The sequence below is a fragment of the Pseudomonas sp. DW-iso3 genome (assembly GCF_058725305.1).
Map to the genome: position 1 here is coordinate 197,714 of NZ_JBZXDZ010000010.1, position 56,245 is coordinate 253,958.

Here is a 56,245-nt window from a genome sequence, read left to right on the forward strand (position 1 = left end):
GTGGGAGCGGTGTTGAGGGTTAGATATCCGCCAGCGCCGACACCAGAATCGCCTTGATGGTATGCATGCGGTTCTCCGCCTGCTCAAACGCGATGTTGGCCGGCGATTCGAACACGTCCTCGGTCACTTCCACGCCATTGGCCAGGTTCGGATAACGCGCAGCGATGTCCTTGCCCACCTTGGTTTCGCTGTTGTGGAACGCGGGCAGGCAGTGCATGAATTTCACGCGCGGGTTGCCCGAAGCTTTCATCATCTTGGCGTTGACCTGGTACGGCAGCAGTTGCTCGATGCGCTCGTCCCACGCTTCCACCGGCTCGCCCATGGACACCCAGATATCGGTGTGGATGAAGTCCACGCCTTTCACCGCTTCCTTAGGGTCTTCGGTGATGGTGATGCGTGCGCCGCTTTCTTCGGCAAACGCCTGGCACTGCTTGATGAAATCTTCGTGCGGCCACAGCGCTTTCGGCGCGCCGATGCGCACGTCCATGCCCAGCTTGGCGCCAATCATCAGCAGCGAGTTACCCATGTTGTAGCGGGCGTCGCCGAGGTAGGCGTAGCTGATGTCATGCAGCGGTTTGTCGCTGTGTTCGCGCATGGTCAGGGTGTCGGCGATCATTTGCGTCGGGTGGAATTCGGCGGTAAGGCCGTTGAACACTGGCACGCCGGCGAACTTGGCCAGTTCTTCGACGATTTCCTGTTCGAAGCCACGGTATTCGATGGCGTCGAACATCCGGCCCAGTACGCGGGCGGTGTCTTTCATGCTTTCTTTATGGCCGATCTGTGACGACACCGGATCGATGTAGGTGACGTGCGCGCCCTGGTCATGGGCCGCGACTTCGAAGGCGCAACGGGTGCGGGTCGAGGTTTTTTCGAAGATCAGCGCGATGTTCTTGCCCTTCAGGTGCGGACGCTCGGTGCCAGTGTATTTGGCGCGCTTGAGGTCGCGGGACAGGTCCAGCAGGTAGTTCAGTTCGCGGGTGGTGTGGTGCATCAGCGACAGCAGGCTGCGGTTGCGCATGTTGAAAGCCATGATGGATCTCCTTCTGTTTAGGTTATCCCCTTGGCCGGCGCCTTATGGGCGACGGCCAAGGCCTGGAAATTAATAGTCGATAGGGTCGCGGATGATCGGGCAGGTCATGCAGTGGCCACCGCCACGGCCGCGGCCGAGTTCGCCGGCACTGATGGTGATGACTTCCACGCCGGCCTTGCGCAGCAAGGTGTTGGTGTAGGTGTTGCGGTCGTAACCGATCACTACGCCAGGCTCCACCGCGACCACGTTGTTGCCGTCGTCCCACTGCTCGCGTTCGGCGGCGAAGCTGTTGCCGCCGGTCTCGACCACACGCAGCGCCTTGAGGTTGAGGGCCGCGGCGACGGTTTCGAGGAAGTTGGTTTTTTCCCGCTGGATGTCGATGCCGTGCGGCTTGCTTTCATCCGGACGCAGGGTGAACGGCACGATCTGGTTGACCACTTCGGGGAAGACGGTGACCAGGTCGCGGTCGCAGAAGCTGAACACGGTATCCAGGTGCATCGCCGCGCGGGATTTTGGCAGGCCGGCAACGATCACTTTTTCCACTGCCTTGTTCTTGAACAGGTTGCGCGCCAATTGGCCGATCGCCTGGTGGGACGAACGCTCGCCCATGCCGATCAGTACCACGCCGTTGCCGATCGGCATCACGTCACCGCCTTCCAGGGTGGAGGCGCCGTGTTCCTGATCCGGGTCGCCGTACCAGATCTGGAAGTCCGCGTTGGTGAACTCGGGATGGAATTTGTAGATGGCCGAGGCCAGCAGGGTTTCCTGGCGTCGCGCCGGCCAGTACATCGGGTTCAGTGTCACACCGCCGTAGATCCAGCAAGTGGTGTCACGGGTGAACTGAGTGTTGGGCAGCGGCGGCAGGATGAAGCTGGAATGCCCGAGGAAATCGCGGAACATTTCGATGGTCTTGCCCCCGAAGCTGCTCGGCAGGTCATCGGCCGACACACCACCGATCAGGAACTCACTGATTTTGCGCGGCTCCAGGCTGCGCAGCCAGGAGCTGACCTCATCGACCAGGCCCAGGCCGACTGTGTTGGCGGTGATCTTGCGCTCCAGGATCCAGTCCAGCGCTTCGGGGATGGCGACGATGTCGGTCAGCAGGTTGTGCATTTCCAGCACATCAATATCCCGCTCGCGCATCTTGGTGACGAAGTCGAAATGGTCGCGCTTGGCCTGGGCGACCCACAACACGTCATCGAACAGCAGTTCATCGCAGTTGTTGGGGGTCAGCCGCTGATGGGCCAAACCTGGGGAGCACACCATGACTTTGCGCAGTTTGCCGGCTTCGGAATGTACGCCGTACTTCACTTTTTCCGTGGTCATTTCAGATCCTCCAGTGAACACACAATTAAAGCGTCAGGAAGCCGTCGTAGAGGCCATAGGCAGCCACCAGGGCGCCAATGATCACTGCGGCGAAAATCAACTTCTCGACGTTGGTGAATATCGGTTTGCCCAGTTCACGCTTGGCCTTGGCGAACAGGATCGCGCCGGGGGCGTAGAGCAGGGCAGAGAGCAGCAGGTATTTGGTGCCGCCGGCGTAGAGCAACCAGACCGCGTAGATCAGGGCGATGGCGCCGATGAACAGGTCTTTCTGGCGCTCTTTGAGGGCGTTTTCGTAAGTCTCCCCGCGCACCGCCAGCAACAGCGCATACGCCGCCGACCACAGGTAGGGCACCAGGATCATTGAGGTGGCGAGGTAGATCAGCGACAGGTAGGTGCTGGCGGAAAACAGCGTGATTACCAGGAATATCTGCACCATCGCGTTGGTCAGCCACAGGGCGTTGGCCGGCACGTGGTTGGCGTTCTCCTTGCGCAGGAATTCCGGCATGGTGTGGTCCTTGGCAGCGGCGAACATGATCTCCGCGCACAGCAACACCCATGACAGCAGCGCCCCGAGCAACGAAATGACCAAGCCGACGCTGATCAGCACCGCGCCCCAGTGGCCCACCACATGCTCCAGCACGGCGGCCATCGATGGATTTTGCAGTTTGGCCAGCTCCGGTTGGGTCATGATCCCCAGGGACAGCACGTTCACCAGCATCAGGAACAACAGCACGGTGATAAAGCCGATCACGGTGGCCTTGCCCACATCGGAGCGTTTCTCGGCACGGGCCGAGAAGATGCTCGCGCCTTCGATACCGATAAACACCCACACGGTGACCAGCATCATGTTGCGCACCTGGTTCATCACGCTGCCCAGGTCCGGGTTTTTCAGGCCCCAGATGTCAGCGGTGAAGATGTCCAGCTTGAACGCGAACAGCGCGATCAAAACGAACAGCACCAATGGCACCACTTTGGCGACGGTGGTTACCAGGTTGATGAACGCCGCTTCCTTGATGCCGCGCAGTACCAGGAAATGCACAGCCCACAGCAGCACTGAAGCGCCTATCACAGCGGCCGGCGTGTTGCCTTCGCCAAAGATCGGGAAGAAGTAACCGAGGGTGCTGAACAGCAACACGAAGTAACCCACGTTGCCCAGCCAGGCACTGATCCAGTAACCCCAGGCGGACGAGAAACCCATGTAGTCGCCGAAACCGGCCTTGGCGTAGGCGTACACCCCACCGTCGAGGTCGGGCTTGCGGTTGGCGAGGGTCTGGAACACGAACGCGAGGGTCAACATGCCCACGGCCGTAATGACCCAACCGATCAATACGGCGCCGACGTCAGCGCTGGCGGCCATATTTTGCGGCAGAGAGAAAATCCCGCCGCCAATCATTGAGCCGACGACCAGTGCAACCAGTGCGCCTAATCGAAGTTTTCCGGGAGATTCAGACATCGCATAACTCCAATGCAGGAGAAGAGAGACCACAGAATAAATCCGTGCGCTAATCAAACAGCTGACTCAGATCACTTCATTGGCACATTCCATTGTGAATTAATGACTTAGGGTGCAAAGCCGTGGGCAATAGTTTTCCGCGCAAAGGTGCTTTCCAGAGCGATCTCTGCGGTATTGGTTAATCATTTAGTGCTACGTGTGGACGTTTTAAACTAGCCCGTTTTCCCGAATGTGCAAACTTTTCATAAAGGCGACGATAAGGAACTAAGAAGCGACAGAGTAGTCGTCGTATTTAAATTCTAAATAAGCCTAAACCCGATAAACTGTCATGCCCTTGGGGTATTAGCGCAGTGTTTTTATCGCGGTCTCTAATAAACGCTACACTCGCTGGGTTAATTAGTTGAGTGCACAGTTGTCGGCTAAAACTTTTTATTCATTCAGGAGTGTTCATGTCCCAACCCGCCCAGAAACTTCGGCTCAGTGCCCTGATCGCCCTGGTAGTGGGGTCGATGATCGGTGGGGGGATTTTCTCGTTGCCGCAGAATATGGCCGCGCGAGCCGAGGTAGGCGCGGTGCTGATCGGTTGGGCGATCACCGCCGTGGGCATGTTGACCCTGGCCTTTGTGTTCCAGACCCTGGCCAACCGCAAGCCCGAATTGGACTCGGGCGTGTATGCCTATGCCAAGGCGGGCTTCGGCGATTACATGGGTTTCTCCTCGGCCTGGGGTTACTGGATCAGCGCCTGGATGGGCAACGTGGGTTACTTCGTGTTGCTGTTCAGCACCCTCGGTTATTTTTTTCCGATATTCGGTCAAGGCAACACGCCGGTGGCCATCGGCTGCGCGTCCTTGCTGCTGTGGGCCGTGCATTTCCTGGTGCTGCGTGGGATCAAGGAGGCCGCGTTTATCAATCAGATCACCACCGTGGCCAAGATCGTGCCGCTGCTGATGTTTATCGTGATTGCCGGCGTGGCCTTCAAGGCCGAGATCTTCACCCGTGATATCTGGGGCGTGGGCAACCCGAATATGGGCAATGTGGTGGACCAGGTGCGCAACATGATGCTGGTCACCGTGTTTGTGTTTATCGGTATCGAGGGCGCCAGTGTCTATTCGGCGCGGGCCGAGAAGCGCTCGGACGTGGGTCGCGCCACGGTGATCGGCTTTCTGGGCGTGCTGGCGTTGCTGGTGCTGGTGAATGTGCTGTCGCTGGGCATCATGAGCCAGCCGCAGCTCGCACAACTGCAGAACCCGTCGCTGGCAGGTGTGCTGGAACACATCGTCGGCCCCTGGGGCGCGATGGCGATCAGCATCGGCCTGGCGGTATCGCTGCTCGGCGCCTTGCTGTCCTGGGCATTGCTGTGCGCGGAAATCCTCTACGCCACGGCCCATGACAAGACCATGCCGGCCTTTTTGAAAAAGGAAAACGCCAACCAGGTGCCGGTCAACGCGTTATGGCTGACCAATGTCATGATCCAGGTCTTCCTGGTGATCACCCTGTTTTCCCACAGCACCTACACCACCCTGATTTACCTCGCCTCATCGATGATCCTGGTCCCGTACCTGTGGTCGGCGGCCTATGCGGTGCTGTTGAGCGGGCGCGGCGAAACCTACCAGGGTGCCCATGGCCAGCGCATCAAGGACTTGCTGGTGGGCCTGATTGCCCTCGGCTACGCGGTGTGGCTGCTCTACGCCGGTGGCTTGAAGTACCTGCTGCTGTCTGCGCTGTTGTATGCACCTGGCGTGATCCTGTTTGCCCTGGCCAAGCGTGAGCAGGACCAGCCCCTGTTTACCCACGTGGAAAAAGGCATTTTCAGCTGCGTGATCGCCGGCGCTGGGCTGGCGGCGTATGGGTTGTATAGCGGAGTGTTGTCGTTGTGAGACTGGCGTATCAGCCGCCGTATGACTGGGCAGCGATGTTGGGTTTTTTGTCGGCGCGGGCGATCACTGGGATGGAGACCGTGGAGGCTGGCGTGTATCGGCGCAGCATCAGCGTCGGCGGGCAGCATGGCTGGATCAGCGTTGCGCCGGGGGCGGGTGATTGGCTGGACGTTGCGGTGGGCTTTGCGGACAAGGCGGCCTTGCCCGAGATCCAACGGCGCTTGCGCAAGATGTTTGACCTGGACGCCCAGCCGCAACGGATCAACCCGCAACTGGCGACTGACCCGTTGATGGCGCAACTGGTTGCGGCGCGGCCGGGCTTGCGCGTACCAGGCACCTGGGATGGCTTGGAGCTGGCGATCCGAGCAGTGCTGGGCCAGCAAATCACCGTGGTGGCCGCGATTCGTCTGGCAGGCAAACTAGTTGCGCAATACGGTCAGCCGCTGGCAACGCCGTATGCCGGTATCACCCACGTGTTCCCCACGCCGGACGTCTTGGCGGCGGCCGACCTCGCCACCCTGGGGATGCCCAAGGCGCGCGGGCGCACGTTGTCGGGCGTGGCCCAGGCGTTGCTGGATGATCCTGAGGTGTTCGAACCCAAGGCCAGTCTCAAGGAGGGCGTCGCAAGGCTGGTGGCGTTGGCGGGGATTGGCGACTGGACCGCGCAGTACATCGCCATGCGCCAGATGCGCGAGGCGGATGCGTTCGCGTCGGGGGATATCGGGTTGATCAATGCGCTGGCGGCGCTGGAGGGCGGGCCGGTGTCGGCGCGGCAGTTGCTGATGCGGGCCGAGGCGTGGCGACCGTTGAGGGCGTATGCGGCGCAGCATTTGTGGACGTCGTTGCAACGGTCAGATTGATAGTGTCTGTACTGGCCTCTTCGCGAGCAAGCCGCTCCCACATTTTGACCGAGTGCATCCTTTGGAATGCGGTCGAATGTGGGAGCTGGCTTGCCGGCGATAGCGGATTTCAGCTCACCACTGTGCCCGGTGCGACCCCAATTCCCCAGCCGGTAAATCCCACTGCAACGGTGTGCCGCTGATGGTTACTGGCGCAAGCAATCGGTGCGCCTGGCCCCAGGCTGTTTGCTCCACCACCAAACCCTGATCGCTCAGTTCCTCGGCACGCAACGCCGGCTGCTCCGGCACCTGTCCCGCCTCCACCAACAACTTCGCCGTGCGCGCCAGCGACAACCGTGCCGAACCGCCGCGCCCCGACTTCAAGCGTTCGCTCAAGGCTTGAACCGCACTGGCCGCCATCAAGTAACCGGTGGCGTGATCCAGGGCCTGCAACGGCAACGGCACCGGTTTGTCCGCCTGTTTCCAGGCCATGCCTGCGTCGGCAATGCCGCTGCTCATCTGCACCAAACTGTCGAAACCCCGGCGATTACGCCATGGGCCGCTCCAGCCGTAGGCGTTGAGGCTCACGTCGATCAGGCCGGGGGCGAGGGTCTGCAGGGCGCTGGCGGTGTAGCCCAATTGCTCCAGGGCGTCGGCGCGGTAGCCGTGGAACAGGATGTCGGCGTCCTTGAGCAGGTTTTCGAACACCTGCCGGTCTTCGGGGCTCTTCAAGTCCAGGCGGGCGCAGCGTTTGCCCAGGGTCATTTCCGGCACTACGCCGGGTTCGTTCCAAGTGGGCGAGTCGATGCGCAGCACGTCCGCGCCCAGGCCCGCAAGAAAGCGACTGGCCACGGGGCCGGCCAGCACGCGGGTCAGGTCCAGTACCTTGATGCCCGCCAGCGGCCGCGCCACTGAGCCGAGCCAGGGTTTAACGCAGGTGGTTTCATCGGTCTGGCGCTGCACCAGCGCCTCGGCATTCACTGCCAGCCCTTGGGGATGCGACTGCCAGGCCTGCCACGAACGCATCTGCGCTGCGCAACCACCCTCGTCGACAATCGCCTGCTCCAGCTCAGCTGCTTTCCATTTGGCCACATAGGCGGCCATCTCGATGCGGTCGGCGGCTTTGCCCAGTACCCGCTCGGCGGCCGCGCGGTGATGGGGGGCGTTGGTGTGCAGGCGAATCCAGCCATCGGCGCTGGCGTAGTCGCCGGCCACCGGGTCCCACAGCGGTGGGACCTCCCAACCTGTCGGGCGAATCGAGGAGGAGAACCAGAAAGACGCGAGGCGCCGGTCCACACTGACGCTGGGCAGGCGCCCGGTCTGTTGCTGGATCAACTGGGCCACGGCTTGGCCGGCGGCGCCGATGCTGGCGCTGGCCAGGTCGGTCACGGCGAAGATCGAGGGCAGGGCGCCAGCTTCGGTAAAGGTCAGCGGCGTTTGTGGCAGATCAAGTGCGGCTTGGATGGGAGTCAGCAGGTCAGTCATCAAAGGCCCTCCTCAAGAGAAGGGTCACTATAGAAGATCAGGCCGGTGTGACAACCCCGGGTTCCAGTGGCAGGTCGATGCTGGCGACAAAGCCGCCGCCTGGGTGGTTGGCCAGAATCAGGCTGCCGCCATGACGTTCGGCGGCGCGACGTGCAATCGCCAGGCCCAGGCCGTGGCCTTGTGCGGTCTGGCCGGGGGCGCGATAGAAGGGCTCGCCCAGCTGGCTCAAGTGTTCGGCCTCAACGCCGGGGCCGTGGTCGCGTACGCTGATCAGGATCCGATCACCCTGACGCTGCGCCTGCAGTTCAATCGGCTGGCCCTGGGGATTGAAGCGCTGGGCATTGCGCAGCAGGTTATCCACCGCGCGTTCGATCATGGTCGGCCAGCCCTTCAGGTGCAGGTCGGTTTCGGCGTTCAGTTGCACTACCTGGTCCGGTGCGCCGAGTTGGGCGTCCTTTTGCAAGGTTTTGAGCAAGGCAGTGAGGTCGACCTCTTCGGCGCTGGCGTTATCGGCATCAACACGGGCCAGTACCAGAATTTCACTGATCAAGGCTTCCAGCCGGTCGCACTCGCGGGTCAGGCGCGGCCAGAGTCTTTCCCGCTCTTCGGGGCTGGCGCGTTCGGCCAGCGCCAGGGCAATACGCAGGCGCGCGAGGGGCGAGCGCAATTCGTGGGAGACATCACGCAGCAATTGGCGCTGGCTGCCAATCAGGCTTTGCAGGCGGGCGCCCATGCGGTTGAAGTCGGTGGCCAGCACGCCGAATTCATCGCGGCGATTGGCCAGGCGCGCCAGGCTGTTCTGCTGGTAGGTGGCCTGGCCGAGGTCATGCACCGCGCCGCGCAAACGGCTGAGGGGGCGAGTGATGGACAGTGTCACCAGCAGGCTGAACAGGGTCAGCACCACCAAGGCAATCGCCAGCGCGCTCAACGGCCACAAAAGGCTGCTGCGGTGCCAGGCGTCGAGTTCCGGGTGGGGGATGCGATAGATCAGCAAGTAAGTGTCGCCGGTCTTTTCGCTGGTGTACTCGGCGGTCAGGCGACGCCAGGGCAGGTGGCCGTCCTGGCTGTCATTCTGGCGCGCTTCGAAGGCAGCGGCGCGGCGCGGGAAGGTGCCGCGTACCACCGGCTCGCCGCTTTCATTCAGCACTTGCACGTCAATGTGATACTGGCGTTTGCGCTGTTGCAGCAGGTCCTGGGCCGCGTCCTCGCCCTGGGCTTCGTAGAGCTGGGTCCACTCTTCGGCCAGGTTATTGAGGCCGGGGTGACGGCTGAGAATCCAGGCATCTTGATTGAGCATATGCCCAAGCAGGATCGACAACCCGGCAACCAAGGCGATGGCCAGCCAGAAACTGGCCAGGATGCGCCAGAACAATGAACGCACAGGAAACCCTCAAACAGGAAAAGCCCAGCGGCGGGGGCCACTGGGCTGGGAGCGTTAACGCGGGAGCATTATTGCGCTTTTTGCGGCTGTTGCGCTTTCCAGGCCTGGAATTCCTTCCATTCGGCGCGACGCTGTTCCTGCTGCTTGACGATTTCGTCGAACTTCTTCTGCTGGTCAGGCTTGAGGACCGCACGGATGTCCGCCTGGGTTTTCTGCTTGCCGGCGGCGATCTCGTCCTGCATGGCTTTCTGGTCAGCGGCTGGCAGTTTGTCCAGGTACTTCTTGGTCAGGTCTTTGCGGGCGTGCCATTGGTCACCCATCAACTTGCCGATCTGCTGGCGCTGTTCCTTGCTCAGGTCCAGTTGGCTGAACGGGCCGCCTTTGCCACGCGGACCGTGTTCACCGCCGTGGCCCGGGCCACCCATCATGTGGCCGGAAGGTTCGCCCATCGGGCCTGGGCCTTCAGGCATTGCCGCCATGGCAGCGGTGGGCAGGGCAGCGGCGAACATCAAAGCGATAAGGGTCTTGCGCATGGTGATTCTCCTGTCTCTATTCCGGTGAGTCCGGATGTGAGTAGATTACGGAGATCAAGGTCAGCGGCGGTCAGGTGTGGGTAAAGCTTCGGTAAAGAGGGATTTGTCGGTAACTGACAAAACTATCAGCGCCGAGCGTATCCCCTGTGGGAGCTGGGTTGCCTGCGATGCAGACGACTCGGTACCACAGGCACACCGAGTCGATCCTGTCGCTGCCTCGCTAAAGCTCGGCAGCTCCCACAGGGTTCGGATCGGTGTCGCGATTAGAGGCTGTAGTAGTAGCCGCGGCTGCGCAACGCCACGATCCGTGGCCGGCCATCCGGGTGCGGGCCGATCTTTTTGCGCAGGTTGCTGACGTGCATGTCCAGGCTGCGATCGTACAGGGTCAGCTTGCGGCCCAGGGCGATCTGCGCCAGTTCCTGCTTGTCCAGCGGTTCGCCGGGCTGGCGCAGCAAGGCTTCCAGCAGGCGGCTTTCGGAGACGGTGAGGGCGAATTCCTGCTCGTCGATGCTGACCACGCCGCGCACCGGGCTGAAGCACAGGTCGCCCAATTCGAGCTGGGTCGACACGGCGGCCGGATGGCTGCGGCGCAATACGGCACGCAGGCGGGCGGTCAGCTCGCGCGGGTCGCAGGGCTTGGCCAGGTAATCATCCGCGCCCAGTTCCAGGCCGAGGATGCGGTCCAGCGGTTCGCCTCGGGCCGAGAGCATCAGCACCGGCAGCTCCGGGTGGTCGTTGCGCAATTGCTTGAGCAGCTCAAGCCCGCTGCCGTCAGGCAGCATCACGTCGAGCACCACCGCTGCCGGAGCGCTGTCGGCCAAGGCTTTGCGGGCGCTCAAGCCATCATGGCAGGCGCGCACCTGGAAGCCTTCCTGGCTCAACCAACTGGTCAGCAGCTCACAGAGCTCCTGGTCATCATCTATCAGTAACAGCTCGCTCATGACTCACTCAATTTAGCCATTGTCGACGGCGACGGTGCCCACCGCTGGCGAAGATCCCGCACAGCAGGGCGATCAGTGCGACGGCCCCGCCGGTGACGAACCACTGTTGCTGCTCAGTCAGCCAGCGGGTCAAGGCGCCGCCCTGTGTCTCTTTGAGTTGCTGGGCCAGGCGTTGGTTCTCTTGGCGAAGGCGACTCAATTGAGTGCTTTCACGGCTAGCGTCGGCACTTTGCAACTGCTTGCTCAGTTCTTCGCGTTGGCGTTCGCTTTCTTTCAAACGTTGCTGCAACTCGGTGATCTGGGCGCCGGCGCTCAAGGACAGGGGCGTGGAGCTGCCGGTGTTCGAGGTTTCTTCAGCGTGGGCCGTAGCCCCGATCATTACCACTGCCAACAGACACAACTGACGTAAGCGCATCGGAACTCCTGATTCCACACGAATATTCAGAATGTTGTCGGCAGGTTACCGAGAATAATGAGCAATTAGGAGTACGCCGAACCGATTAGGCTCGGCGCGGCCGTTATCAAGGCAGGACTTGCTTGAATGGCTTGATCACAACGTCAGCGTAAACCCCGGCTGCCACATAAGGATCAGCCTTGGCCCAGGCCTGGGCATCGGCCAGGGAGGCGAACTCGGCGACGATCAGGCTTCCGGTGAAACCGGCCTCGCCTGGGTCGTTGCTGTCTACCGCAGGGTGCGGGCCGGCCAGCACGATTCGGCCTTCGGCCTGCAGCTGCTTGAGGCGCTCGACATGGGCCGGGCGTACGCTCAGGCGTTTTTCCAGCGAGTTGGCCACGTCGGTGGCAATGATGGCGTAGAGCATGTCAGTCCTCGGTTTTAGGCGTGGTAGGGGCGACGTCATGCAAGTGGCGCGACAGGTAGATGCCCTGGCCCACCAGGAACAACACGGTCATGGCCAGGCTGCCGAACACTTTGAAATCGACCCAGTAGTCCTGGAAGGTAAAGGCCACGAACAGGTTGGCGGCGCCACAGAACAGGAAGAACACGATCCAGGCTACGTTCAAGCGTGTCCACACCGGGTCCGGCAGGGTCAGCGCATGGCCCATGATCCGTTTGATCAGCAGGCGATCACCGATAAAGTGGCTGCCGATAAACACCAGCGCGAACAGCCAGTTCACCACCGGCGCTTTCCATTTGAGGAAGGTTTCGCTGTGAAACGCCAGGGTCAGGCCGCCGAAGACCAGGCACGCGACCAGGGTGAGCCATTGGCTTTTTTCCAGCTTGCGCTGGGAGATGAAGATGGCGCCGTAGACAACGATGGAGCTGATGATCAGGACGGCGGTGGCGCTGTAGATGCCCCCGAACGACAGCTCATGACCGGCGATTTCGATGACCCTGGGGTCGAGTTTGGTAACGATGAAAAACAGCAACAGCGGGATGAAGTCGATGAATTGTTTCACAGTAAGAGCCAGAAGCTGGATGTGGCGGCATAATAACAAACATCCTTGGTAGCGAAAGCGCCAGCTGACTTGAGGTTACACATCCCCGTGAATGTTGATTTGCACTGCCACAGCACGGCCTCCGACGGCGCCTTGGCGCCCGCGGTACTGGTTGCGCGTGCGTTTGAAAAAGGCGTGCGAGTCCTGTCCTTGACCGACCACGACACCCTCGAAGGCCTCGACGAAGCCCGCGAAGCCGCCCATTCATTGGGCATGCAACTGGTCAATGGCGTGGAATTGTCCTGCACCTGGGGCGGCGCCACCATTCATGTGCTCGGCTATGGTTTTGATCAGCAAGCCCCGCCGCTGGTGCAGGCCATCGCCGATTTGCACGATGGCCGCTGGCTGCGGTCCGAAGAAATAAGCCGCAAGCTCAGCCTTAAAGGCATGCCCGGCGCCCTGGAAGGTGCCCGCGCCATCCAGCAGGACCTGGGTGACAGTGGTAATGCACCGGCCCGGCCGCACTTTGCTGACTGGATGGTGCGGGAAGGTTTTGTCAAAGACCGCGCCGAAGCCTTCCGTAAATGGCTGGGCGCGGGCAAGTTGGGGGATGTGAAGCAACACTGGCCGACCCTGGAAGACACCGTCGGGACCTTGCGGGCCTCCGGCGCCTGGGTCAGCCTGGCGCATCCCTGGCATTACGATTTCACGCGCAGCAAGCGCCGCAAGCTGATCAGCGACTATATTGGAGCGGGCGGCCACGCGATTGAAGTGGTCAACGGGCATCAACCTGCCGAGCAGGTCGGCAGCCTGGCGATTCTTGCTCGCGAATTTGGTCTGCTGGTCAGCGCCGGCAGTGACTTTCATGGCCCAGGTGGGTGGTCCGAAATCGGCGAGTATCGCCAGGTACCTGAAGACCTGCCGCTTTTGTCGGGGCGATTCAAGCATGACCCCATTATTGCCACCGTCTGAACAGGTAGAACACGTGAGTCAATTCTTCCAGATTCATCCGGAAAACCCCCAGGCGCGCCTGATCAAACAGGCCGTCGAGATCATTCGTGCCGGCGGCGTGGTGATCTATCCGACTGACTCGTCCTACGCCATTGGTTGCCAGATCGGCGACAAGGGCGCGGTCGAGCGTGTACGGCGCCTGCGCCAGCTGGACGACAAGCACAACTTTGCGCTGATCTGCAGCGACCTGTCCCAGCTTGGGCTGTTCGCCAAGGTCGACACCGGCACCTTCCGCCTGCTCAAGGCCCACACACCAGGGCCCTACACCTTTATTCTCAATGCCACCCGCGAAGTGCCGCGCCTGTTGCTGCACCCAAAGAAGCGCACCATCGGCCTGCGGGTGCCGGAACACCCTATCGCCCTGGCGCTGCTGGCCGAGTTGGGTGAGCCGCTGATGAGCGTGTCGCTGATCCTGCCCGGTGAAACCGAGCCGCTGTACGACCCATACGAAATGCGTCAATTGCTGGAAAAGCAGGTCGACCTGATCATCGACGGCGGCTACGGCGGCAACAAGGCCTCCACCGTGATCAACCTGGCCGACGGCGAACCCGAAGTGATCCGCGTGGGTTGCGGCGACCCGGCGCCGTTCATGGTCGAGGCCTGAATGTCAGCCGTGGAAACCGTTGACCCCCAGGCGGGCGCCCAGCAGGAACTGCCGTTTGCCATGGTGTATGGCCAGGCGGTCATGGAGATGCCGCTGGACTTGTACATTCCGCCGGACGCCCTGGAAGTCTTCCTTGAAGCCTTCGAAGGCCCGCTGGACTTGCTGCTGTACCTGATCCGCAAGCAGAACATCAATATCCTCGACATCCCGGTGGCGGAAATCACTCGGCAGTACATGGGCTATGTCGAGCTGATGCAGTCGGTACGCCTGGAACTGGCCGCCGAGTACCTGGTGATGGCCGCCATGCTCGCCGAGATCAAGTCGCGCATGTTGCTGCCGCGCTCGGAAACGGTGGAAGCCGAAGAAGACGATCCGCGCGCCGAACTGATCCGCCGCCTGCAGGAATACGAGCGTTTCAAGGCCGCTGCCGAAGGTATTGATGGCCTGAGCCGCGTGGGTCGCGACGTGGTAGTGCCCAAGCTCGACGCCCCCGAAGCCCGCGCGCGCAAACTGTTGCCCGACGTGAGCTTGGAAGAGTTGTTGATGTCCATGGCCGAGGTGCTGCGCCGTGGCGATATGTTTGAAAGCCACCAGGTCAGCCGTGAGGCGCTGTCCACCCGCGAGCGCATGAGCGACGTGCTGGAGCGCCTCAAGGGTGGCGGGTTCGTGCCGTTCGTCGAGCTCTTCACCGCCGAAGAAGGGCGTCTGGGGGTGGTGGTGACTTTTATGGCGATCCTCGAATTGGTCAAGGAGTCCTTGGTCGAGCTGGTCCAGAATGAGCCTTTTGCGGCTATCCACGTGCGGGCGCGAGCCGAATAAAGAGCTGAATCGATGAATCTGACTGAACCCCGCGAACTGGCGCCGCTGCTGGAGGCGTTTCTCCTGGCCTCGGGCAAACCGCAATCCCTGGAGCGCCTGTTCGAACTCTTTGAAGAAGCCGAGCGCCCCGAGCCGCCGGTATTCAAGAAGGCGCTGGAGATCCTGCGCAAATCCTGCGACGGTCGCGCCTTTGAGTTGCGCGAAGTGGCATCGGGTTATCGCCTGCAGATCCGTGAGAAGTTTTCCCCGTGGGTCGGCCGCTTATGGGAAGAACGCCCGCAGCGTTATTCGCGGGCGATGCTGGAGACCATGGCGCTGATCGCCTATCGCCAGCCGATCACCCGGGGCGAGATCGAAGATGTGCGTGGCGTGGCGGTCAACAGCCATATCGTCAAGACCCTGCTGGAGCGCGAGTGGATCCGTATCGTCGGTTACCGCGACGTGCCCGGTAAACCGGCAATGTTCGCCACCACCAAGGTGTTCCTCGACCACTTCAACCTGAAGAACCTCGACGACCTGCCGCCGCTCGCCGAACTGCGCGAAATGGAGGCCGAGCCGGTGCTCGACTTCGACGACGCCCCGGTCCCGGCCAGCCTGCAGGAAATGGCCGATGCTACCGCCGAGCCGGAAGAGCCCAAGGACGAGACCAGTTTCCATACGCTGTTGCTGGAACTGGATGACATGGAACAGGGCATCAAGACCGACTTCGACGACTTGTTGCGTGATGGCGCGGCGGAGCCTGAAACCCAAGTGAACGTGGACGTAGAGCCCGAGGTCGAACCCGAGCCCGAGGAAGACATCCTCGGCGTGGCCGAAGCCCGGGAAAAACTCCTGGCTGCCGTCGCCGCCCTCGAACAGCCGCCGCTGAGCGACGAAGAAGACGAAGCCCGGGCCCTGGCCGAAGCCATCGAGGCCGAGCGCCGCCAGTTCGAAGACTGACGCGATCCACCAGCCACCGCTCCCACATTTGATTATTGTTGCCAGGGAGAAATCATATGAGTTCAACCAAAGACCCTTGCATCAGCGTCTGCAAATTCAGCGACGACATCTGCCTCGGCTGTGGCCGCAGCAAGCGCGAAATCCGTGCCTGGAAGAAACTCGACAAGGTTGATAAGCGCACCGTCTTGGCCGAAGCCGAGCTGCGATTGCTGGCCCTGGGCGCCACCGGTCGGCGGAAAAGCAAATGACTTGGGTCTTATCGACTACTCTCTGATGCGCAACGCGCGCCATGCGCGTATGATTCGCGACCCTTTGCTGATGTATTCGGCCAAAGCCCCGCTTTCAACACTCTTCAGGCCACGCCTGAATCGACCCACCGGGAGGTGCTTAAGATGAACGACAAAGACCAGAACGACAGCCAGGAAATCGGCCCAGCAGGCGAAAAACTGCAAAAGGTGCTGGCGCGTATCGGCGTGGGCTCGCGCCGCGACGTCGAAGCCTGGATCACCCAGAAGCGCATCAAGGTCAACGGCGTCGAGGCCACGCTCGGCCAGCGCGTCGACCTGCACGATGCAATCACCATTGATGGCAAGGTCATCAAGCGTGAAGAGGCTGCCGAATCGGTGCGCCGCGTGATCATGTACAACAAGCCCGATGGCGAGATCTGCACCCGTGACGACCCGGAAGGCCGTCCGACCGTGTTCGACAAGATGCCCAAGCCTAAAGAAGGCCGTTGGATCAACATCGGCCGTCTCGACATCAACACCACCGGTTTGCTGATGTTCACCACCGACGGTGAACTGGCCAACCGTCTGATGCACCCGTCCTACGAAATGGACCGCGAATACGCCGTGCGTGTGCGTGGCGAAGTCGATGACGAGATGATCGAGCGCCTCAAGGCGGGCGTGGTGCTGGAAGACGGCCCGGCCAAGTTCACCGACATCAAGCAGGCACCAGGCGGCGAGGGTTTCAACCACTGGTACCACTGCGTGGTGATGGAAGGTCGTAACCGTGAGGTTCGTCGCCTGTGGGAATCCCAGGGCCTGGTGGTCAGCCGCCTGAAGCGCGTGCGTTTCGGCCCGGTGTTCCTGAACTCCGACCTGCCGATGGGCCGCTGGCGCGAAATGAGCCAGTACGAAGTCGACATCCTCAGCGCCGAAGTCGGCCTGACGCCGGTCGCGATGCCGCAGATGAACGCCAAGAGCAAAGACAAGCTTGAGCGTATGCAGCGCAAATCGTCGCGCCCTGTGGCGCGCACCGAGCGTGTTGCCCGCACTCTGCGCCCGGCGCTGAATGCTCCGGCGACCGGTGGTCGTATCTCCCGTGAGCCGCAGATCGAAGGTGAGCGTCGCCCAACCGCGCCGTCACGTCAGGAAGGCGAGCGTGCGCCACGTGCGCCGCGTCCTGCCCCGGCGGGTGGTCGTAGCAACCGTGGTGAAGCCGATCGCCCGGCTGACAACGCCAGCACCAAGCGTCCAGCCAAGCCGGCGGCGAACAAACGCCCTGGCCCGAAACTGGTCGCGGATGAGCCGTCGGGCAAGCGCCGTGGCGCCCCGGCGGGTTCGGGTCAGCGTCCTGGTTTTGGTCGCAAGAAGCCGCAGTGATACCGTAAGCGCTGCACAAAAACGCCAACCCTAGGGTTGGCGTTTTTTTGGGGTCTGACATTTGGTAACCCAATCAAATGTGGGCGCTGGCTTGCCTGCGATCGCATCACTGCGGTCTGTCTGATAGACCGAGGTGCCTGCATCGCAGGCAAGCCAGCTGCCACATTTAGAGCCTCAGCGTTCATGAGGTCAGTGTTTAGAACGCAAACCTGCCATCAAACACCGGCTTGTCATCCAGCGCCAACACCCCACTGGAAAAGATCAAATCCAGGTGATGGCTGCCTTTCTGCCCGCCACCCAGGCCCAGGTGCAACCCGCAATGGCGCTCCTCAAAACCGGCATTGCGCGCATACAAGTCCTTGACGCCTTCGTTGGTGCCAATCCCTAACTCCTCGACACGCCGGTTGGACGGGTTGGCATTCAGGTACTTGTTGAAATCATCCGCCAACCCCGGCACGTCACTGGCCACGCTGCAAATGGTCGAGTTCTCGATCCACAGTTCCAGCGGTGACTCCAGCACCCCATATTTACGCGCGAACGGGATGGTGCTGAGAAAGGTACCGACAAACCGCACTTGGCCGTTGATGGCTTCGCTGTGGGTGGCGATCTCGCCGGGGGCCAGGTCGTGGTTGCCGACGCCGTTGATATTCGTCCACTTCTTGATGCTGCTCATCGGCGCTTCCAGGCGTGAGCCGTGCTTGTCGGTAAAGCTCAGCACCGTGGCTTGGGACATGCGCCGGATCAGCGTGGCGTTGAGGTCGGCAATGCGCTGGGGCTCGACGCTGAAGGTGTCGTAGAAGTAGTCGCCGTAATCCTTGAACAGCAGGGACTTTTTCCAGTGCTCGGCCATCACGCCTTGCAGGGCGCGGATAAAGTCCGGGCCTTCGGCGCGTGGGTTGGGCAAGGTAGAGGAGTCGTAAAGAAACAAGTACAGGTCGCAGGCTTCGATGGCCTCGGCCAGGGTGTCGCTGGCGGCCAGGTCCAGACGCTGCACCTGGAAGTTGAAACGGGCGGCGCTGCTGTGGGTGATCGCCTGCGCGATGGCGTCGTAGCGTTCGGTATGGCCCAGCAACACGGTGGGGCGGCTCAGGCCATTGAGGGCCGGGTGATGCGCGAGGTAGTAGAGAAAGTGTTCGACGGCGCGGGCCTTGTCCATGACGTGCTTCCTTTTGTGCCTTGGGTAAGGGGGCAGGTGCCGTGCACAGCACCTGCCGGATGCCTGCCGGTGTTTAGAATGGCCACATCGCGGTGCCGAACGGCACAACGGCGTCGGCTTGCATCATTTCAACGGCGGCCTCATGGGTCGGCGCTTCAAACCAATCGTCGAGTTGCAGTTCGGTTTCCAGGTCGTTTTCCAGTGCTTGCATGGTGTATCTCCTAGAGGACGTTGTTTGAGGACGGCTTGCCAACGGGCTTCGCTGGCAAGTGGAAAGAACCTAGGAGAGAGTGTTTCAAAATGCAAAATTTTTATTGACACGGTTTCATTTGGATTTTTTGTTCTGTTTTTTCGTTCCGATTTTTTCTTTAGGAAATTCAGTGAGCTGTCGCGGCTAAATTGCGGGAAGTTTGCGCGCGACAATTTTTCTTCAAATCATGGCTGTAACGTTATTTTTCCGTGCTGTAACGATTAGTTTACGTGTAAATGGCGACATTCTGGGCCGATCCTGCCCTGTAAGGATTACCTGACAGATCGTCGCACTCGCCTTTCGAGGGCGCCCTCAAGCTGTCGAGCGGTGTACAATCCGCCGCGTTTTACTGTGACCCCCCTTGCGTAACCACGCAAAAGGCCAAGACCTCAGGGTTTACCCACCCTGATCACTCCGCCTGGCCACGAGCCGGACGGGTTCGATTTCGTCACAGATAAAAACAAACAGGTGACGCATGACCGTTAGAAAGACGCTGTACTCCTGGTGCCTGCGCTGGGGTTTGAGCGGCGCTGCTTGAGTCGGTAATTCAAGGCAGCAACCTGCATTCAACATCATCAAACCTTGCGTGAGAGCCTTTTCATGAGTGTTTCCCCTTCCTCTTCAGGCGAGCTGAAACGCGGCCTGAAAAACCGGCATATCCAGTTGATCGCCCTGGGTGGCGCCATCGGCACCGGCCTGTTCCTCGGTTCGGCCGGGGTGCTTAAATCCGCCGGCCCGTCGATGATCCTGGGCTATGCCATCTGCGGCTTCATTGCCTTCATGATCATGCGCCAGCTCGGCGAAATGATCGTCGAAGAGCCGGTCGCCGGTTCCTTCAGCCACTTTGCCCACAAGTACTGGGGCGGCTTCGCCGGCTTCCTGTCGGGCTGGAACTGCTGGATCCTGTACATCCTGGTGGGCATGTCGGAGCTGACGGCCGTCGGCAAATACGTGCACTACTGGTGGCCGGAGATCCCGACCTGGGTCTCGGCCGCAGCCTTCTTCGTGCTGATCAACCTGATCAACCTGGCCAACGTCAAAGTCTTCGGTGAAGCCGAGTTCTGGTTCGCCATCATCAAGGTGGTGGCCATCGTCGGCATGATCGCCCTGGGCAGCTATCTGCTGGTCAGCGGCACCGGTGGGCCACAGGCCTCGGTGACCAACCTGTGGGAGCATGGCGGATTCTTCCCCCATGGCGTCGGCGGGTTGGTGATGGCCATGGCAATCATCATGTTCTCTTTCGGTGGCCTGGAAATGCTTGGCTTTACCGCGGCTGAAGCGGACAAACCGCGCACCGTGATCCCGAAAGCGATCAACCAGGTGATCTACCGCATCCTGATCTTCTACATCGGCGCTTTGGTGGTGCTGTTGTCGCTGACGCCGTGGGACAGCCTGTTGGCGACCCTCAACGCCTCCGGCGATGCCTACAGCGGCAGCCCGTTCGTGCAGGTGTTCTCGATGCTGGGCAGTGACACTGCCGCGCACATCCTCAACTTCGTGGTCCTGACGGCCGCGTTGTCGGTGTACAACAGCGGGACGTACTGCAACAGCCGCATGCTGCTGGGCATGGCCGAGCAGGGCGATGCGCCCAAGGCATTGGCGAAGATCGACAAGCGCGGCGTACCGGTGCGTTCCATTCTCGCTTCGGCGGCGATCACCCTGGTGGCGGTGCTGATGAACTACCTGATCCCGCAACACGCGCTGGAACTGCTGATGTCGCTGGTCGTGGCGACGCTGGTAATCAACTGGGCGATGATCAGCTTCTCCCACTTCAAGTTCCGCCAACACATGAACCGCACCGGCCAGGTGCCGTTGTTCAAGGCGCTGTGGTACCCGTACGGCAACTATGTGTGCTTGGCGTTCGTGGTGTTTATCCTGGTGATCATGCTCATGATTCCGGGCATCCAGGTGTCGGTGTTCGCGATTCCGGTGTGGGTGGTGTTTATGGCGGTGTGTTATGGGATCAAGAACAAGCGTAGTGCGCAGCAAGCGTTGGCGCCGGCTGCTTCACCAGTGAAGTGAGGCCTGCGTGAGATCAACCAAACCCGGCCATGCGCCGGGTTTGTTGTTTCAGGAATAGGCGAGAGCGCATTCGCGTATCCTTGGCTGCCCCCACAGAGAATCCTGCCGCCTATGCTGGTGATTTCCAACAACGTCCACTTGCCCGATGCCGAGATCGAGCTGACTGCTATTCGCGCCCAGGGCGCCGGTGGGCAGAACGTCAACAAGGTGTCGAGTGCGGTGCACCTGCGATTTGACATCCCCGCATCGTCGCTGCCGGCGTTCTATAAGGAGCGGCTGCTGGCGCTACGCGACAGCCGGATCACCAGTGAAGGTGTGCTGGTGATCAAGGCCCAGCAATACCGGACCCAGGAGCAGAACCGCGCGGATGCGTTGGCGCGTCTGGTGGAGTTGATCCTCAGCGCCACCAAGGTGGAGAAGAAACGCCGCCCGACCAAACCCACCCTGGGTTCGAAAAAGCGCCGTCTCGAATCCAAGACCAAGCGTGGCAGCATCAAGGCTGGGCGTGGCAAGGTCGACTTTTAGTCGCCACGCCCCTCGCGGGCCTTGGGCGCCTGGCGGTACAGGTACACACTCAGCAGCAAGCCACCGAGGGCGGCCAGGGCGGCGAACAGGAAGATCGACGCAAAGCCGAACCCTGCCGCCACCGCTCCGGCGAGCGGGCCGGTGATGCCCAGCGACAGGTCGATAAACAGCGAGTAGGCGCCCACCGCCGAGCCGCGGCTGGACGCCGGAACCAGGTTGACAGCCTCCACCCCCAGCGCCGGGAACACCAGGGAAAAGCCAAAGCCGCTCAACGCTGCGCCGGCCAGGGCCAGGTTGGCGTCGGGTGCCAGCCATAACAGCAGCAAGCCAAGAATCTCCACCGACAGGCAGGCAATCGCCACGCGAAAGCCGCCGATCCGGTTGATCAGGTTCCCGAACAACAACCGCGCACCGATAAAGCTGGCGCCGAACAGGCTCAGGGCCCACACCGCGTTATCCCAATGCTGGGTGGTGTAATACAAGGTGATGAAGGTCGCGATGGTGCCGAAGCCGATGGAGCCCAGCGCCAATGCACAGCCATGGGGCAATACGCGGCCCAGTACATTCATGAAGGGCAGGCGCACGCCGGCAACAATCGGCGCGGCGACCTTGTTCCAGGCCAGCAGCAGGCCGACGATTGCCAGCAGGATGATGCTGACGCCCATGCTCCACAGCCCGAAGTGCCTGACCAGCACCACGCCCAGTGGCGCGCCGACGGCCAGCGCGCCGTAGCTGGCGATGCCGTTCCAGGAAATCACCTTGGCGGTGTTCTGCGCCCCGACTCGGCCAATGCCCCAGCCGATGGAGCCCGAACCCACCAGGCTTTCCGCGCTGCCAAGGACCAGGCGGCCGATCAACAGGCTACCCAGGCTCAAGGCCGGCAGGCTTGAGAACCACGCCGCGAGCAGCATGAACACACCGCTCAGTCCGCAGCCCGCCAGGCCGATCAGCACAGCGCGCTTGCTGCCCAGGTTATCGATGATCTTGCCCGCATAGGGGCGGCTCAGGAGGGTGGCCAGGTATTGCACGCTGATCACCAGGCCGGCGATCACTGCGCCGTAACCCAGTTCACTGTGGACATAGCCTGGCAATACGGCCAGGGGAATGCCGATGTTCAGGTAGCCAATGAAGGTGAACAATACGATGGAAACAACTTGCAGCGTGACCGCCATGGGGCGCTGGGTATCGGGCATGGGGAGAGGTCCACTGTCGCGGCAGGTAAAGATAGGCTGCTAATGATACCGGTGGTTTGGCTCGCGCAGGGCGGTAAAACGCAAAAACCTCCGCTCAGAAAGACGTCAGGCTTTGGTCGAGGCGAGCAACTGGGTGGTGACCAGGGCAGCGAGGGCGTTTTCCTGGGTGCCGAAGCGTTTGAGCAGACGCGCTTGTTTGTCGGCGCTGAGGCGGTTCCAGATTTCGACCATCTGCAAGGCAGCGTCGAGTACGGCGGTATCCGGGGTGTCGGGAAGGGTATCGGTCATGGCGGGCGTCTCGATTCATTCAGGCAGTGTGGAAAGCGCTCAAAACGCTGCGCTTTCCACACGGTCTGGTACGGCGTCAGTCCTGGCTTTTGCTGTCGACTGGTTTTGCTTCTTTGGCCTCAGGCTGTTTGTCACTGGCCTGCTGCGGTGTTGGCTGCTCTGTAGGGTGCAGGCTTGGGAAGGGGAGATTAGGTATCTCGTGCATCGTCGTCGCTCCTCGCAAGGTCTGTTTTTTCAATCGCAGGTGATTCCGCGCTCTCAAAAAGCCTTGGCAGGATACAGCACTGCAAATGACAAAAAGATTTTTATGTCCTCGGAAGGATGAACTTTCATCGTTTAAACGGTCGTTTGCTCAGAACGGTACCTTGCCCAGGATCATGTCGCGGTACATCACAAAATCCCCCAACAGGCTGTAGAACGGGTGCTGGAAAGTCGCCGGGCGGTTCTTTTCGAAGAAGAAGTGGCCGATCCAGGCAAAGCTGTAACCGGCAATCGGCAAGGCAATCAGCAGGCCCAGCGAACCTTTGCCGATGGCGTACGCCAGGATGCCGATCACCAGCGTGGTGCCGATAAAGTGCAGGCGCCGGCAGGTGCTGTTGGCATGTTCACTCAGGTAGTAGGGGTAGAACTCAGCGAAGCTGTTGAATCGCTTGATGTTTTCCACGATGACCGGCCCTTTGATTATTGTGCCGCCCAACAGATGTTCGGCGGGGAGCTTATTTGAGTCTAGAGTGATCAGTGGTAACAGCCAGTGACAATAGATGCCACTTTAGTATCCTTGGCTTCCTGGCTGCCGTTTGAGCCTGCTTTATTAAGACGACGCCATGAGCGAACGAACAACTTCTGCAAGCTGGGCGATGGGGATAGTGAAGGCATTGGAAATGGACGGCCTGGATTGCCGTGCCTTGTTCAAGCAGCTCGGTCTCGACTACGCCGCCCTGAGCGACCCCGATGCGCGGTTCCCGCAGGATTCCATGACCCGCCTGTGGCAGCGGGCGGTAGAACTGTCGGGCAACCCGGCGATCGGCCTGAACATGGGCAAAGTGGTGCGTCCGGCATCGTTTCATGTGGCCGGGTACGCGCTGATGTCCAGCAACACCCTGGCTGAAGGCTTCATGCGCCTGGTGCGTTACCAGCGGATCATTGCCGAAAGTGCCGACCTGAGTTTCCGACTGGTCCCCGAAGGTTATGCGCTGATTCTGACGGTACACGGTGATCATCTGCCGCCCACCCGGCAAAGTGCCGAAGCGTCGCTGGCCAGCGCCTTGGCGCTGTGCGGCTGGTTGACGGGCCGCACGCTGCAGCCACGCAAAGTGGTGCTGCAAGGTGAGCAGCCGGCGGACTTGGCCCCGTATAAACAAGCCTTCCACGCGCCGCTGGAGTTCAACGCGCCTTATGATGCGCTGATTTTTGAGCGGGCCGACATGGACGCGCCGCTGCCCACGGCCAACGAAGCCATGGCACTGCTGCATGACCGCTTTGCCGGTGAATACCTGGCGCGTTTCTCGGAAAGCCGTGTGACGCACAAGGCGCGGCAGGTGTTGTGCCGCCTGCTGCCCCAGGGCGAGCCCAAGCGTGAAGTGGTGGCCCAGGCGCTGCACTTGTCCCAGCGTACCTTGCAGCGGCGCTTGCAGGAGGAGGGCACCAGCTTTCAGACGCTGCTCGACGACACCCGTCGCGAGCTGGCCGAGCAATACCTGGCACAGCCCAGCATGACCCTGTTGGAAATCGCCTACCTGCTGGGTTTCGCCGACCCGAGCAATTTCTTTCGTGCGTTTCGCCGTTGGTTTGATGCCACGCCCGGTGAATACCGGGCGCGGTTGCTGGACGCGTCGAGCGTCAGTGGCGCCAAAACGCCGGAATGCACAGAACAAAGACCGTAATAATCTCCAGCCGGCCGAGCAGCATGCCCAGCGACAGGATCCACTTGGCCGCATCCGGCAGGCTGGCGAAATTGCCCGCTGGGCCGATGGTTTCGCCCAGGCCTGGGCCCACGCCTGAAACGGTACTCGCGGCGCCGGTCAAGGCGGTCATCCAGTCCAGGCCAAGCAGGGACAAGGCCAGGGCGATAGCGCAGATGGTGATGGCGAAGAAAAACGAAAACGTCAGGATCGAGCGCACGATCTCTTCGTCGAGGCGGTGGCCGTTGTACTTTTGCTTGATCACCGCACGAGGGTGGATCAACTGGTTCAAGTTGGCCTTGAGCAGGATATAGGCGACCTGGAAACGGAAAATCTTGATCCCGCCGGCGGTCGAGCCGGAACAGCCGCCGATAAAACCCAGGTAGAAGAACAGCATCAGCGAGAAGTTGCCCCACAGGCTGTAGTCCCCCAGGGCGAAACCGGTGGTGGTCACCACCGACGTGACGTTCAACGCCACATGCCGCAAGGCATCCAGCCAATGCAGGTTGGTGGTCCACCAGTACCACGTGCCGAGCACCAGCCAGGTCACCACCAGCAAACCGAGCAAGCCCTGCACCTGCTGATCCTTGATCAGCGCCCGACGGTTGCCACGCAGCGTGGCCACGTACAGGGTGAACGGCAGGCTGCCAAGGATCATCACCACCACCGCCACCCAGTGCACGGCGGGTTGTTTCCAGTGCGCCAGGGATTCGTCGGAGGTGGAAAAACCGCCGGTGGAGATCGCCGACATCGCATGATTGATCGCATCGAACACGCCCATGCCGGCCCACCAGAACGCCAGGCTGCCGAGGATGGTGATGCCCACATACGCGGCCACGATCAGCCGCGCCACCATGTGCGAACGGGGCATGACTTTTTCCGAGCGGTCCGAAGATTCGGTCTGGAACAGGCGCATGCCACCAATGCGCAGCAGCGGCAGGATCGCTACCGCCATCCCGATGAAGCCGATGCCACCCAGCCAGTGCAGCAGTGAACGCCAGATCAGGATGCCCGGCGACATGGCATCCAGGCCGCTCAATACCGTAGAACCGGTGGCGGTAATGCCGGACATGCTTTCGAAAAACGAGTCGGTGTAGCTGATGTGCTGGGTCAGCAGAAACGGCAGCGCGGCAAAGATACACACCACCACCCAGCTGCTGACGGTCAGCAGGTACATGTCCCGCGGGCGCAGGTGCACATGCTCGGGACGACCCGGAATCACCAGGGCCAGGCCGGCGATAAAGGTGATCATGCTGGCCCACAGAAACGAGGGCAGGTCGCTGGTGCGTTCGAAGATCACAAGGGTCGCCATGGGCACGACCATGGCGATCGCGAGGGTGATCAGGAAGATGCCGATGATGAAACCGATGATACGCAGGGTCGGCAACGCCATGAAATTCGCTCGAAATAGGGCAGAGGCGCCATTCTACCTGGGGTGCAGGGCATGTAAACCTTGGTCGCCGATCTGCGGCGCTTAGCTATGTAGCACCTGGTTCAGGGGGCGCTTAGGCACGATGGGCCGGTATGTTTCCTATTCGAGAGGCCACCATGCCGTCTGATTCATTGTTTTCTGCACCGTCAAGTTTCAAGGACGCACCGCAACAGGTCGCGTTGCGCGACCAGTTAATGGCGCTTGATCGCCAGATCGCCGAGCAGTTTCAGTCGCCACCGACGTTCCATTCATTTGTGCAGCATGAGTTCGAGCAAGCATTCCCGACGTTGACGCCCAGCCTTGATGTGCGTCACGCCTTCATCCGACTGCCCGCGACGACCATCCCGCCGGCGACCTCTGCAGCGCAACCGTCCACCGAGACCGAGTTACTGCCCTCGCTGTTCGAGGCGGTGGTGCAACGTATCGTCGCTGATCAGCCAGCGAGTTATGCGCAGCGCATGGCGACCCTGCATCGGCTGCCGGCGACTGGCGACGCGCTGCTGCCCTTGAGCGGTATCACCCCGGCCGGGCTGGATAAATTCCTCGACCGCCTGGCCGCTGGGCTGGGCGCTTATTACAGCGCTTTTGTGAAAACCTTCTGGACGCGCGCGCGCAGCCTGACGGATGCTCGCACGCAGAAACAATGGTTGGTGCACACCCGTATCGAACTGCTGAAAGCCGAAGTGGCGCTACTCGCTGCCGATCGCCTGCTCAGCCCCGCCGACCAGGACCTGTTCGCCCTGGTGCTGCGTCACCCGCACGCCCAGGCACGACAAGCTTTGCGCGGCGACCGGCCATGTGTCTACGAGGTAGCCCTCAAGGGCGCGACCGGCGCGGCGGATCTGACCTTGCGCGGCGCCTTTGTGCTGACTGCCAGAGACCCGGAGCAAGCCGTGGTGAGGCCGCAGGAGGAGGTCACGCCGGCCCGGGTGCGGCCCGTGGACCCGAGCATGAACGTCGGTACGGTATTGCTGTTTCTGCCGGACTCCGGCCTTGAAGCGTTTGACTCCCTGGCCAGCCTGGATCAGGAGTTGCACCGGCGTTTGAACCACCCCGTCGAATTCGCCGCGGTGCTCGATGGCCTGGCCGTGGCCGACCAGGCGCAAGGCTTGGCCCTGCATCGTCAGCTCAAGACCACGGGGCAGGTGGTCTATCATGAACAGCTCGGTTCGCCGTTCGAGGCGAGCGTCGAGGCGCAATGTCGGTTGATGCTCGACAACTTCACCTCAACCCTTTCCCACTACCCGTCACCGGTCGGCCCCATCGAGATGGCCGAGTTGCCGCAGGTGCTGGACCGGGTGACGGACCCCGGTCGGCTCTTCAGTGCCGGCGGGGTGTTATGGGGGCGTGACATCAAGCGCGGGCAGGCGCAGATCAGGACCTTTTTGCATGATGCCTCCCTTGTCGATAAAGACGCGTGGCGGGTCGCGATGACGGACTACTGCGACCTGCTGGCGAGCCTGCCGGACGCCGAGGGGTTGCCGTCGTTGGCGCAATTCAGCGATAAGCCGGCGCTGCTGGCATACGCCAACGAACAGCTGCGCATCCGCCTCAAGGCTGACTATGCACTGGACATCGACCCCGACACGGTCCGCGTGCATACCAAAGAGCCGTTCGTTCCTGCGACTGTCGTGGTTCCGGGCGCGCCTGCTCCGGCGCCGCGCGAGCCCGGCACACCGTTGTTCCGGCATCGAAGCCGCACGCTGAGCGAACTGGCGCTGGAGAATGTCGGCGGGCTGGATTTTAACTTCACGCACTTTTCCAGGCTGAGTGAAAACACCCGCAAACAGCCTGATGAAGCCTTGCTGCCGGAAGATCTGACGCCGGCCCCGGCCTATGACGGGCTGACCCTGCAACAGGTCAAGGACCTGGTGCGCGCGGTCAATGTTGGACAAGGCTACGACACCTTTCTGAAAGACCGCCTCATCACCTCGCCCGGCGCGCTCGCACTGAAGCAGACCTACGCTCAGGTCATGCGTCTGCAACTGCGACTCGACGCCATCGAGGCCAAGATCAACGGCGACTTTCTCCCGGACCGTCTGAACCGAGGCTTCAATTGGGTGCAGGCGGTGCTTGACGCCCCGGTCGACAGTGATCGGCGCACGCGTGTCGAAGGCCATCGGATTCTCGTGCAGCACTTGAAACTGCGCGGTCAGCGCGTGCGTGGGGTACTGCTGTTCGTCTCGGCCTCCGCCGGGGTCGGCTCGATCGTGGTGTACACCCCCCAGGCGCCCGACGGTCGCGTGTTCCACGAGTACGCCAAAGACCGCCTGATGACCGACTTCGTCATGAACAGCAGTTGGCGCGCCTACCTGCTGGGGCGCGTGGAGCGGGCCTTCGAATCCCAGGTCCGCGCCGTGCTCAGGGGGCGCGGCGACGTGTCGATGGTGAGCACGGGCCGGATTGCCGACGACCTTTTCGAGGAGGCCTACGAGGTTGAAGCGAACTTCGTGATCAACGACGCCGCCGCGCAATCGAGGAGTACCCAGCACGTCAACGTCGAAACCGGCCTGAGCGTGGCGACTCTGGCCTTCGACGTCCTGTCCATGGTGCTGCCGGTCAGGATCATGTTGCCGATCGGCCTGGCGCGCAGCCTGTTTTCGGTGTTCAACGCCGTCGAGGCGCTGGACCTTGGCGACCGTGCCGGCGCTGCGCAGTATTTCGTGCGGTCGCTGGGCGAGTTGGTCGGGGCGCTGGTGGACGGCGCGGTCGGGGCCGGTGCGCCCGTGGCGGGTGCCAGGCCAAGGGCGTTGCCGGCGGAGATGGCGCTGTGGAAAAAGCCCGACGGCGTGCTGCCGTTGGCCGGATGGGAAGGCAAGGGCGTGTATCACTCGGCCTCGAACGCGGCGGGCGCCGAGCACTACTTCCTCAATGACGGCGGGCGTTGGTATTCGATCCTCGATGACGGTGACAAAGCCGTCTGGCGGCTCAGGGACGCACGCAAACTGACGCAGTACCACTACGCGCCGATCCGGCAAAGTGCGGCGGGGCAGTGGGAAATAGGTGCTCATGCGGTCGGGGGACTCAAGGGAGGCAACTCGCCCGAGCGCGCCCTCAGGGACCTCTACCCGCGCCTGGATGACGTGCAGGCCAGGCGGGTGTTTGAGGCGTTCAATTTCCCGGCGGGGCGCGAAATCGAATACCGGCTGGCGCTGGTCGAAAACCTGCGGTTGAGGCTCTCCACAGCGGCTTTTGAGCCCTATCTGAACGTGCCGCTCCTGCGGTTCCAGTGGCGTCTGGACGGCATCGATCTGCCGGACGTGCCCGCGGTGATCACCCAGCGGCCGGCGCCCGTCGAACCGCCACTGACGCCGCCCCGCACCCCGGCCCCCGAGGCGCCCGTCGTGCGGCCTGCAAACGAACGATTCATTGAATGGGGCAGAATCCTCGACGAGGCCGAGCTTGAGGTGGTGGATGCGACACGCGGCATCTATCGGCGGATTGCAGGCGATCCGCAGTGGCTGGGGCAAGAGTACATCAAGATGGACCGGCGCTATTTCGTGATTTTGCCCCGGGATACAGCGACTCCCAATGACGTATTCATTCGCGACCCTGCACAACCGGCCACGTACTTCACGGACCTGGAAAACCTGCTGCGTTCGGGCATCTACAATCAGCCCCGACAGGCGAAGTTCGCCAGCGGGGACGGGCTGTGGGTGATTGCCAGTGACGTTGCCTTGAAAAAACCGCTCACGATGTATGTGCGCGAGGCCTTCGCGCTGCTGACCACCCGCAGTCAGGTGGAGCTCGCCCAGGCCCTGTTCAATCGGGCCAACCCGAGAGGCCTGACCCAACAGGGCCAGCATTCGCTGATACGCACCCTGCGCGACTGGCAGTTTTGGCGGACCATGACATACGCAGGACTGGCCGATCCGTTTTCGTTACTTCCACCCACCCGCGCACTCAGCGACGGCAGTTGGCAGCTACCGAATGCGCCGGGGCATTATCGCCGTCTGGACTTTCGTCCGGAGCCCGTCGTGGTGCCGCTGTTCAATGCGCTCCCGCCTGGTGCCGGCGGGCGCTTGAGAACCTTGATGAGTGAGGTGGTAACCCGCTGTCGCTACGGCGTCCTGAGCGGTTATGACTTTCCCGGAGGGTTGCTGTTCAGGCGCCCTGGCGATGTCAGGCTGTACTGGCTGAGATTGCGCCGTGTGGTAGGGGATCGAATCGCCGCAGACGCCCAGGCTGGGCCCTACAAAAGCTTGATGGATGAGCCGACGCGCAGACTGGTCACGCAGGCTGAGGTCAGTCATAACCTGGTGCCGTTGATGGGCGGTATTCAATTGACGACGCCCGCCGCGTCGCCGCAGATTTTTATCATTCGGGTGTGACGCCTCCGATTATCGATGTAAAAAAAATGCCCCGAGCAGGTCGGGGCATTCTGGGTGACGCTTAGGATCGCGGCGGTGATCAGAACTCGTGATCAGCGCTGTCCGGGTTCAGGTCGCTGATGCCCAGCTTGCCTGCCGCTGCTTCGATCGAGCCGGTCTGCTTGACCAGTGCGGCGATGGCATCGCGCACGATCTGGTTACCCGCGTCGTTGCCTGCGGCGATCAGTTGGTCGTAGTGCTCACCCTTGTTGGCGTGGTCAACCATGACCTGGATCTTCGCTTCGGTCGCCGCCAGGTCCGCTTTCAACGCGGCGTCGGCAGCCGGATCGGCCTTGGCCACCAGCGACGACAGGCTGGCACCGGTCATTTTGGTGCCGTCGACGCGGGTGTACTCGCCCAGGTAGACGTTGCGGATGCCCTTGGCGTCGTAGAAGTGCGAGTTGTGGGTGTTGTCGCTGAAGCAGTCCTGCTCGTCTTCCGGCGAGTTGGCTTCCAGGGACACCTTCATGCGCTCACCCGCCAGTTCGCCGAGGGACAGGCTGCCCATGCCGAACAGCATTTTGCGCAGGCCGTCGGTGGCAGGTTCTGCCTCCAGGGTGGCGCGGTAGTTGTCTTCGACGTTGGGTTTCCAGTTGCCGACCATTTCTTCGAGGTCGCTGACCAACAGTTGGGTGACCGCGCGCAGGTAGGTGCGGCGACGCTCGTTGTGCCCGCCAGTGGCGCCGTCGCCGGTCAGGTAGTCCGACGCAGGACGGTTGCCGGCGCCTGGGCCGGTGCCGTTCAGGTCCTGGCCCCAGAGCAGGAATTCGATGGCGTGGTAGCCAGTGGCGACGTTGGCCTCGGAACCGCCCAGCTCGTTGAGGCTGGCGAGTTTTTCCGGGGTGATGTCCTTCACGTCGACCTTGTCTTCGCCGACCTGGATTTGGTTGTTGGCGATGATATTGGCGGTGGCACCTGGGTTACCCAGGGCGTGTTCGTAGGACTTGTCGACGTAGTCGATCAAGCCTTCGTCCAGCGGCCATGCGTTCACCTGGCCTTCCCAGTCGTCGATGATGGTGTTGCCAAAGCGGAACACTTCGCTCTGCAGGTAAGGAACGCGGGCGGCGATCCAGGCCGTGCGCGCGGCTTTCAGCGTCTCGTCGTTCGGCTTGGCGAGAAACGCGTCGATCGCGGTCTGCAGGGTTTTCGCGGTGGACTCGGCGTCGCTGTAGACCGCGAACACCATGTCTGCGTAATGCGCGACCACGGCCTTGGCAGCGGCTTCATCGACCTGGCCGGCAGGGGTGGCAGCCGCTGGAGCGGTAGTGCTGGCAGCCGGGGTCGGCGCCTGGGGCGCTGCGGCCTTGTCTTTACCTTCGCCGCAACCGGCGAGAGAAATGGCAATGGCCAGCAGACTGGCGGTGGCCAGGGGCATACGAATCATGGCGAACATCCTGCTTCGGTTGTTGATGGGGCGCGCGCGGGCGCGCAAAAACTGCGACATAATGCGAAAGATTTGCATTTTGTGTAAAGGGTTATACGCGGGAAATATTCAGTATCGTTTTGCCGTGTCAAAGAATCGCTGCGTTATTGCGCTCCGACTGCTTCAAAAATGCCGCCAGCTCTCGTGCCTGCAAGGGTTTGCTGTAGTGATAACCCTGACCTTCATGGCACCCCTCGGAGATGATGTAGGCCTCCTGCTCAGCGGTTTCCACGCCTTCGGCGATCACCTGCATGCCCAGGCTTTTACCCAGTTGAATGATCGCCCGCACGATGGTGGCGTCGTCGTCATCGTCCAGCAGGTCCTGCACGAAGCTCTTGTCGATCTTGATCTTGTCCAGCGGCAGGCTTTTCAGGTAACTGAGGGATGAGTAGCCGGTGCCGAAGTCATCAATAGCAATCAATGCCCCGGAACGGCGCAGGCTCAGCAGGTGCTGGGCGGCGGTGCTGATATCTTCCATCAGCCCGGTCTCGGTGACTTCCAGTTCCAGGCTGCGCGGCGGCAGGCGGTAGATCTGCATCAGGTTGTTGACCACCCGCGGCAACTCGGTGTGGTGCAACTGCACGGTGGAGAGGTTGACCGCCATGCGCAATTCGGAGAAACCCATGTCGTGCCATTCGCGCAGTTGCCGGCAGGCCTGGTCCAGTACCCATTCGCCAATCGGGATGATGGTGCCATTCTGTTCGGCCAGCGGAATAAACAGGTCCGGCGGTACCAGGCCATGTTCCGGGTGCTGCCAACGGATCAGTGCTTCGACGCCCACGACATGGTGGTCGCGGTAGCTGATCTGCGGCTGGTACACCAGGTGGAACTGGTCGCGGCTGAGGGCGTCGCGCAGGTCTTTTTCCAGCTCGCGGCGACGGCGCATTTCGCTGTCGACGCTGGCGATATAGAACTGATAGCGGTTGCGCGACCGGGTCTTGGCCAGGGTCATGGTCTGTTCGGCTTTCTGCAGCAGCTTTTCGGTGCTGTCGCCGTCTTCCGGGAACAGCGTGATGCCGATGGTTGCGCGCAGGCGGATGCCCTCATGGTCGAGGGCAAATTCCGCTTCCAGGTCATCCAGGATGCTTTGCGCCAGCTCGGCGGCTTCGTACGGTTGATCGATATCGGCCTGCACCAGGGCGAACTGGTCGCCGCCCAGTCGGGCCAGGGCGCCGAGGCGGCCGCTGTGGGCGCGTAAACGGTCAGCCAAGGCCAGCAGCAATTTGTCGCCGGCCTGATAAGTGAACTGCTCGTTGACGCTCTTGAAATCATCCAAGCCCACACACAACACCGCCACACGGCGCTGGCGGCGGCCGGCGTCGATGAGGATCTTGTCCAGTTGCTCCTGCAGTTTCTGGCGGTTCGGCAGGCCCGTGAGGAAATCGTACTGGGCCATGCGCAGCAGGCTGCTTTCGGCCTCGTGGCGCAGGTGGGTATTGCGCTCGATGGATTCGAGCAACTGGTTGGCGGTATTGATCCACAGCCCCAGTTCGTTGCGCTCATGGCCCTTGAGCTGCGGGATCTTGTGTTCGCTGGGCCGGTCGGGGTTGATCGACGTCAGGTGCTCAATAATGCGCGAAAGCGGTTTGGTCAGCAGCCAGTGATAGACCAGGTACAGCACCAGGCCCATGGCCAGGGCACGTAGCACCCCGGCAATGAAGATGATCACTGAATTGACGATGAAACCCTGACCATAAGTGCCGGTGTCGAGGGTGATGCTCAGGTCGCCGTAATACTCGCTGTAGGGGCCTTTGCCGACCAGGGGCGTGGTAAAGGTGCGTTCCTGGCCAAGAATCAGGTCGGTTAACCAACGGCTGGGCGATTGCTGCAAGGCGCGGCTTTTCTCAGCGAGCATGGTTTCGTTGGGGTGGCCGATGGACGCCATGCGCACCGCGTCATCCTGGAACAGGCCTTCAATGACTTGCATGCCCATCTCGCGGTCCAGGCTGTAGACGGCCTGGGTCGAGGGGTCGCGGAACATGTCGAGGATGCGCTGGGCATCGCCGGCCACGGCCTGGCGCGTCTTGTAGGCATCAAAAATGATCTGCGCCACGCTCAGTGTGACGCCCACGATCAATGCTGACAGCAGCACAACCCGTAGCAACTTCACCGACAAGCTGTTCTTGAGTTCCAGCTTCAAAGGGGCATTCCTTGTCTCATGCGGGTGGCCTTCAATATGCCATGAGTATTGGCAATCCCGTGAGGGCAGTCAAAGGAACATTGGGGCCGCAGACGACTTGATGCTGGATACGCAGAAAAAACCAGAATAAACGGCGGATGTGCTCCGCCGTCCGGGGACTCGACTTACCTGCGGTCAGGCCAATGCCCTCCCAGGTCGTGAGCGGGGTCACTGATAGTCGGAAATTTCGATCTTAGGCGGCGCCGACGGCATCATGTCTTCACCTGGCTTGCTTGGCGCACTGGCACCGCCGCCTTCGCCACCGCCACCGCCACCCGCGCCACCGGCGAGGCCTTTCATCAGCCCGCTGATGAGTTGCATCGCCATCTGTCCGCCTGCTTTTCCGATTTCTTCCATCATTGATTCTCCAGCAGAGTATGAAAGGGTTATTCCTCTCACCGAGTGGGTGGCAAATTCCCTTCTGCGGGTTCCACCATTCCGTGCCGAACGCCCACGAAAAAGCCCGGCAATGCCGGGCTTTTTCTACTGCAAGCGTTGCTTAGGCAGTGAAGGTCTTGCCTTCGAACTGCTCAGCCACGAACTTCCAGTTGACCAGGTTCCAGAACGCTTCCACATACTTTGGACGCACGTTGCGGTAGTCGATGTAGTAGGCATGTTCCCAGACGTCGCAGGTCAGCAGCGGGGTGTCGCCGTTGGTCAGCGGGTTGCCGGCGCCGATGGTGCTGGCCAGGGCCAGGGAACCGTCAGCCTTTTTCACCAGCCAGCCCCAACCGGAACCGAAGGTGCCGACGGACGTCTTGGTGAACTCTTCCTTGAACTTGTCGAACGAACCGAACGCAGCGTTGATGGCTTCAGCCAGCGCGCCGGTCGGTTGACCACCGGCGTTTGGCGCCAGGCAGTTCCAGTAGAAAGTGTGGTTCCAGACCTGAGCGGCGTTGTTGAAGATGCCGCCCGAAGAGGACTTGACGATCTCTTCCAGGGTCTTGCCTTCGAACTCGGTGCCTGGCACCAGGTTGTTCAGGTTCACGACGTAGGTGTTGTGGTGCTTGTCGTGGTGATACTCCAAGGTTTCCTTGGAGATGTGCGGCTGCAGGGCATCGTGTGCGTAGGGCAGCGGCGGCAATTCGAAAGCCATGATGATTCTCCTAATCAGGTCAGTTGCGGTGAGCGCAAGGCCGATCACGGGCGGCCAAACAAGCGCCGGGGAGTTTGTACTCTTTGCGGCGCAGGGTCCGGATCATAGCACCGGGGGTGCGGCAAAACCACGCAACAACTGTGTGGGATAGAGGTTCCAGAGCGTTTTGGAATATTCCTCAGGCGCTGATCAACTGATAGGCCACGCTGAACATCATCACAGCCACCAACAGGTCCAGCAGACGCCACGTGGCGGGGCGTGCGAGCCAAGGTGCCAGCCATGCTGCCCCGAGTGCCAGGGTGGTGAACCACAGGAATGACGCGCTGGCGGCACCGGCCACGTAGGCACCGGGCTCGGTCTGTTGGGCACCGAGTGAGCCGATCAGCAGCACGGTGTCCAGGTACACGTGGGGGTTGAGCAAGGTCACGGCCAGCGCACTCAGCAACACTGCGCGCAGTGAGCGCACCTTGAGCGTGTCGCCCTGGTCCAGGCTCTGTTTCGAACACGCCCGACGCAGCGCGCAGGCACCGTACCAGATCAGAAACGCTGCGCCGCCCCAGCGCGCTACCGCCAGCAGTACCGGGCTTTGCGCCAGCACCGTGGCCAGGCCGAACACCCCCGCGGCCACCAGCAGGGCGTCACACACCACGCACAGCGCAGCCACTGGCAAGTGATGTTCACGACGCAGGCTCTGCGCCAGTACAAAGGCATTCTGGGTGCCGATGGCCATGATCAGGCCCAGCGCCACCAGCAAACCATTCAAATAACTTTGCCACATAGGATTTACTCCGCGTCTACTGCCAGTTGCCGCAATACCTGCATGGCCTGTTCTGCGTCGGCACGCCCGACGAACAGGTGGTCGTGGTAATAGCCGGCAATCACGTTGCAACTGATGCCGGCCTTGCCCAACGCACTGGCGAAGGCGGCGGTGAGGCCCACGGCTTCCAGGGCCGAATGCACGTTCAAGGTGATCCACGCGGCGACGTAGTCAAACACCAGGCCGGCCTGTTCCGCTTGCTGGCGTTCGAGGATCAGGGTCAGGCCTTCCTGCTCGTGAAAGCTGCCGATCACCTCACACCCTGGAGGAATACGGTGGTCAGGCACGCTGCAGAACACATAGTCGCCGTCGTTGAGCTGGGGGCTCATGCTGCGCAGCAGGGTTGCCAGGGCGGTTTCGCCAGCCATGTGAGGTTCCTTATAAAGAGAGAAGCGATGCTGGCTATTCTCCTGACACAGCCTGTATAAGAAAAACAAATATTGCTGATCGCTCATTAGAGAAACTGATGTTCGACTATAAATTGCTCTCTGCCCTGGCGGCAGTGGTGGAACAGGCGGGCTTCGAGCGCGCCGCCCAGGTCCTGGGATTGTCGCAATCGGCAATCTCACAGCGCATCAAGTTGTTGGAGGCGCGTGTTGGCCAGCCGGTACTGGTGCGGGCCACACCGCCGACGCCCACCGATATCGGCCGTCGCCTGCTCAACCATGTGCAGCAGGTGCGCCTGCTGGAGCGGGACCTGCAAAGCCAGGTGCCGGCACTGGACGAGGAAGGCATGCCCGAAAGGCTGCGCATCGCATTGAATGCTGACAGCCTCGCCACGTGGTGGGCCGAGGCCGTCAGTGGGTTTTGCGCCGAACAGCATCTGCTGCTGGATCTGGTGGTGGAAGACCAGACCGTTGGCCTCAAACGCATGCGGGCCGGGGAGGTGGCGGCCTGTATCTGTGCCAGCGAGCGGCCAGTGGCGGGCGCGCGCAGCCTGTTGTTGGGCGCCATGCGTTATCGCGCGCTGGCCAGTCCGGCGTTTATCGCCCGGCACTTTCCCCAGGGCGTACGCGCGGACCAACTGGCGCGCACTCCTGCCTTGGTATTTGGGCCGGATGATTTTCTGCAGCACCGCTACCTGGCATCCCTCGGCGTGGACGGCGGTTTCGAGCATCATTTATGCCCATCGTCGGAAGGCTTTATCCGCCTGACGGAAGCCGGGCTGGGCTGGGGGCTGGTGCCGGAATTACAGGTTCGCGACCAACTGGAAAAGGGCATATTGGTCGAATTGTTGCCAGATAAGCCCATCGATGTGCCGTTGTACTGGCATCATTGGCGCAGTGGTGGGCAACTGTTGAGTCTGTTGACCGATCATCTGGCCCAGGCATGTGGTCAATGGTTGGTGCCGTTGGAGTGATGGCGCGCGTCAAGGCAACAGCGATGAAAAACGAAAGAACATGGGGTAATACATGAAGATTCTGGTCACCGGCGCAAGCGGCTTCATTGGCGGGCGCTTTGCGCGTTTCGCCCTGGAGCAGGGCCTGGACGTGCGGGTCAACGGGCGACGTGCCGAAGGTGTGGAGCACTTGGTCAGGCGCGGCGCCGAGTTTATCCAGGGTGATCTGAATGACGCCGACCTGGTGCGTGACCTGTGCCGTGACGTCGAAGCCGTGGTGCATTGCGCTGGCGCCGTGGGCTTGTGGGGCAAGTATCAGGACTTTCACCAAGGCAACGTGCTGGTGACCGAGAACGTCGTCGAAGCCTGTCTCAAACAGCATGTCGGGCGTTTGGTGCATCTGTCGTCACCATCCATCTACTTTGACGGCCGCGATCATCTGGGCCTGACCGAAGAACAAGTGCCCAAGCGCTTCAAGCACCCCTATGCCGCCACCAAGTACCTGGCCGAGCAGAAGGTGTTCGGTGCCCAGGAGTTCGGCCTCGAAGTGATTGCACTGCGCCCGCGCTTCGTCACGGGCGCGGGTGACATGAGCATCTTCCCGCGCCTGCTGAAAATGCAGCGCAAGAACCGCCTGGCCATTGTCGGTGACGGCCTGAACAAGGTGGACTTCACCAGCGTGCACAACCTCAACGAAGCGCTGCTCAGCAGTTTGCTCGCGCCGGGCTCGGCATTGGGCAGGGCCTACAACATCAGTAACGGTGCGCCGGTACCGGTGTGGGATGTGGTCAACTATGTGATGCGTCAAATGGAACTGCCTCAGGTGACGCGTTACCGGTCCTATGGCTTGTCCTACAGCGTGGCGGCGCTCAACGAAGCGTTTTGCGCGATGTGGCCAGGGCGTCCGGAACCGTCGCTGTCGCGGCTGGGTATGCAAGTGATGAACAAAGATTTCACCCTCGATATCAGCCGTGCCAGGCATTATCTGGACTACGAGCCCAAAGTCAGCCTGTGGACCGCCCTCGACGAGTTCTGCAGTTGGTGGAAAGCCCAGGATCCGGGGTTCAAGTAAGCACACAAGCGGCAACACTTCGGGAACCGAATCTGGCGTTCCGGGTCGATCAGTGCGCCGGGAGCGCGGTTTATACTCCCGTCGCTCGCCACTTCACCGATTCAGGGTTGATACATGCGTAACGATGCTAAAGACGACTTCGACAACGTTCCCAGCCTGCGGGCCGATCTCGGGGATGACGATGATTTCGAACCGACCCCGGCCACCTCGGTGCGGTCGCGCAACACCAAGGTCGTCAAGGTCAAGAGCGCCAGCACCGGGCCACTGTGGGCCTTGATCGGCGCACTGCTGATCGCCTTTGCGGGCCTGGCCTGGTGGAGCTTCCAGCAGATCTCCTTGATGGGGCAGCAGTTGGTGGCCACCCAGGAAAGCTTTGCGCGCATCAGCGAAGAAGCGGCGGGGCGCCTACAGGATATTTCCGGCAAGGTCGTGGCCAGTGAAGCGAGCGTCAACAATGGCAGCGAAGCGCTGAAACTGCAGATCAAGCAGTTGGAAAGCCAGTTGCTGGAGCAGGGCAAGCAGCAGGTCGGCGTGGCCGGGCAAGCCACCGAACTGGATAAGCGCCTGGCGCAAATGACGGCGAGCACCACTGAGCTGTCCAACGCCAACAGCAAACTGCAAGGCCAGGTCCAGGCCTTGACCGACGCCGTGGCGACGCTCAAGGCGGCACAAGGTGACGCTTCCAGGCGCGATAATGAAATCAAGGAACTCACTGCTGACGTGGCCGCTTTGAAAAAGCAGGGCAACCCGAGCGCTGCTATCGCGCGCATCGAGCAGGACCTTGTGGTCCTCAAGAGCGCCCAGGACAACTCGCCGTCCAACAACGATGCGCCCACCAATAAAGAGTTCGACGTGTTCCGTATCCAGACCACGCGCAATATCACCACCCTGCAAAGCCAGGTGCAGAACCTGAACCAGCAACTCAACGCGCCGGCGAAGGTCACCCCGTTAGGGCAATAAGGCTGTCGACGGAAATGTCACCACTTGGTGACATTTCCCTTCCCCTTCGTTACATGCCGCCGCCGCGCCCTTGTTTAGACTCCGGTCATCCCACAAAAAACAATAAGGGCCACCCATGATCACGCAACCACTGCCTGCCAGCAGTTGGCTGAACGCGCCTGCCCATTACGTTTGGCTTGCAGCCGAGGGCCAGCGCCTGCTGGCGTTCGCCAAAGCGTCTCGACTGCCCGATGGCTTTGGCAACCTGGACGACAAAGGCCAATTGCCGGCCGATGCCCACGCCGAAACCATGAACACCGCCCGCATGACCCACAGCTTTGCCATGGCCCACGCCTTGGGTTTGCCAGGGTATGCCGAGTTGGTGGCGCACGGTGTTGCAGCCCTCAGCGGCGCGCTGCGTGACAGTGAACACGGTGGCTGGTTCGCCGCGCCCCACGCCCTCGATGGCAACCATGGCAAGGCTGCCTATCTGCATGCCTTCGTCGCCCTGGCCGCCAGCTCGGCGGTAGTAGCAGGCGCCCCCGGTGCACCCACCCTGTTGAACGACGCCATCCATATCATCGACCAGTTTTTCTGGAGCGAAGAGGAGGGCGTGATGCTCGAATCCTTTGCCCAGGACTGGAGCGGGGTCGAAGCCTATCGCGGCGCCAACAGCAACATGCACGCCACCGAAGCCTTTCTCGCCCTGGCCGATGTCACGGGCGATACGCGCTGGCTGGACCGCGCGTTGCGCATTGTCGAGCGTGTGATTCATACCCACGCTGCCGGCAACCAGTTCATGGTGATCGAACATTTCGACACACACTGGCACCCCTTGCTCGGCTACAACGAAGACAACCCCGCCGACGGCTTCCGCCCCTACGGCATTACCCCCGGCCACGGTTTCGAGTGGGCGCGGCTGGTGTTGCACCTTGAAGCCGCGCGCCTGCAAGCCGGGCTCGTCACACCCGAATGGCTGGTGGCCGACGCCAAGGGGTTGTTCGCCAGCGCCTGCGAATACGCCTGGTCCGTGGATGGCGCCCCCGGCATTGTTTACACCCTCGACTGGAACCACCGCCCGGTGGTGCGCGAACGCCTGCACTGGACCCATGCCGAGGCCAGCGCGGCGGCCCAGGCCTTGCTCAAGCGCACGGGCGAGTTGCACTACGAAACCTGGTACCGGCGTTTCTGGGAATTTTGCGAGACCCACTTTATCGACCGTCTCCACGGCAGCTGGCACCACGAGCTCAGCCCGCACAACCAACCCAGCAGCAACATCTGGGGTGGCAAGCCAGACCTGTACCATGCCTGGCAAGCGGTATTGCTGCCTGCGCTGCCGCTGGCGCCAAGCATGGCCAGTGCCATCGGAACGGGGCGCTATGTCACCAACTGGTGACATTTGTGCATCCCTTTGTTACCTGCGCCTTAAAAAACCCTGTTTAAACTCCGTGCAGCGCAAGCCTAAGACTTGCATGCATAACAACAAGAAAAGGTACTCAGATGAACGCGATTAATCGCCTCGCCGTCGCTATTTCCATTGCCTCGTTGTTTCCCCTCAGTGCATTTGCCGCCGACTCCAAAGGGACGGTTGAAGTTGTGCATTGGTGGACCTCGGGCGGTGAGAAGGCGGCCGTGGATGTCCTGAAGGCCCAAGTCGAGAAAGATGGTTTCGTCTGGAAAGACGGCGCCGTCGCAGGTGGCGGGGGCGCCACTGCCATGACCGTGCTGAAAAGCCGCGCGGTCGCCGGTAACCCGCCAGGTGTTGCCCAGATCAAAGGCCCCGACATCCAGGAATGGGCGTCCACCGGCCTGCTCGACACCGACGTGCTCAAAGACGTCGCCAAAGAAGAGAAGTGGGACTCTCTGCTCGACAAGAAAGTCTCCGATACCGTGAAGTACGAAGGTGACTACGTCGCTGTGCCGGTCAACATCCACCGCGTGAACTGGCTGTGGATCAACCCGGAAGTCTTCAAGAAAGCCGGTATCACCAAAAACCCGACCACCCTCCAAGAATTCTACGCAGCCGGCGACAAGCTCAAGGCCGCGGGTTTCATTCCGCTCGCCCACGGTGGCCAGCCTTGGCAGGACAGCACCGTATTCGAAGCGGTCGTTCTGTCGGTGATGGGGGCCGATGGCTACAAGAAAGCTCTGGTCGACCTGGATAACGGCGCGCTGACCGGTCCGGAAATGGTCAAGGCGCTGACCGAACTGAAGAAAGTCGCAACCTATATGGACGTCGACGGTAAAGGTCAGGACTGGAACCTCGAAGCGGGCAAAGTCATCAACGGCAAGGCCGGCATGCAGATCATGGGTGACTGGGCCAAGTCCGAGTGGACCGCCGCCAAGAAAGTCGCCGGCAAGGACTACGAGTGCGTAGCGTTCCCGGGCACCGACAAAGCGTTCACCTACAACATCGACTCCCTGGCGGTGTTCAAGCAGAAAGACAAAGGCACGGCTGCTGGCCAGCAGGACATTGCCAAAGTCGTACTGGGTGAAAACTTCCAGAAAGTGTTCAGCATCAACAAGGGGTCGATCCCTGTTCGCAACGACATGCTGAACAAAATGGATTCCTACGGCTTCGACTCCTGCGCCCAGACCGCTGCCAAGGACTTCCTGGCAGACGCCAAGACCGGTGGCCTGCAGCCAAGCATGGCGCACAACATGGCCACTACCCTGGCGGTGCAAGGTGCGTTCTTTGATGTCGTGACCAACTACATCAACGACCCGAAAGCCGACCCGGCCGACACCGCCAAGAAGTTGGGCGCTGCGATCAAGTCTGCCAAGTAAGGCCTGGTAGCGGTTTTTTGTAGGTGCTGGGCGTGTGTGGGAGCGGGCTTGCTCGCGAAGGCATCACCGCGGTGTAACAGCTACACCGCGTCGCCTGCTTCGCGAGCAAGCCTGCTCCCACATAAAGCCAGCGTCACAAGGTTTATTGGCTGGTCCTTTTTCCCTGTATTGGATTTCCCCATGAGTTCTGTTGCTGTGTTCAGCAAAGCCTCGCCGTTCGATGCACTGCAGCGCTGGCTACCCAAACTGGTGCTGGCGCCCAGCATGTTCATCGTGCTGGTGGGCTTCTATGGCTACATCCTGTGGACGTTTGTGCTGTCGTTCACCAATTCCACGTTCCTGCCAACCTACAAATGGGCGGGGCTTGCACAATACGCGCGCTTGTTCGACAACGACCGCTGGTGGGTGGCGAGCAAGAACCTGGCAGTCTTTGGCGGGATGTTTATCGGCATCACCCTGGTCATCGGCGTGACCCTGGCGATCTTCCTCGACCAGAAAATCCGCCGCGAAGGCTTCATCCGCACCATTTACCTGTACCCGATGGCGCTCTCGATGATCGTCACGGGTACGGCCTGGAAATGGCTGCTCAACCCAGGCATGGGCCTGGACAAACTCCTGCGTGACTGGGGCTGGGAAGGCTTCCGTCTCGACTGGCTGATCGACCCGGACCGCGTGGTCTATTGCCTGGTGATCGCTGCCGTCTGGCAAGCCTCGGGTTTCATCATGGCGATGTTCCTCGCCGGCCTTCGCGGTGTGGACCAATCCATCGTGCGCGCCGCGCAGATCGACGGCGCGAGCATGCCGCGCATCTATTGGAGCGTGGTGCTGCCAAGCCTGCGCCCGGTGTTCTTCAGTGCGGTGATGATCCTGGCGCACATTGCGATCAAGAGCTTCGACCTGGTGGCGGCGATGACCGCTGGCGGCCCGGGCTACTCGTCCGACTTGCCGGCGATGTTCATGTACTCGTTCACCTTCAGCCGTGGCCAGATGGGCATGGGCTCGGCCAGTGCAATCCTGATGCTCGGTGCGATCCTCGCGATCATCGTGCCTTACCTCTACTCCGAGCTGAGGACCAAACGAAATGACTAGTCTCGCCTCCAAACCTGCTATCAGCCTGAGCCGCATCGCGATCTACGCGGTGCTGATCCTCGCCGTGCTGCTGTACCTGGTGCCGCTGGTGGTGATGCTGCTCACCAGCTTCAAGACCCCGGAAGACATCAGCAGCGGCAACCTGCTGAGCTGGCCGACCGTGGTCACCGGTATTGGCTGGGTCAAGGCCTGGGCCACCGTGGATGGCTACTTCTGGAACTCGATCAAAATCACCGTTCCCGCCGTACTGATCTCCACCGCCATCGGTGCGTTGAACGGGTATGTGCTGTCGTTCTGGCGCTTCAAAGGCTCGCAGCTGTTCTTCGGCCTGCTGTTGTTCGGCTGCTTCCTGCCGTTCCAGACCGTGCTGCTGCCGGCCTCGTTCACCCTGGGCAAGATGGGCCTGGCCAGCACCACCACCGGCCTGGTGTTTGTGCACGTGGTCTACGGCCTGGCGTTCACTACGCTGTTCTTCCGTAACTACTACGTGAGCATTCCGGATGCACTGATCAAGGCCGCGCGCCTGGACGGTGCGGGCTTCTTCACCATCTTCCGTCAGATCATTCTGCCGATGTCGACACCGATCATCATGGTCTGCCTGATCTGGCAGTTCACCCAGATCTGGAACGACTTCCTGTTCGGCGTGGTGTTCTCCAGTGGTGACTCCCAGCCCATCACCGTGGCGCTGAATAACCTGGTCAACACCAGCACCGGGGCCAAGGAATATAACGTGGATATGGCGGCGGCGATGATCGCCGGGCTGCCGACCCTGCTGGTCTATGTGATCGCAGGCAAGTATTTCGTGCGCGGCCTCACAGCCGGCGCGGTCAAGGGGTAATCATGGCTACGCTTGAACTTCGCAATGTAAACAAGACCTATGGCGCCGGCCTGCCCGACACCTTGAAGAACATCGAACTGTCGATCAAGGAAGGCGAATTCCTGATCCTGGTCGGCCCTTCGGGGTGCGGCAAGTCCACGCTGATGAACTGCATCGCCGGCCTTGAGACCATCACCGGCGGCGCGATCATGATCGGCGACCAGGACGTGAGCGGCATGAGCCCCAAGGATCGCGACATCGCCATGGTGTTCCAGTCCTACGCGCTGTACCCGACCATGAGCGTGCGCGAGAACATCGAGTTCGGCCTCAAGATCCGCAAGATGCCCCAGGCCGATATCGACGCCGAAGTGGCGCGCGTGGCCAAGCTGCTGCAGATCGAACACCTGCTCAACCGCAAGCCGGGCCAGCTGTCCGGCGGCCAGCAACAGCGCGTAGCCATGGGCCGTGCCTTGGCGCGTCGGCCGAAGATCTACCTGTTCGACGAACCGCTGTCGAACCTTGACGCCAAGCTGCGCGTCGAGATGCGTACCGAAATGAAACTGATGCACCAGCGCCTCAAGACCACCACGGTCTATGTGACCCACGACCAGATCGAAGCGATGACCCTGGGCGACAAGGTCGCGGTGATGAAGGACGGCATCATCCAGCAGTTCGGCACGCCGAAAGAGATCTACAACAACCCGGCCAACCAGTTCGTGGCGAGCTTTATCGGTTCGCCGCCAATGAACTTCGTGCCGCTGCGCCTGCAACGCAAGGACGGTCGCCTGGTGGCCCTGCTCGACAGCGGCCAGGCCCGTTGCGAACTGGCGCTGAACACCACGGAAGCCGGCCTGGAAGACCGCGACGTGATCCTGGGCTTGCGCCCGGAGCAGATCATGTTGGCGGCAGGCGAGGGCGACAGTGCGTCGAGCATTCGTGCCGAAGTGCAGGTCACCGAGCCGACCGGTCCGGACACCCTGGTGTTCGTGCAACTCAATGACACCAAAGTCTGCTGCCGCCTGGCACCCGACGTGGCACCGCAGGTGGGCGAGACCCTGACCCTGCAATTCGATCCTTCCAAGGTACTGCTGTTCGACGCCAACACGGGCGAGCGGTTGGGCACTGCTTCTTCATTGCCCGCACAGGGGCATGCCGACAATGTGGCCCAATTCAAAGGCCGTTGAAGCAGATAAGTTGTTGTTTTAGATAAAAAATGTAAACCACGTTAGATAAAAACAGTTTAATAACAATAAAGACGAGGATGTAGGGATGAAAAAGCAACACAACAACACTCGGCTGATCTGCCAACTGTCAGCTGCAGCAGCCCTAGTATTGTCCGCCAATGCGATGGCAGACGATGCATTCAGCTCCAGTTCCAAGTGGATGACGGGCGATTGGGGTGGCGAGCGTACCAAGCTGATCGAGCAAGGTATCGACATCAAGGCCGACTACGTTGGGGAGATGGGCTACAACGCCAAAGGTGGTTACAACGACGACAAGACCGGTCGCTACTCTGACCAGTTCGGTCTCGGTGTGGCACTGGACCTGCAAAAGCTGTGGGGCTGGGATAACACCCAGGCCAAGATCCAGTTGACCAACCGTAATGGCCAGAACATCTCCAACGACCGCATTGGCGACCCGCGTGCCGGCACGCTGAGTTCGTCCATGGAAGTGTACGGCCGTGGCCACATGGTGCGTTTGACCCAGTTCTGGATCCAGCACCAGATGTTCGACAACAAGTTGGACGTGAAGCTCGGTTACTTCGGTGAAGGCGAAGACTTCAACACCTTCCCGTGCGACTTCCAGAACCTGTCGTTCTGCGGCTCGCAAGTGGGTAACTACGTCAACACCTGGTACAACTGGCCCGTCAGCCAGGCCGCGATCCGCGTGAAGTACAACATCACGCCTGAGCTGTATGCGCAAATTGGTGCGTACAACCAGAACCCTTCGCAACTGGAGCACGGTAACGGCTTCAAACTCAGCGGCAGCGGCACCAAGGGCACTGTGATTCCGGTGGAATTGGTCTGGTCGCCGAAGGTCAACAACCTGCCGGGCGAGTACCGTGTGGGTTACTACAAGAGCGCGGCCGATGCACCGGACGTGCGTGAAGACGTCAACGGCAACGATGCGGTCATCACCCGTGCAGACTTCCGTACCCGCAGCAGCAAGAAAGGTTACTGGTTCGTTGCCCAACAGCAACTCACCACGCATAACGGCGATGCTTCGCGCGGCCTGAACATCGCGGCCAACGCCACCTTCCACGACAAGGAAACCAACCTGGTCGACAACTACCAGTCGTTGATGCTGGTGTACAAAGGCCCATTCGACGCGCGTCCAAAAGACGACATCGGTATTGGTGTGGCTCGTCTGCACGTGAATGATGACGTGAAGAAAAACGCCGAGCTGCTCAACGCCGCCAATGGTGTGAACGACTACGACAACCCGCTGTACACGCCGATTCGCGAGACCGAGTACAACGTCGAACTCAACTACGGCATCAAGGTGACCAACTGGCTGACCGTGCGTCCTAACCTGCAATACGTCGTCCAGCCTGGCGGCGTGGATAAAGTCGACAACGCGTTGGTGGCGGGCCTGAAAATTCAGTCTACGTTCTAACGCTGTTGCGATAAGCTCCTTCTCTCTGTGCGCATTTTGCGGGTAGCCATGGCTACCCGCTTTTTTTGGGGCGCATTGTGATGATATTCAGGACCGTGGCACATGCACGAGCAACCGCTGCAACGCTTTTTCAAATCCCTGCGCGAGCGCCCGGTGTTCGCCTGGGAGCGCTTCCAGATGCGTGATGTGTTGGTGATCGACCATCCGCTGTGCCAGGCGGTGTTCAGTCGTCAGGGCGCGCAGCTGTTGCACTTCCAGCCCCGTGGCCAGAAACCCTGGCTGTGGTGCGCAGCCAAATGGCCGCAAGTCGGCGCCATCCGAGGTGGCGTGCCGGTGTGCTGGCCATGGTATGGCCGCCATCCGAGCGAAAATGCCTGGCCTTCCCATGGGTGGGCGCGGCTGATCGACTGGAAGCTGCTCGACAGCAGTACAGACGACGATGGCGTACATCTGCACTGGCAATTACAGCTTTGCGACTGGCAGGTCGACCTGCACGCGCATTTGGGCGAAGCCCTGGAACTGCGCCTGAGCACCGAGCATCAAGACGAGCTGCCGTGCCAATTGAGCCACGCTTTGCATGCTTACTGGCGTATTGGTCACGTCGATGAGATAGCGCTGTCTGGGCTCGACGGTGCGCAAGGTTACGACCAGCTCAATCGCCAGGTTTGCCAGCAGGAAGGCGAACTGCGGGTGGAGGGCGGCTGCCAGCGGGTGTTCCAGCACGAGGGCGAATTGCAGCTCAAGGACCACGCTTGGCAGCGCGAACTGTGCATCGACACCGGCGACAGCGCCGACACCGTCGTATGGCATCCCGGCAGCCGGCCGCTGTTGGGGGTGAGCTTTAACGAGGCGTCGGGATTTGTGTGCGTAGAGTCGGCGATGGCCGGGGCCAGCTTGGCGCCGGGGGAGAGGGCGCATCTGAGTTTGCAGGCCAGGGCAGGGGTTTAGCGGTGTGACTGCGGGCCTCATCGGGGGCAAGCCCCCTCCCACTTGGGTGCTGTGTGGTGCCTACAAGCTATTAGCACTGAAGATCAAGTGTGGGAGGGGGCTTGCCCCCGATGAGGCCAATAAAGCCAACATAAATGCTGACTCAGTTGAACTCATCCCCCACCGGATACCGGCTGTCATTCAAACTCTCTTTGATCTTGCGCAGATGCGGCTGGAAATCCACGCCACGGCGCAAGGTCATGCCAGTCGCCAGCACATCCAGCACCGTCAACTGAATGATCCGTGAGGTCATCGGCATATAGATGTCGGTGTCTTCGGGCAGCGGGATATTCAGGCTGACGGTACTGGCCTTGGCCAGCGGCGAGTTCTCGGCGGTTACGCCCAGCACCGATGCACCGTTTTCCCGGGCGATACGCGCCACTTCCACCAGTTCGCGGGTGCGCCCGGTGTAGGAAATGATCACGAACAGCTCGCCCGTGTGGGCCACCGAGGCGATCATGCGTTGCATCAGCACGTCGGCGTGGGCGGTCACTGCCAGGTTGAAGCGGAAAAACTTGTGCAGCGCATCCATGGCCACCGGTGCCGAAGCACCCAGGCCGAAGAAGTGGATCTGTCGCGCCTGGATCAACAGATCCACGGCCTTGCTGATCAAGGCAGGGTCCAGGGCCTGGCAGGCGGCGTCCAGCGAGGCGATGGCGCTGCCAAAGATCTTCTGGGTGTAGGCCTCGGGGTTATCATCTGCCTCCACGGCGCGGCTGACGTACGCGGCGCCACTGGCCAGGCTTTGCGCCAACTGCAATTTAAGTTCAGGGTAACCGCTGACGCCGAACGAACGGCAGAAACGGTTGACCGTCGGTTCACTGACCGAAGCGGCTTGGGCGAGGGCTGCGATGGAGAAGCGGGTCGCCTGCTGCGGGTTGAGCAGGATGACCTCGGCAACTTTTTTCTCAGCCTTGTTCAATTCTTCGAGGCGGTTCCGGATCTGTTCCAGAAGATTTCGCACGCGGTCCATTCAGTGTTTCCTTCGGGCGACGATGCAAATAAAGGGTGGCAACCAATCGACGAGTGGCCTTTTGCGGTGGCCTATCCTACTGAGGGTAGCTGAACACCACCACTCGGAATGCGTATTTCGGGAAAATGTTGTGGTTATTACTACATTTTTCCTTGAGTGATGCCTTGAAAAAAGGTATTTGTAGCTTAACTTGATAAAAGAACAAACATCATGCCTTCGATAACCGTAGAACCCTGCACCTTTGCCCTGTTTGGCGCCTTGGGTGATCTGGCGCTGCGCAAGTTATTTCCTGCCCTCTATCAACTCGATGGCGCCACGCTCCTGCACGACGACACGCGCATCCTGGCCTTGGCCCGTGAAGCCGGTTCCGAGCAACAGCACCTGGCGCACATTGAACAAGAACTGCGTAAATACGTCGGCAAGGAGCTGGATGAAACCGTCGCCCAGCGGTTCCTGGCGCGCCTGACCTATGTTCACGTCGACTTCATGAAAGCCGATGACTACGTGGCCCTGGCGGACATCGCTGGCACCGAACAACGCTTGATCGCTTACTTCGCCACCCCGGCGGCGGTGTATGGCGCGATCTGCGAGAACCTGTCCAAGGTCGGCCTGGCGGAAAACACCCGCGTGGTGTTGGAAAAGCCCATCGGTTCGGACCTGGAGTCCTCGCGCAAGGTCAACGACGCCGTGGCGCAGTTTTTCCCGGAAAACCGCACCTACCGCATCGACCACTACTTGGGCAAAGAGACGGTACAAAACCTGATCGCCCTGCGTTTCGCCAACAGCCTGTTCGAAACCCAGTGGAACCAGAACTACATCTCCCACGTGGAAATCACCGTGGCCGAGCAGGTCGGTATCGAAGGCCGTTGGGGCTATTTCGACAAGGCCGGTCAGCTGCGGGACATGATCCAGAACCACCTGCTGCAACTGCTTTGCCTGATTGCCATGGACCCGCCGGCCGACTTGTCCGCCGACAGCATCCGCGACGAGAAGGTCAAGGTGCTCAAGGCCTTGGCGCCGATCAGCCCGGATGGCCTGACCACCCAAGTCGTCCGCGGCCAGTACATCGCTGGCTACAGCGCCGGCAAGCCGGTGCCGGGTTACCTGGAAGAAGAGAATTCCAACACCCAGAGCGACACCGAGACGTTCGTCGCCTTGCGTGCCGATATCCGCAACTGGCGTTGGGCCGGGGTGCCGTTTTACCTGCGTACCGGCAAGCGCATGCCGCAAAAGCTGTCGCAGATCGTCATCCACTTCAAGGAACCGTCCCACTACATCTTCGCCCCGGAGCAGCGCCTGCAGATCAGTAACAAGCTGATCATCCGCCTGCAACCGGACGAAGGTATTTCCTTGCGCGTGATGACCAAGGAGCAGGGCCTGGACAAGGGCATGCAACTGCGCAGCGGCCCGCTGCAACTGAATTTTTCCGACACCTACCGCAGCGCCCGTATTCCGGATGCCTACGAGCGGTTGTTGCTGGAAGTGATGCGCGGCAATCAGAACCTGTTTGTTCGCAAAGATGAAATCGAAGCCGCGTGGAAGTGGTGTGACCAGTTGATCGCCGGGTGGAAGAAGTCCGGTGATGCGCCCAAGCCGTACGCGGCGGGGTCCTGGGGGCCGATGAGCTCGATTGCACTGATCACGCGGGATGGGAGGTCTTGGTATGGCGATATCTGAATTGAAACTGCCGCAGGGCGTAACGCCCCACGAGTACCGCACACCGGCACTGTTGGCGGAAGGTTTGGCCAATGATGTGGCCGAGCAACTGCGCACGGCCGTCAGTGCCCGCGGCGAGGCGACCCTGGTGGTGTCCGGTGGCCGCAGCCCCGTGGCCTTCTTCCAGCATCTGGCCAAGCAGGCGTTGGACTGGTCCAAGGTCACCATCACCCTGGCCGACGAGCGCTGGGTGCCGGTGGAGCACGCCGACAGCAATGCTGGCTTGCTCAAGCAGCATTTGCTGCAAGGCCCGGCGGCCAAGGCCAAGTTCTTGAGCCTCTATAGCGCCGCGGCCAATCTTGAAGAAGCTGCCGAGCAGGCCGATCGCCTGCTGGGCGAGTTGCCAGCCATCGATGTGCTGGTGCTGGGCATGGGTGACGACGGTCACACCGCGTCGCTGTTCCCAAACAGCCCGAACCTCGCCGAAGCGCTGAAGGCCGACGGTACCCGCCGTTGCTGGCCGATGCTGGCGCCGACCGTGCCGCATCAGCGCCTGACCATGAGTCGCGCGTTGCTGGCGACGGCTAATTACACCGTGCTGTCGATCTCCGGCAGTTCGAAATTGACCACCTTGAGCGCCGCGCTGGCCAGTGACGACGTCTCTGCCATGCCGATTCGCGCGTTTCTGCAACCTACATTAGAGATTTACTGGTGCCCATGAGCCAAGGATCAGCCGCTATGAAAAGCCCTCAACCGACCGTGTCCATGGCGGATAAAGTTGCCCTGATCGACAGCCTCTGCGCCAAGGCGCGGATCCTGCCGGTGATCACCATCGCCCGCGAGCAGGACATCCTGCCGCTGGCCGATGCCCTGGCAGCCGGTGGTTTGACCGCATTGGAAGTGACCCTGCGTTCCGAGTTCGGCCTCAAGGCCATTCAGGTACTGCGTGAACAACGCCCTGAACTGTGCACCGGTGCTGGCACCGTGCTCGATCGTCACATGCTCGAAGCCGCCGAAGTGGCGGGTTCGCAATTCATCGTCACTCCAGGCATCACCCGTGACCTGCTGGAAGCCTCGGTACACAGCCCGATCCCCCTGCTGCCGGGCATCAGCAATGCCTCGGGCATCATGGAAGGTTATGGCCTGGGCTATCGCCGCTTCAAACTGTTCCCGGCCGAAGTCAGCGGCGGCGTTGCTGCAATCAAGGCTCTGGGCGGCCCGTTCGGCGAAGTGAAATTCTGCCCGACCGGCGGCGTCGGTCCGGCCAACATCAAACACTACATGGCGTTGAAAAACGTGATGTGCGTGGGCGGTAGCTGGATGCTGGACCCTGAATGGGTCAAGAACGGCGACTGGGCCCGCATCCAGGAAGTCACCGCCGAGGCGCTGGCGCTGCTGGATTGATCTGCTTTTACTGAATCGTTGTTGCTGTGCTTAACGGCATTTTTGCGGTGCACTTGGTCGGTGTACCGCTTTTTTTTGCCTGTAGAAAAGTGCCTATGCGGCGCTCAATTCGGTGATGGCTTTGACCAGCACGGCCATCTCGGTTGCCGAAGTCACCAACCCCGGTGTCACCCGAATACAGGTGCCAAATGACGCTCCCTCACGGGTGGTGGTGAACAGGTTGTAGTCCTTGAGCAAACGATCCGTCATCACCTGCTGATCCCGGCCAATGAACTTGAATGCTGTAATCCCGCCATACAGCCGTGGGTCATCTGGCGTCAGCACCTCGATCCCCGGCAATCTCCGCACTTGGCTTACCCACACGTCCCGCAAGTAGTTCACCCGTGCGCCCTTGGCCGCCGCGCCACCCAATTGCTGGTGTTCTTCCAGTACCAGCGGCAAGGTCATCAGGGCCGGAAAGTTCGGCGTGCTGTAGGGCGTACGTGCGCGAACGTCGGTGGCGGGGTAGTGACATTCGCCCATGTCCGGATCAATGTCTGCCAGACGTTCCGGGGCGATGTACAAAAAGCCCAGGGTCAGTGGGGCGCCGATCCACTTGTGCAGGTTGAAGCCAGCAAACTGGATACCCAACTCGGCGAGGTTGAATTCGATCTGGCCCAGGGCATGGGCGCCGTCGAGGATTACATCGATACCCTGCTTGCGCGCAGCCTGGGCAATCGCTGCCACGGGCATGATCAGGCCGGTGCGGTGGGTCACGTGGGTCAGCGCCATCAGCTTCAAGCGCGGGTACTGCATGAACGCATCGCGATACGTCTGCACCAGGCTGTCGAAACTCGCCGGGTGGGTGTGGGACAGTTCGATGACTTCCACGCCGCGATAGCCCGCCAGCCAGCGCATGGCACCTTTCACCGTGTCGTATTCCAGGTCGCTGATCAGCACCTGATCGCCCGGTTGCAGGCGGTTGTAGTTGCGGATCAGGGATTGCAGGGCTTCGGTGGCGTTGCGGGTGAAGGCCACCGCTGCCGGGTCGGCGTCGATCAGCCCGGCCAGTTGGCGGCGGATCGCGTCGTTTTCGACTCGCTCGAATTGCTGGCGTACATGCAGCGAGTTGCTGCGGTTGATAAACGCAACGTGTTCCAGGTATTGCGTCTGAACCGCTTGGCTCATGCGGCCGAAGTAACCGTTCTCCAGGTTGATCGGGCCGGGTTCCAGCGCATAGCGCTGGGCGATGGTGTGCCAGTGACGCTCGTTGTCTGCATTCCGTGGCATAGGCTGGGCTCTTTAATGACGAGGGGCGGGTTTGCCGTGTTTGGCGCGTAGCGGTTCAAGTAATTCAGACAACCCGTTGCTGTCGATTTCCTGCATCAACGCCAGCAACCCGCCCAGCTCGCCGTGGGGGAAACCTTCGCGGGCAAACCAGTTCAGGTAGGGGCCAGGCAGGTCGGCGATGATCCGCCCCTTGTATTTGCCGAAGGGCATTTCGCGGGTGATCAGCAATTCGAGTTTTTCGGGATTCATGGAGGCTCAGGTGTGTGTATCGAGACCTTGGAAAATACAGGCATTCTGCATGAAGGCCAAATGACAGATCATGCAAATAGCGTAGATACAGATGGTTCAATTTATCGTAACTAATTGAAATATAAGGATAATCATATTTTTGAAAACCTGGCACGGGCGCTGCAACCATTAAGACAACCTTCTAACCCGTACAAGGAATTGAAAAATGACTGACATCAATAAAGAATCGATCTCCGTACTGAACGACCTGATCGAGACCAGCATCGACGGCCAAAAGGGTTTCAAGGAGTGCGCTGAAGACATCAAGCACCCAGAACTCAAAGCCTTGTTTGCCAAGCGTTCCGCCGACTGCGCCACTGCCGCCGCTGAACTGAAAACCGCCGTACGTGCCCTGGGCGGCGATCCGGAAGATTCCGGCAGCGTTGCCGGCGCACTGCACCGCGGTTGGGTCGACGTCAAGTCGATGCTCACCGGCAAGGATGAAGAGGCTGTGCTGAACGAAGCCGAGCGCGGTGAAGACCACGCCCTGAAGGCTTACAAAGAAGCGATCGAGAAGATCAACAAGCACAACCTGCTGGGCATTCGTGATCTGGTTGAGCGTCAGTACCACGGCGTACAACGCAACCACGACCAGGTGAAAGCCCTGCGTAACCAGGCTCGCGCTCAGTCTTGAGGCGTCGCTGAATAGAAAAAGCCCCGCAGATGCGGGGCTTTTTTATGCGCGACGATCAGCCGATGCTGATCGGTGGCAACTCGGTCAAGGTCACGACCTGCTGCTTACGCGGTGCAAGGATCTCCGCCTCGCCGTCCACCACCAACTCATCACGCTGGTTGAACACGCGGGTGGCGATACGCACACGGAATTTCGGCAGCTTTTCGAGAATTTCCAGGCGCACGGTCAGGGTGTCGCCAATTTTCACCGGCTTCTGGAAGCTCATCTGCTGGCCGATATAGATGGTGCCCGGTCCAGGCAACTCGCAGGCAACGGCCGCGCTGATCAGGGCGCCGCTGAACATGCCATGGGCGATACGCTCCTTGAACATGGTCGCCTTGGCGTACTCGGCATCCAGGTGCACCGGGTTGTGGTCACCGGACATCGCGGCGAACAGCTGGATATCGCGCTCTTCCACCAATTTGCTGTAGCTGGCGGTCTGGCCGACTTCGAGGGCTTCGTACGGGGTGTTGGTTACCTGGGTCATCTAAAGGTGCATCCTGTGGCTAATCGGTAATTTAAAATATTGATTCTAAACGATAAATTATTCGCAGCGAGCCGGCCTGCGCAGTGTCAGCGCCTGGTCGATCCACGCCAGTACATCTGCCGTGACAGTGTCGCGATTGGTTTCGTTGAACACTTCATGACGCGCTTGCGGGTAGATAGTCAGTTGCAGGTGCTGGCAACCGGCTTCGCGCAAGGCGTTGGCCAGACTGTTGAGACGCTTGCCCTCACTCACCGGATCACATTCGCCGCCCATCACCAGGATCGGCAGGCCCGGATCGATCTGCGCGAGATTGGACGCTTTGCTGATTTGCTGCAAGCCGCCGAGCAGGTCGATCCATAGTTGATTGGTGCAGCGGAACCCGCACAGTGGGTCGTTGATGTACTTGTCCACCTCACTCGGATCACGGCTGAGCCAGTCGAACGCGGTGCGATTGGGTTTGAAGGCTTTGTTGAATGATCCAAACGACAGGAATTCGATCAGCGCACTGCGCCCGCGCAGCCCCTGGCGCAAGCGCTCGAGCCGCGCAATTACCCTAGCGGCGCGGTACAGCGCCACCGGCTGGAAATTCGAACCGCTGAGAATCGCCCCATTCAGACTGGCACTGTGGTGCAGCAGGTAGGCCTGGGCGATATAGCTGCCCATGCTGTGGCCCAGCAGAATGATCGGCAACCCCGGCTGTTGCTGGCCGATATGCTGGTTGAGGCTGGCCAGGTCGCCCACCACCTTGTTCCAGCCGTCCGTCTCGGCGTACAGGCCCAAGGTGCCTTCATCGGCGGTACGACCATGGCCGCGCTGGTCCAGCGCATAAAGGCCGTAGCCGGCACCGCACAGGGCCTCGGCCAGGCGTGCATAGCGCCCACTGTGTTCGGCCATGCCGTGGGACAGCATCACCACGGCCTTGGCTGGGCCCTCGGGCATCCAATGATTGACGTACAGGCGGCTGCGGTCATTCGCGGTCAGCCAGAAGGTGCTGTGGTTCATGGCGCTTCCTTTGCTCAGGGTCGTTGCAGTGTATAGCTCATCTATTGACGGGCGGCGTATCTGCCTGCGCATCAGAGGCAAGATTCATACAATCAATGACACGGTTTGGCGTATTTGCCTGTTTAGCCATAACTGCTAACGTCCCCAAAGCTCCGCTTTTTATAGCTGTAGGAAAGCGGCCGGACACACTCAGGTAAGAGGACAAGAATAATGCAACCTGATTTCTGGAATGACAAACGCGCAGCGGGCGTTCCCAATGACATCGACCTGTCGGCCTACAAGTCGGTGATCGAGGTCTTCGAGCGTTCCTGCAAGGCTTTTGCCGACCGTCCGGCATTCAGCAACATGGGCATCACCCTGACTTACGCCGAGCTTGAGCGCCAGAGTGCAGCGTTCGCCGGTTACCTGCAGCAGCACACCGACCTCAAGCCGGGCGATCGCATTGCGGTGCAGATGCCCAACGTACTGCATTACCCGATTGCCGTATTCGGCGCTTTGCGCGCCGGGCTGATTGTGGTCAACACCAACCCGCTGTACACCCCGCGCGAGATGCGTCACCAGTTCAAGGACGCCGGCGTGCGTGCGCTGGTCTACCTCAACCTGTTCGGCTCGCGCGTGCAGGAGGTGTGCAGCGATACCGAGATCGACTACTTGATCGAAGCCAGGATGGGCGACTTCATGCCCACCGCCAAGGGCTGGCTGGTCAACACCCTGGTCGACAAGGTCAAGAAGATGGTTCCGGCCTACAGCCTGCCGCGTGCAGTGGCGTTCAAGCGCGCCCTGCACATGGGCGCGGGCCTGGGCGTGACGCGCCATCCGGTGACCCTGGACGATATCGCCGTGCTGCAATACACCGGCGGCACCACCGGCCTGGCCAAGGGCGCGATGCTCACCCACGGCAACCTGGTGGCGAACATGCAACAGGTGCGCGCCTGCATGTCCCAGACCGGAGATG

Annotated in this window: 54 protein-coding genes (1 of these 54 only partly in view); 27 read left to right on the forward strand and 27 right to left on the reverse strand. The window is 61.0% G+C overall.

Annotation, left to right across the window (positions count from 1 at the left end; translation table 11 throughout):
- Positions 1-19: 19 nt before the first annotated feature.
- The 3 genes from AC4PS7_RS26635 to arcD (AC4PS7_RS26645) form a co-directional block, all read right to left on the reverse strand.
- Positions 20-1,030 (reverse strand): ornithine carbamoyltransferase, encoded by a 1,011-nt coding sequence (locus AC4PS7_RS26635; RefSeq protein WP_010208131.1) that lies wholly within the window; start codon positions 1,028-1,030, stop codon positions 20-22.
- A 69-nt stretch (positions 1,031-1,099) separates the two neighbouring features.
- Entirely contained in the window at positions 1,100-2,356 is a 1,257-nt protein-coding gene (gene arcA / locus AC4PS7_RS26640; protein ID WP_010208132.1) for an arginine deiminase, read from the reverse strand.
- Positions 2,357-2,381: 25 nt separating this feature from the next.
- Positions 2,382-3,809: an arginine-ornithine antiporter gene (gene arcD / locus AC4PS7_RS26645; protein WP_010208133.1), complete on the reverse strand. Its 1,428-nt coding sequence runs from the start codon at positions 3,807-3,809 to the stop codon at positions 2,382-2,384.
- A gap of 449 nt (positions 3,810-4,258) precedes the next feature.
- Here arcD (AC4PS7_RS26645) and arcD (AC4PS7_RS26650) point away from each other — a divergent pair, with 449 nt between their 5' ends.
- Both arcD (AC4PS7_RS26650) and AC4PS7_RS26655 read left to right on the forward strand, forming a co-directional pair.
- Positions 4,259-5,686 carry an arginine-ornithine antiporter gene (gene arcD, locus AC4PS7_RS26650; RefSeq protein WP_010208134.1) on the forward strand — a complete coding sequence of 476 codons (1,428 nt, stop codon included), beginning with the start codon at positions 4,259-4,261 and terminating at the stop codon, positions 5,684-5,686.
- A complete protein-coding gene (locus AC4PS7_RS26655; RefSeq protein WP_010208135.1) occupies positions 5,683-6,546 on the forward strand; it encodes a DNA-3-methyladenine glycosylase family protein in 864 nt (287 codons plus the stop codon). The genes arcD (AC4PS7_RS26650) and AC4PS7_RS26655 overlap by 4 nt, the downstream gene beginning before the upstream one ends.
- A gap of 114 nt (positions 6,547-6,660) precedes the next feature.
- On the opposite strand, the gene AC4PS7_RS26660 is transcribed toward AC4PS7_RS26655, so the two are convergent.
- The 7 genes from AC4PS7_RS26660 to AC4PS7_RS26690 form a co-directional block, all read right to left on the reverse strand.
- The gene (locus tag AC4PS7_RS26660) at positions 6,661-8,010 is read right to left on the reverse strand and encodes a CoA transferase (protein WP_047542997.1); all 1,350 of its coding nucleotides are present in this window, start codon (positions 8,008-8,010) and stop codon (positions 6,661-6,663) included.
- A 37-nt stretch (positions 8,011-8,047) separates the two neighbouring features.
- Complete coding sequence (locus AC4PS7_RS26665; RefSeq protein WP_010208137.1) at positions 8,048-9,391, reverse strand: sensor histidine kinase; 1,344 nt, start codon at positions 9,389-9,391, stop codon at positions 8,048-8,050.
- Positions 9,392-9,459: 68 nt separating this feature from the next.
- Positions 9,460-9,924, reverse strand: coding sequence for a hypothetical protein (locus tag AC4PS7_RS26670; RefSeq protein WP_010208138.1), 465 nt, complete (start codon positions 9,922-9,924; stop codon positions 9,460-9,462).
- A 263-nt stretch (positions 9,925-10,187) separates the two neighbouring features.
- Positions 10,188-10,865 (reverse strand): response regulator transcription factor, encoded by a 678-nt coding sequence (locus AC4PS7_RS26675; protein ID WP_003193803.1) that lies wholly within the window; start codon positions 10,863-10,865, stop codon positions 10,188-10,190.
- 7 nt (positions 10,866-10,872) lie between these two features.
- Entirely contained in the window at positions 10,873-11,280 is a 408-nt protein-coding gene (locus tag AC4PS7_RS26680) for an SH3 domain-containing protein (protein WP_010208139.1), read from the reverse strand.
- Between the two features lie 106 nt (positions 11,281-11,386).
- Positions 11,387-11,686, reverse strand: coding sequence for a YciI family protein (locus tag AC4PS7_RS26685; RefSeq protein ID WP_010208140.1), 300 nt, complete (start codon positions 11,684-11,686; stop codon positions 11,387-11,389).
- A 1-nt stretch (position 11,687) separates the two neighbouring features.
- Positions 11,688-12,284: a septation protein A gene (locus tag AC4PS7_RS26690; RefSeq protein ID WP_010208141.1), complete on the reverse strand. Its 597-nt coding sequence runs from the start codon at positions 12,282-12,284 to the stop codon at positions 11,688-11,690.
- 87 nt (positions 12,285-12,371) lie between these two features.
- Here AC4PS7_RS26690 and AC4PS7_RS26695 point away from each other — a divergent pair, with 87 nt between their 5' ends.
- The 6 genes from AC4PS7_RS26695 to rluB all read left to right on the forward strand — a co-directional run bounded on the left by AC4PS7_RS26695 (position 12,372) and on the right by rluB (position 17,240).
- On the forward strand, positions 12,372-13,235 hold the full coding sequence (locus AC4PS7_RS26695) for a PHP domain-containing protein (RefSeq protein ID WP_010208142.1): 864 nt from the start codon (positions 12,372-12,374) through the stop codon (positions 13,233-13,235).
- 13 nt (positions 13,236-13,248) lie between these two features.
- Positions 13,249-13,878 (forward strand): L-threonylcarbamoyladenylate synthase, encoded by a 630-nt coding sequence (locus tag AC4PS7_RS26700; protein WP_010208143.1) that lies wholly within the window; start codon positions 13,249-13,251, stop codon positions 13,876-13,878.
- Entirely contained in the window at positions 13,879-14,697 is an 819-nt protein-coding gene (locus AC4PS7_RS26705; RefSeq protein ID WP_010208145.1) for a segregation and condensation protein A, read from the forward strand.
- Positions 14,698-14,709: 12 nt separating this feature from the next.
- On the forward strand, positions 14,710-15,636 hold the full coding sequence (gene scpB, locus AC4PS7_RS26710) for an SMC-Scp complex subunit ScpB (RefSeq protein WP_044287766.1): 927 nt from the start codon (positions 14,710-14,712) through the stop codon (positions 15,634-15,636).
- A 56-nt stretch (positions 15,637-15,692) separates the two neighbouring features.
- A complete protein-coding gene (locus AC4PS7_RS26715) occupies positions 15,693-15,884 on the forward strand; it encodes a DUF1289 domain-containing protein (RefSeq protein WP_042571244.1) in 192 nt (63 codons plus the stop codon).
- Between the two features lie 144 nt (positions 15,885-16,028).
- Positions 16,029-17,240 (forward strand): 23S rRNA pseudouridine(2605) synthase RluB, encoded by a 1,212-nt coding sequence (rluB, locus tag AC4PS7_RS26720; protein ID WP_010208149.1) that lies wholly within the window; start codon positions 16,029-16,031, stop codon positions 17,238-17,240.
- 196 nt (positions 17,241-17,436) lie between these two features.
- Here the strand turns inward: rluB and AC4PS7_RS26725 are convergent, their stop codons facing one another.
- Both AC4PS7_RS26725 and AC4PS7_RS26730 read right to left on the reverse strand, forming a co-directional pair.
- Positions 17,437-18,396 carry a CgnE/CgnB domain-containing protein gene (locus AC4PS7_RS26725; protein ID WP_010208151.1) on the reverse strand — a complete coding sequence of 320 codons (960 nt, stop codon included), beginning with the start codon at positions 18,394-18,396 and terminating at the stop codon, positions 17,437-17,439.
- Positions 18,397-18,469: 73 nt separating this feature from the next.
- Positions 18,470-18,607, reverse strand: coding sequence for a hypothetical protein (locus AC4PS7_RS26730; protein WP_003175756.1), 138 nt, complete (start codon positions 18,605-18,607; stop codon positions 18,470-18,472).
- Between the two features lie 639 nt (positions 18,608-19,246).
- Here AC4PS7_RS26730 and AC4PS7_RS26735 point away from each other — a divergent pair.
- Positions 19,247-20,668: an amino acid permease gene (locus AC4PS7_RS26735; RefSeq protein WP_021491252.1), complete on the forward strand. Its 1,422-nt coding sequence runs from the start codon at positions 19,247-19,249 to the stop codon at positions 20,666-20,668.
- 111 nt (positions 20,669-20,779) lie between these two features.
- On the forward strand, positions 20,780-21,193 hold the full coding sequence (gene arfB / locus AC4PS7_RS26740) for an alternative ribosome rescue aminoacyl-tRNA hydrolase ArfB (RefSeq protein WP_010208154.1): 414 nt from the start codon (positions 20,780-20,782) through the stop codon (positions 21,191-21,193).
- Here the strand turns inward: arfB and AC4PS7_RS26745 are convergent.
- From AC4PS7_RS26745 to AC4PS7_RS26755, 3 genes are all read right to left on the reverse strand, one after another.
- Positions 21,190-22,386, reverse strand: a complete 1,197-nt coding sequence (locus tag AC4PS7_RS26745) for an MFS transporter (RefSeq protein ID WP_010208155.1) — start codon at positions 22,384-22,386, stop codon at positions 21,190-21,192. The two genes, arfB and AC4PS7_RS26745, sit on opposite strands and share 4 nt — an antisense overlap.
- A gap of 105 nt (positions 22,387-22,491) precedes the next feature.
- On the reverse strand, positions 22,492-22,674 hold the full coding sequence (locus AC4PS7_RS26750; protein WP_010208156.1) for a hypothetical protein: 183 nt from the start codon (positions 22,672-22,674) through the stop codon (positions 22,492-22,494).
- Between the two features lie 352 nt (positions 22,675-23,026).
- Positions 23,027-23,338 carry an Mpo1-like protein gene (locus tag AC4PS7_RS26755; RefSeq protein WP_010208158.1) on the reverse strand — a complete coding sequence of 104 codons (312 nt, stop codon included), beginning with the start codon at positions 23,336-23,338 and terminating at the stop codon, positions 23,027-23,029.
- 160 nt (positions 23,339-23,498) lie between these two features.
- Here AC4PS7_RS26755 and AC4PS7_RS26760 point away from each other — a divergent pair, with 160 nt between their 5' ends.
- A complete protein-coding gene (locus AC4PS7_RS26760) occupies positions 23,499-24,557 on the forward strand; it encodes an AraC family transcriptional regulator (RefSeq protein WP_010208161.1) in 1,059 nt (352 codons plus the stop codon).
- Here AC4PS7_RS26760 and AC4PS7_RS26765 read toward each other — a convergent pair.
- Positions 24,514-25,968: a TrkH family potassium uptake protein gene (locus AC4PS7_RS26765; protein WP_010208163.1), complete on the reverse strand. Its 1,455-nt coding sequence runs from the start codon at positions 25,966-25,968 to the stop codon at positions 24,514-24,516. The two genes, AC4PS7_RS26760 and AC4PS7_RS26765, sit on opposite strands and share 44 nt — an antisense overlap.
- Positions 25,969-26,123: 155 nt before the next feature.
- Here AC4PS7_RS26765 and AC4PS7_RS26770 point away from each other — a divergent pair, with 155 nt between their 5' ends.
- A complete protein-coding gene (locus AC4PS7_RS26770; protein WP_492179831.1) occupies positions 26,124-30,338 on the forward strand; it encodes a dermonecrotic toxin domain-containing protein in 4,215 nt (1,404 codons plus the stop codon).
- Positions 30,339-30,417: 79 nt separating this feature from the next.
- Here AC4PS7_RS26770 and AC4PS7_RS26775 read toward each other — a convergent pair whose 3' ends face one another.
- The 6 genes from AC4PS7_RS26775 to AC4PS7_RS26800 all read right to left on the reverse strand — a co-directional run bounded on the left by AC4PS7_RS26775 (position 30,418) and on the right by AC4PS7_RS26800 (position 36,260).
- The gene (locus AC4PS7_RS26775) at positions 30,418-31,761 is read right to left on the reverse strand and encodes an imelysin family protein (protein ID WP_042571269.1); all 1,344 of its coding nucleotides are present in this window, start codon (positions 31,759-31,761) and stop codon (positions 30,418-30,420) included.
- 127 nt (positions 31,762-31,888) lie between these two features.
- Entirely contained in the window at positions 31,889-33,940 is a 2,052-nt protein-coding gene (locus AC4PS7_RS26780; RefSeq protein WP_010208167.1) for a putative bifunctional diguanylate cyclase/phosphodiesterase, read from the reverse strand.
- A gap of 207 nt (positions 33,941-34,147) precedes the next feature.
- A complete protein-coding gene (locus tag AC4PS7_RS26785) occupies positions 34,148-34,336 on the reverse strand; it encodes a hypothetical protein (RefSeq protein ID WP_042571246.1) in 189 nt (62 codons plus the stop codon).
- A 142-nt stretch (positions 34,337-34,478) separates the two neighbouring features.
- On the reverse strand, positions 34,479-35,075 hold the full coding sequence (locus tag AC4PS7_RS26790) for a superoxide dismutase (RefSeq protein ID WP_003175739.1): 597 nt from the start codon (positions 35,073-35,075) through the stop codon (positions 34,479-34,481).
- Positions 35,076-35,253: 178 nt separating this feature from the next.
- A complete protein-coding gene (locus AC4PS7_RS26795) occupies positions 35,254-35,853 on the reverse strand; it encodes a LysE/ArgO family amino acid transporter (protein ID WP_038453713.1) in 600 nt (199 codons plus the stop codon).
- A 5-nt stretch (positions 35,854-35,858) separates the two neighbouring features.
- Positions 35,859-36,260, reverse strand: a complete 402-nt coding sequence (locus AC4PS7_RS26800; protein WP_010208178.1) for an ACT domain-containing protein — start codon at positions 36,258-36,260, stop codon at positions 35,859-35,861.
- 98 nt (positions 36,261-36,358) lie between these two features.
- Between AC4PS7_RS26800 and AC4PS7_RS26805 the strand changes: the two genes are divergently transcribed.
- From AC4PS7_RS26805 to AC4PS7_RS26850, 10 genes are all read left to right on the forward strand, one after another.
- Positions 36,359-37,252, forward strand: a complete 894-nt coding sequence (locus AC4PS7_RS26805; RefSeq protein ID WP_137206243.1) for a LysR family transcriptional regulator ArgP — start codon at positions 36,359-36,361, stop codon at positions 37,250-37,252.
- A 52-nt stretch (positions 37,253-37,304) separates the two neighbouring features.
- Positions 37,305-38,303: an NAD-dependent epimerase/dehydratase family protein gene (locus AC4PS7_RS26810; RefSeq protein WP_010208180.1), complete on the forward strand. Its 999-nt coding sequence runs from the start codon at positions 37,305-37,307 to the stop codon at positions 38,301-38,303.
- Between the two features lie 114 nt (positions 38,304-38,417).
- On the forward strand, positions 38,418-39,263 hold the full coding sequence (locus AC4PS7_RS26815) for an ATPase (protein WP_154846694.1): 846 nt from the start codon (positions 38,418-38,420) through the stop codon (positions 39,261-39,263).
- 115 nt (positions 39,264-39,378) lie between these two features.
- Positions 39,379-40,638, forward strand: coding sequence for a D-mannose isomerase (locus AC4PS7_RS26820; RefSeq protein ID WP_198581132.1), 1,260 nt, complete (start codon positions 39,379-39,381; stop codon positions 40,636-40,638).
- Positions 40,639-40,742: 104 nt separating this feature from the next.
- Positions 40,743-42,029: an ABC transporter substrate-binding protein gene (locus AC4PS7_RS26825; protein ID WP_010208183.1), complete on the forward strand. Its 1,287-nt coding sequence runs from the start codon at positions 40,743-40,745 to the stop codon at positions 42,027-42,029.
- 180 nt (positions 42,030-42,209) lie between these two features.
- Positions 42,210-43,118, forward strand: coding sequence for a carbohydrate ABC transporter permease (locus tag AC4PS7_RS26830; RefSeq protein ID WP_010208185.1), 909 nt, complete (start codon positions 42,210-42,212; stop codon positions 43,116-43,118).
- Positions 43,111-43,956: a carbohydrate ABC transporter permease gene (locus AC4PS7_RS26835; protein WP_010208187.1), complete on the forward strand. Its 846-nt coding sequence runs from the start codon at positions 43,111-43,113 to the stop codon at positions 43,954-43,956. Before AC4PS7_RS26830 ends, AC4PS7_RS26835 begins: the two co-directional genes overlap by 8 nt.
- Positions 43,957-43,958: 2 nt before the next feature.
- On the forward strand, positions 43,959-45,119 hold the full coding sequence (locus AC4PS7_RS26840) for an ABC transporter ATP-binding protein (protein ID WP_010208189.1): 1,161 nt from the start codon (positions 43,959-43,961) through the stop codon (positions 45,117-45,119).
- 85 nt (positions 45,120-45,204) lie between these two features.
- Positions 45,205-46,551, forward strand: coding sequence for a carbohydrate porin (locus AC4PS7_RS26845; RefSeq protein ID WP_042571248.1), 1,347 nt, complete (start codon positions 45,205-45,207; stop codon positions 46,549-46,551).
- 102 nt (positions 46,552-46,653) lie between these two features.
- The gene (locus AC4PS7_RS26850; RefSeq protein ID WP_042571249.1) at positions 46,654-47,499 is read left to right on the forward strand and encodes a D-hexose-6-phosphate mutarotase; all 846 of its coding nucleotides are present in this window, start codon (positions 46,654-46,656) and stop codon (positions 47,497-47,499) included.
- 142 nt (positions 47,500-47,641) lie between these two features.
- Here the strand turns inward: AC4PS7_RS26850 and AC4PS7_RS26855 are convergent, their stop codons facing one another.
- On the reverse strand, positions 47,642-48,502 hold the full coding sequence (locus tag AC4PS7_RS26855) for a MurR/RpiR family transcriptional regulator (RefSeq protein WP_169898656.1): 861 nt from the start codon (positions 48,500-48,502) through the stop codon (positions 47,642-47,644).
- Between the two features lie 219 nt (positions 48,503-48,721).
- Here AC4PS7_RS26855 and zwf point away from each other — a divergent pair, with 219 nt between their 5' ends.
- Genes zwf through AC4PS7_RS26870 form a run of 3 tightly spaced genes read left to right on the forward strand, consistent with a single transcriptional unit; the run spans position 48,722 to position 51,571 of the window.
- Positions 48,722-50,188 (forward strand): glucose-6-phosphate dehydrogenase, encoded by a 1,467-nt coding sequence (zwf, locus tag AC4PS7_RS26860; protein ID WP_010208198.1) that lies wholly within the window; start codon positions 48,722-48,724, stop codon positions 50,186-50,188.
- Positions 50,175-50,888, forward strand: a complete 714-nt coding sequence (gene pgl / locus AC4PS7_RS26865) for a 6-phosphogluconolactonase (RefSeq protein ID WP_010208199.1) — start codon at positions 50,175-50,177, stop codon at positions 50,886-50,888. The genes zwf and pgl overlap by 14 nt, the downstream gene beginning before the upstream one ends.
- A 17-nt stretch (positions 50,889-50,905) precedes the next feature.
- The gene (locus AC4PS7_RS26870) at positions 50,906-51,571 is read left to right on the forward strand and encodes a bifunctional 4-hydroxy-2-oxoglutarate aldolase/2-dehydro-3-deoxy-phosphogluconate aldolase (RefSeq protein WP_010208200.1); all 666 of its coding nucleotides are present in this window, start codon (positions 50,906-50,908) and stop codon (positions 51,569-51,571) included.
- Positions 51,572-51,664: 93 nt separating this feature from the next.
- Here the strand turns inward: AC4PS7_RS26870 and AC4PS7_RS26875 are convergent, their stop codons facing one another.
- Entirely contained in the window at positions 51,665-52,840 is a 1,176-nt protein-coding gene (locus AC4PS7_RS26875) for an aminotransferase class V-fold PLP-dependent enzyme (RefSeq protein WP_010208202.1), read from the reverse strand.
- A 12-nt stretch (positions 52,841-52,852) separates the two neighbouring features.
- The gene (locus AC4PS7_RS26880) at positions 52,853-53,089 is read right to left on the reverse strand and encodes a DUF3820 family protein (RefSeq protein ID WP_010208204.1); all 237 of its coding nucleotides are present in this window, start codon (positions 53,087-53,089) and stop codon (positions 52,853-52,855) included.
- Between the two features lie 205 nt (positions 53,090-53,294).
- Between AC4PS7_RS26880 and AC4PS7_RS26885 the strand changes: the two genes are divergently transcribed.
- On the forward strand, positions 53,295-53,762 hold the full coding sequence (locus AC4PS7_RS26885; RefSeq protein WP_010208206.1) for a ferritin-like domain-containing protein: 468 nt from the start codon (positions 53,295-53,297) through the stop codon (positions 53,760-53,762).
- A gap of 55 nt (positions 53,763-53,817) precedes the next feature.
- Here the strand turns inward: AC4PS7_RS26885 and AC4PS7_RS26890 are convergent, their stop codons facing one another.
- Positions 53,818-54,288 (reverse strand): MaoC family dehydratase, encoded by a 471-nt coding sequence (locus AC4PS7_RS26890; RefSeq protein ID WP_010208208.1) that lies wholly within the window; start codon positions 54,286-54,288, stop codon positions 53,818-53,820.
- A gap of 57 nt (positions 54,289-54,345) precedes the next feature.
- A complete protein-coding gene (locus tag AC4PS7_RS26895) occupies positions 54,346-55,290 on the reverse strand; it encodes an alpha/beta hydrolase (protein ID WP_044287762.1) in 945 nt (314 codons plus the stop codon).
- A gap of 210 nt (positions 55,291-55,500) precedes the next feature.
- Between AC4PS7_RS26895 and fadD2 the strand changes: the two genes are divergently transcribed.
- Positions 55,501-56,245 carry the beginning of a long-chain-fatty-acid--CoA ligase FadD2 gene (gene fadD2 / locus AC4PS7_RS26900; RefSeq protein ID WP_010208210.1) on the forward strand. 944 nt of this gene lie beyond the right edge of the window, so the window shows 745 of its 1,689 coding nt (coding positions 1-745); it begins with the start codon at positions 55,501-55,503; its stop codon lies off the right edge, out of view.

Excerpts from the sequence above, each read along its gene's own strand:
- AC4PS7_RS26635 (WP_010208131.1), bottom strand. The coding sequence starts at position 1,030 with ATGGCTTTCAACATGCGCAACCGCAGCCTGCTGTCGCTGATGCACCAC.
- arcA (WP_010208132.1), bottom strand. The coding sequence starts at position 2,356 with ATGACCACGGAAAAAGTGAAGTACGGCGTACATTCCGAAGCCGGCAAA.
- arcD (WP_010208133.1), bottom strand. The coding sequence starts at position 3,809 with ATGTCTGAATCTCCCGGAAAACTTCGATTAGGCGCACTGGTTGCACTG.
- arcD (WP_010208134.1), top strand. The coding sequence starts at position 4,259 with ATGTCCCAACCCGCCCAGAAACTTCGGCTCAGTGCCCTGATCGCCCTG.
- AC4PS7_RS26660 (WP_047542997.1), bottom strand. The coding sequence starts at position 8,010 with ATGACTGACCTGCTGACTCCCATCCAAGCCGCACTTGATCTGCCACAA.
- AC4PS7_RS26670 (WP_010208138.1), bottom strand. The coding sequence starts at position 9,924 with ATGCGCAAGACCCTTATCGCTTTGATGTTCGCCGCTGCCCTGCCCACC.
- AC4PS7_RS26675 (WP_003193803.1), bottom strand. The coding sequence starts at position 10,865 with ATGAGCGAGCTGTTACTGATAGATGATGACCAGGAGCTCTGTGAGCTG.
- AC4PS7_RS26680 (WP_010208139.1), bottom strand. The coding sequence starts at position 11,280 with ATGCGCTTACGTCAGTTGTGTCTGTTGGCAGTGGTAATGATCGGGGCT.
- AC4PS7_RS26685 (WP_010208140.1), bottom strand. The coding sequence starts at position 11,686 with ATGCTCTACGCCATCATTGCCACCGACGTGGCCAACTCGCTGGAAAAA.
- AC4PS7_RS26705 (WP_010208145.1), top strand. The coding sequence starts at position 13,879 with ATGTCAGCCGTGGAAACCGTTGACCCCCAGGCGGGCGCCCAGCAGGAA.
- scpB (WP_044287766.1), top strand. The coding sequence starts at position 14,710 with ATGAATCTGACTGAACCCCGCGAACTGGCGCCGCTGCTGGAGGCGTTT.
- AC4PS7_RS26715 (WP_042571244.1), top strand. The coding sequence starts at position 15,693 with ATGAGTTCAACCAAAGACCCTTGCATCAGCGTCTGCAAATTCAGCGAC.
- rluB (WP_010208149.1), top strand. The coding sequence starts at position 16,029 with ATGAACGACAAAGACCAGAACGACAGCCAGGAAATCGGCCCAGCAGGC.
- AC4PS7_RS26725 (WP_010208151.1), bottom strand. The coding sequence starts at position 18,396 with ATGGACAAGGCCCGCGCCGTCGAACACTTTCTCTACTACCTCGCGCAT.
- AC4PS7_RS26730 (WP_003175756.1), bottom strand. The coding sequence starts at position 18,607 with ATGCAAGCACTGGAAAACGACCTGGAAACCGAACTGCAACTCGACGAT.
- AC4PS7_RS26735 (WP_021491252.1), top strand. The coding sequence starts at position 19,247 with ATGAGTGTTTCCCCTTCCTCTTCAGGCGAGCTGAAACGCGGCCTGAAA.
- arfB (WP_010208154.1), top strand. The coding sequence starts at position 20,780 with ATGCTGGTGATTTCCAACAACGTCCACTTGCCCGATGCCGAGATCGAG.
- AC4PS7_RS26745 (WP_010208155.1), bottom strand. The coding sequence starts at position 22,386 with ATGCCCGATACCCAGCGCCCCATGGCGGTCACGCTGCAAGTTGTTTCC.
- AC4PS7_RS26750 (WP_010208156.1), bottom strand. The coding sequence starts at position 22,674 with ATGACCGATACCCTTCCCGACACCCCGGATACCGCCGTACTCGACGCT.
- AC4PS7_RS26760 (WP_010208161.1), top strand. The coding sequence starts at position 23,499 with ATGAGCGAACGAACAACTTCTGCAAGCTGGGCGATGGGGATAGTGAAG.
- AC4PS7_RS26765 (WP_010208163.1), bottom strand. The coding sequence starts at position 25,968 with ATGGCGTTGCCGACCCTGCGTATCATCGGTTTCATCATCGGCATCTTC.
- AC4PS7_RS26770 (WP_492179831.1), top strand. The coding sequence starts at position 26,124 with ATGCCGTCTGATTCATTGTTTTCTGCACCGTCAAGTTTCAAGGACGCA.
- AC4PS7_RS26775 (WP_042571269.1), bottom strand. The coding sequence starts at position 31,761 with ATGATTCGTATGCCCCTGGCCACCGCCAGTCTGCTGGCCATTGCCATT.
- AC4PS7_RS26785 (WP_042571246.1), bottom strand. The coding sequence starts at position 34,336 with ATGGAAGAAATCGGAAAAGCAGGCGGACAGATGGCGATGCAACTCATC.
- AC4PS7_RS26790 (WP_003175739.1), bottom strand. The coding sequence starts at position 35,075 with ATGGCTTTCGAATTGCCGCCGCTGCCCTACGCACACGATGCCCTGCAG.
- AC4PS7_RS26795 (WP_038453713.1), bottom strand. The coding sequence starts at position 35,853 with ATGTGGCAAAGTTATTTGAATGGTTTGCTGGTGGCGCTGGGCCTGATC.
- AC4PS7_RS26800 (WP_010208178.1), bottom strand. The coding sequence starts at position 36,260 with ATGGCTGGCGAAACCGCCCTGGCAACCCTGCTGCGCAGCATGAGCCCC.
- AC4PS7_RS26805 (WP_137206243.1), top strand. The coding sequence starts at position 36,359 with ATGTTCGACTATAAATTGCTCTCTGCCCTGGCGGCAGTGGTGGAACAG.
- AC4PS7_RS26810 (WP_010208180.1), top strand. The coding sequence starts at position 37,305 with ATGAAGATTCTGGTCACCGGCGCAAGCGGCTTCATTGGCGGGCGCTTT.
- AC4PS7_RS26815 (WP_154846694.1), top strand. The coding sequence starts at position 38,418 with ATGCGTAACGATGCTAAAGACGACTTCGACAACGTTCCCAGCCTGCGG.
- AC4PS7_RS26820 (WP_198581132.1), top strand. The coding sequence starts at position 39,379 with ATGATCACGCAACCACTGCCTGCCAGCAGTTGGCTGAACGCGCCTGCC.
- AC4PS7_RS26825 (WP_010208183.1), top strand. The coding sequence starts at position 40,743 with ATGAACGCGATTAATCGCCTCGCCGTCGCTATTTCCATTGCCTCGTTG.
- AC4PS7_RS26830 (WP_010208185.1), top strand. The coding sequence starts at position 42,210 with ATGAGTTCTGTTGCTGTGTTCAGCAAAGCCTCGCCGTTCGATGCACTG.
- AC4PS7_RS26835 (WP_010208187.1), top strand. The coding sequence starts at position 43,111 with ATGACTAGTCTCGCCTCCAAACCTGCTATCAGCCTGAGCCGCATCGCG.
- AC4PS7_RS26840 (WP_010208189.1), top strand. The coding sequence starts at position 43,959 with ATGGCTACGCTTGAACTTCGCAATGTAAACAAGACCTATGGCGCCGGC.
- AC4PS7_RS26845 (WP_042571248.1), top strand. The coding sequence starts at position 45,205 with ATGAAAAAGCAACACAACAACACTCGGCTGATCTGCCAACTGTCAGCT.
- AC4PS7_RS26850 (WP_042571249.1), top strand. The coding sequence starts at position 46,654 with ATGCACGAGCAACCGCTGCAACGCTTTTTCAAATCCCTGCGCGAGCGC.
- zwf (WP_010208198.1), top strand. The coding sequence starts at position 48,722 with ATGCCTTCGATAACCGTAGAACCCTGCACCTTTGCCCTGTTTGGCGCC.
- pgl (WP_010208199.1), top strand. The coding sequence starts at position 50,175 with ATGGCGATATCTGAATTGAAACTGCCGCAGGGCGTAACGCCCCACGAG.
- AC4PS7_RS26870 (WP_010208200.1), top strand. The coding sequence starts at position 50,906 with ATGAAAAGCCCTCAACCGACCGTGTCCATGGCGGATAAAGTTGCCCTG.
- AC4PS7_RS26875 (WP_010208202.1), bottom strand. The coding sequence starts at position 52,840 with ATGCCACGGAATGCAGACAACGAGCGTCACTGGCACACCATCGCCCAG.
- AC4PS7_RS26880 (WP_010208204.1), bottom strand. The coding sequence starts at position 53,089 with ATGAATCCCGAAAAACTCGAATTGCTGATCACCCGCGAAATGCCCTTC.
- AC4PS7_RS26885 (WP_010208206.1), top strand. The coding sequence starts at position 53,295 with ATGACTGACATCAATAAAGAATCGATCTCCGTACTGAACGACCTGATC.
- AC4PS7_RS26890 (WP_010208208.1), bottom strand. The coding sequence starts at position 54,288 with ATGACCCAGGTAACCAACACCCCGTACGAAGCCCTCGAAGTCGGCCAG.
- AC4PS7_RS26895 (WP_044287762.1), bottom strand. The coding sequence starts at position 55,290 with ATGAACCACAGCACCTTCTGGCTGACCGCGAATGACCGCAGCCGCCTG.